This is a genomic window from Acinetobacter sp. NIOH-H-8 (assembly GCF_046635365.1).
Lineage (GTDB): Bacteria > Pseudomonadota > Gammaproteobacteria > Pseudomonadales > Moraxellaceae > Acinetobacter.
In genome coordinates this window covers 1-57,671 of record NZ_JBHDVN010000005.1, presented here as the reverse complement: position 1 = coordinate 57,671, position 57,671 = coordinate 1, and the positions used below count along the sequence as shown (strand labels likewise).

The 57,671-nt window shown below is 43.7% G+C and carries 53 protein-coding genes (1 of these 53 running past the window's edge); 32 read left to right on the top strand and 21 right to left on the bottom strand.

What is annotated here, in order from left to right:
• From ACEWB7_RS04060 to ACEWB7_RS04050, 3 genes are all read right to left on the bottom strand, one after another.
• Positions 1–708 carry the 5' portion of a MotA/TolQ/ExbB proton channel family protein gene (locus tag ACEWB7_RS04060; protein WP_125278783.1) on the bottom strand. 177 nt of this gene lie to the left of the window's left edge, so the window shows 708 of its 885 coding nt (coding positions 1–708); the start codon lies at positions 706–708; its stop codon lies off the left edge, out of view.
• A gap of 39 nt (positions 709–747) precedes the next feature.
• Complete coding sequence (locus ACEWB7_RS04055) at positions 748–1,452, bottom strand: energy transducer TonB (RefSeq protein ID WP_262738311.1); 705 nt, start codon at positions 1,450–1,452, stop codon at positions 748–750.
• Positions 1,453–1,600: 148 nt separating this feature from the next.
• Positions 1,601–4,267 carry a TonB-dependent receptor gene (locus ACEWB7_RS04050; protein ID WP_262738309.1) on the bottom strand — a complete coding sequence of 889 codons (2,667 nt, stop codon included), beginning with the start codon at positions 4,265–4,267 and terminating at the stop codon, positions 1,601–1,603.
• Between the two features lie 725 nt (positions 4,268–4,992).
• Between ACEWB7_RS04050 and ACEWB7_RS04045 the strand changes: the two genes are divergently transcribed.
• From ACEWB7_RS04045 to ACEWB7_RS04020, 6 genes are read left to right on the top strand one after another with little or no spacing between them, the layout of a single operon-like run.
• The gene (locus ACEWB7_RS04045; protein ID WP_262738341.1) at positions 4,993–6,750 is read left to right on the top strand and encodes an ABC transporter substrate-binding protein; all 1,758 of its coding nucleotides are present in this window, start codon (positions 4,993–4,995) and stop codon (positions 6,748–6,750) included.
• 22 nt (positions 6,751–6,772) lie between these two features.
• Positions 6,773–8,575, top strand: coding sequence for an ABC transporter substrate-binding protein (locus ACEWB7_RS04040; RefSeq protein ID WP_180011934.1), 1,803 nt, complete (start codon positions 6,773–6,775; stop codon positions 8,573–8,575).
• 19 nt (positions 8,576–8,594) lie between these two features.
• Entirely contained in the window at positions 8,595–10,598 is a 2,004-nt protein-coding gene (locus ACEWB7_RS04035) for a M3 family metallopeptidase (protein WP_262738307.1), read from the top strand.
• Between the two features lie 17 nt (positions 10,599–10,615).
• The gene (locus ACEWB7_RS04030; protein WP_004783323.1) at positions 10,616–11,554 is read left to right on the top strand and encodes an ABC transporter permease; all 939 of its coding nucleotides are present in this window, start codon (positions 10,616–10,618) and stop codon (positions 11,552–11,554) included.
• A gap of 7 nt (positions 11,555–11,561) precedes the next feature.
• A complete protein-coding gene (locus ACEWB7_RS04025) occupies positions 11,562–12,710 on the top strand; it encodes an ABC transporter permease (protein ID WP_034170660.1) in 1,149 nt (382 codons plus the stop codon).
• Between the two features lie 10 nt (positions 12,711–12,720).
• Complete coding sequence (locus ACEWB7_RS04020) at positions 12,721–14,448, top strand: ABC transporter ATP-binding protein (RefSeq protein WP_159123538.1); 1,728 nt, start codon at positions 12,721–12,723, stop codon at positions 14,446–14,448.
• A gap of 201 nt (positions 14,449–14,649) precedes the next feature.
• Here the strand turns inward: ACEWB7_RS04020 and rluB are convergent, their stop codons facing one another.
• From rluB to ACEWB7_RS04005, 3 genes are read right to left on the bottom strand one after another with little or no spacing between them, the layout of a single operon-like run.
• Positions 14,650–15,693 (bottom strand): 23S rRNA pseudouridine(2605) synthase RluB, encoded by a 1,044-nt coding sequence (gene rluB / locus ACEWB7_RS04015; protein WP_004783318.1) that lies wholly within the window; start codon positions 15,691–15,693, stop codon positions 14,650–14,652.
• A gap of 42 nt (positions 15,694–15,735) precedes the next feature.
• Positions 15,736–16,326 carry an SMC-Scp complex subunit ScpB gene (gene scpB, locus ACEWB7_RS04010; RefSeq protein ID WP_262738821.1) on the bottom strand — a complete coding sequence of 197 codons (591 nt, stop codon included), beginning with the start codon at positions 16,324–16,326 and terminating at the stop codon, positions 15,736–15,738.
• Positions 16,323–17,117, bottom strand: coding sequence for a segregation and condensation protein A (locus tag ACEWB7_RS04005; protein ID WP_262738820.1), 795 nt, complete (start codon positions 17,115–17,117; stop codon positions 16,323–16,325). The genes scpB and ACEWB7_RS04005 overlap by 4 nt, the downstream gene beginning before the upstream one ends.
• Before the next feature lie 449 nt (positions 17,118–17,566).
• On the opposite strand from ACEWB7_RS04005, the gene ACEWB7_RS04000 reads away from it, so the two are divergent.
• The gene (locus ACEWB7_RS04000) at positions 17,567–18,130 is read left to right on the top strand and encodes a hypothetical protein (RefSeq protein WP_125278774.1); all 564 of its coding nucleotides are present in this window, start codon (positions 17,567–17,569) and stop codon (positions 18,128–18,130) included.
• A gap of 26 nt (positions 18,131–18,156) precedes the next feature.
• On the opposite strand, the gene ACEWB7_RS03995 is transcribed toward ACEWB7_RS04000, so the two are convergent.
• The 3 genes from ACEWB7_RS03995 to ACEWB7_RS03985 all read right to left on the bottom strand — a co-directional run bounded on the left by ACEWB7_RS03995 (position 18,157) and on the right by ACEWB7_RS03985 (position 19,832).
• On the bottom strand, positions 18,157–18,429 hold the full coding sequence (locus tag ACEWB7_RS03995; protein ID WP_125278773.1) for a hypothetical protein: 273 nt from the start codon (positions 18,427–18,429) through the stop codon (positions 18,157–18,159).
• A gap of 38 nt (positions 18,430–18,467) precedes the next feature.
• Positions 18,468–19,085, bottom strand: a complete 618-nt coding sequence (locus tag ACEWB7_RS03990) for an L-threonylcarbamoyladenylate synthase (protein WP_004783309.1) — start codon at positions 19,083–19,085, stop codon at positions 18,468–18,470.
• An 84-nt stretch (positions 19,086–19,169) separates the two neighbouring features.
• Positions 19,170–19,832, bottom strand: coding sequence for an elongation factor P hydroxylase (locus tag ACEWB7_RS03985; RefSeq protein ID WP_262738819.1), 663 nt, complete (start codon positions 19,830–19,832; stop codon positions 19,170–19,172).
• 99 nt (positions 19,833–19,931) lie between these two features.
• Between ACEWB7_RS03985 and ACEWB7_RS03980 the strand changes: the two genes are divergently transcribed.
• The 6 genes from ACEWB7_RS03980 to lysM all read left to right on the top strand — a co-directional run bounded on the left by ACEWB7_RS03980 (position 19,932) and on the right by lysM (position 23,728).
• Positions 19,932–20,489 (top strand): YceD family protein, encoded by a 558-nt coding sequence (locus ACEWB7_RS03980; RefSeq protein ID WP_004783305.1) that lies wholly within the window; start codon positions 19,932–19,934, stop codon positions 20,487–20,489.
• 77 nt (positions 20,490–20,566) lie between these two features.
• Positions 20,567–20,749 carry a 50S ribosomal protein L32 gene (gene rpmF, locus ACEWB7_RS03975; protein ID WP_004783304.1) on the top strand — a complete coding sequence of 61 codons (183 nt, stop codon included), beginning with the start codon at positions 20,567–20,569 and terminating at the stop codon, positions 20,747–20,749.
• 246 nt (positions 20,750–20,995) lie between these two features.
• A complete protein-coding gene (fabD, locus tag ACEWB7_RS03970; RefSeq protein WP_175966821.1) occupies positions 20,996–21,982 on the top strand; it encodes an ACP S-malonyltransferase in 987 nt (328 codons plus the stop codon).
• On the top strand, positions 21,979–22,713 hold the full coding sequence (gene fabG, locus ACEWB7_RS03965) for a 3-oxoacyl-ACP reductase FabG (RefSeq protein WP_004783301.1): 735 nt from the start codon (positions 21,979–21,981) through the stop codon (positions 22,711–22,713). The genes fabD and fabG overlap by 4 nt, the downstream gene beginning before the upstream one ends.
• 86 nt (positions 22,714–22,799) lie before the next feature.
• Positions 22,800–23,036 (top strand): acyl carrier protein, encoded by a 237-nt coding sequence (gene acpP / locus ACEWB7_RS03960; protein ID WP_004783299.1) that lies wholly within the window; start codon positions 22,800–22,802, stop codon positions 23,034–23,036.
• Positions 23,037–23,218: 182 nt separating this feature from the next.
• Complete coding sequence (gene lysM, locus ACEWB7_RS03955; RefSeq protein ID WP_004783297.1) at positions 23,219–23,728, top strand: peptidoglycan-binding protein LysM; 510 nt, start codon at positions 23,219–23,221, stop codon at positions 23,726–23,728.
• A 125-nt stretch (positions 23,729–23,853) separates the two neighbouring features.
• Here the strand turns inward: lysM and ACEWB7_RS03950 are convergent, their stop codons facing one another.
• The gene (locus tag ACEWB7_RS03950) at positions 23,854–24,321 is read right to left on the bottom strand and encodes an Lrp/AsnC ligand binding domain-containing protein (RefSeq protein ID WP_004783295.1); all 468 of its coding nucleotides are present in this window, start codon (positions 24,319–24,321) and stop codon (positions 23,854–23,856) included.
• A 140-nt stretch (positions 24,322–24,461) separates the two neighbouring features.
• On the opposite strand from ACEWB7_RS03950, the gene ACEWB7_RS03945 reads away from it, so the two are divergent.
• The 4 genes from ACEWB7_RS03945 to ACEWB7_RS03930 all read left to right on the top strand — a co-directional run bounded on the left by ACEWB7_RS03945 (position 24,462) and on the right by ACEWB7_RS03930 (position 28,862).
• Positions 24,462–25,721, top strand: a complete 1,260-nt coding sequence (locus ACEWB7_RS03945) for a D-amino acid dehydrogenase (RefSeq protein ID WP_005234282.1) — start codon at positions 24,462–24,464, stop codon at positions 25,719–25,721.
• Positions 25,722–25,756: 35 nt separating this feature from the next.
• Entirely contained in the window at positions 25,757–26,887 is a 1,131-nt protein-coding gene (alr, locus tag ACEWB7_RS03940) for an alanine racemase (RefSeq protein WP_312308147.1), read from the top strand.
• 20 nt (positions 26,888–26,907) lie between these two features.
• On the top strand, positions 26,908–27,270 hold the full coding sequence (locus ACEWB7_RS03935; RefSeq protein ID WP_262738816.1) for a RidA family protein: 363 nt from the start codon (positions 26,908–26,910) through the stop codon (positions 27,268–27,270).
• 152 nt (positions 27,271–27,422) lie between these two features.
• On the top strand, positions 27,423–28,862 hold the full coding sequence (locus ACEWB7_RS03930) for an amino acid permease (protein ID WP_262738815.1): 1,440 nt from the start codon (positions 27,423–27,425) through the stop codon (positions 28,860–28,862).
• A 54-nt stretch (positions 28,863–28,916) separates the two neighbouring features.
• On the opposite strand, the gene ACEWB7_RS03925 is transcribed toward ACEWB7_RS03930, so the two are convergent.
• Entirely contained in the window at positions 28,917–29,369 is a 453-nt protein-coding gene (locus ACEWB7_RS03925; RefSeq protein WP_004783286.1) for a CopD family protein, read from the bottom strand.
• A 23-nt stretch (positions 29,370–29,392) separates the two neighbouring features.
• Positions 29,393–30,622: a beta-ketoacyl synthase N-terminal-like domain-containing protein gene (locus ACEWB7_RS03920; RefSeq protein WP_005234293.1), complete on the bottom strand. Its 1,230-nt coding sequence runs from the start codon at positions 30,620–30,622 to the stop codon at positions 29,393–29,395.
• A 274-nt stretch (positions 30,623–30,896) separates the two neighbouring features.
• On the opposite strand from ACEWB7_RS03920, the gene ACEWB7_RS03915 reads away from it, so the two are divergent.
• The 7 genes from ACEWB7_RS03915 (at position 30,897) to rimI (ending at position 38,819) form a co-directional block, all read left to right on the top strand.
• Entirely contained in the window at positions 30,897–32,399 is a 1,503-nt protein-coding gene (locus tag ACEWB7_RS03915) for an EcsC family protein (protein ID WP_262738814.1), read from the top strand.
• A 155-nt stretch (positions 32,400–32,554) separates the two neighbouring features.
• Positions 32,555–32,929 carry a 30S ribosomal protein S12 gene (rpsL, locus tag ACEWB7_RS03910; RefSeq protein ID WP_004783283.1) on the top strand — a complete coding sequence of 125 codons (375 nt, stop codon included), beginning with the start codon at positions 32,555–32,557 and terminating at the stop codon, positions 32,927–32,929.
• 180 nt (positions 32,930–33,109) lie between these two features.
• Positions 33,110–33,580, top strand: coding sequence for a 30S ribosomal protein S7 (gene rpsG, locus ACEWB7_RS03905; RefSeq protein ID WP_004783282.1), 471 nt, complete (start codon positions 33,110–33,112; stop codon positions 33,578–33,580).
• Positions 33,581–33,711: 131 nt separating this feature from the next.
• Positions 33,712–35,847: an elongation factor G gene (gene fusA, locus ACEWB7_RS03900; RefSeq protein ID WP_262735712.1), complete on the top strand. Its 2,136-nt coding sequence runs from the start codon at positions 33,712–33,714 to the stop codon at positions 35,845–35,847.
• A gap of 93 nt (positions 35,848–35,940) precedes the next feature.
• Positions 35,941–37,131, top strand: coding sequence for an elongation factor Tu (tuf, locus tag ACEWB7_RS03895; RefSeq protein WP_004781663.1), 1,191 nt, complete (start codon positions 35,941–35,943; stop codon positions 37,129–37,131).
• Positions 37,132–37,365: 234 nt separating this feature from the next.
• Positions 37,366–38,247 carry a metal-dependent hydrolase gene (locus ACEWB7_RS03890; protein WP_262737745.1) on the top strand — a complete coding sequence of 294 codons (882 nt, stop codon included), beginning with the start codon at positions 37,366–37,368 and terminating at the stop codon, positions 38,245–38,247.
• A gap of 113 nt (positions 38,248–38,360) precedes the next feature.
• Positions 38,361–38,819: a ribosomal protein S18-alanine N-acetyltransferase gene (gene rimI / locus ACEWB7_RS03885; protein ID WP_180002414.1), complete on the top strand. Its 459-nt coding sequence runs from the start codon at positions 38,361–38,363 to the stop codon at positions 38,817–38,819.
• Positions 38,820–38,846: 27 nt separating this feature from the next.
• Here rimI and ACEWB7_RS03880 read toward each other — a convergent pair whose 3' ends face one another.
• The 3 genes from ACEWB7_RS03880 to trxB all read right to left on the bottom strand — a co-directional run bounded on the left by ACEWB7_RS03880 (position 38,847) and on the right by trxB (position 41,458).
• Positions 38,847–39,662, bottom strand: coding sequence for an arginyltransferase (locus tag ACEWB7_RS03880; protein ID WP_005234302.1), 816 nt, complete (start codon positions 39,660–39,662; stop codon positions 38,847–38,849).
• A gap of 21 nt (positions 39,663–39,683) precedes the next feature.
• Positions 39,684–40,415 carry a leucyl/phenylalanyl-tRNA--protein transferase gene (gene aat / locus ACEWB7_RS03875; protein ID WP_262737744.1) on the bottom strand — a complete coding sequence of 244 codons (732 nt, stop codon included), beginning with the start codon at positions 40,413–40,415 and terminating at the stop codon, positions 39,684–39,686.
• Positions 40,416–40,498: 83 nt separating this feature from the next.
• Positions 40,499–41,458: a thioredoxin-disulfide reductase gene (trxB, locus tag ACEWB7_RS03870; RefSeq protein WP_004783272.1), complete on the bottom strand. Its 960-nt coding sequence runs from the start codon at positions 41,456–41,458 to the stop codon at positions 40,499–40,501.
• 238 nt (positions 41,459–41,696) lie between these two features.
• On the opposite strand from trxB, the gene ACEWB7_RS03865 reads away from it, so the two are divergent.
• The gene (locus tag ACEWB7_RS03865) at positions 41,697–44,747 is read left to right on the top strand and encodes a DNA translocase FtsK (RefSeq protein WP_262737743.1); all 3,051 of its coding nucleotides are present in this window, start codon (positions 41,697–41,699) and stop codon (positions 44,745–44,747) included.
• Positions 44,748–44,809: 62 nt separating this feature from the next.
• Here the strand turns inward: ACEWB7_RS03865 and ACEWB7_RS03860 are convergent, their stop codons facing one another.
• From ACEWB7_RS03860 to ACEWB7_RS03835, 6 genes are all read right to left on the bottom strand, one after another.
• Positions 44,810–45,097, bottom strand: a complete 288-nt coding sequence (locus ACEWB7_RS03860) for a PA4642 family protein (RefSeq protein ID WP_004783267.1) — start codon at positions 45,095–45,097, stop codon at positions 44,810–44,812.
• 246 nt (positions 45,098–45,343) lie between these two features.
• Entirely contained in the window at positions 45,344–45,616 is a 273-nt protein-coding gene (gene minE / locus ACEWB7_RS03855; RefSeq protein ID WP_004783265.1) for a cell division topological specificity factor MinE, read from the bottom strand.
• Between the two features lie 2 nt (positions 45,617–45,618).
• Entirely contained in the window at positions 45,619–46,431 is an 813-nt protein-coding gene (minD, locus tag ACEWB7_RS03850; RefSeq protein ID WP_166137968.1) for a septum site-determining protein MinD, read from the bottom strand.
• 64 nt (positions 46,432–46,495) lie between these two features.
• Positions 46,496–47,206, bottom strand: a complete 711-nt coding sequence (minC, locus tag ACEWB7_RS03845) for a septum site-determining protein MinC (protein WP_312308825.1) — start codon at positions 47,204–47,206, stop codon at positions 46,496–46,498.
• Positions 47,207–47,363: 157 nt separating this feature from the next.
• The gene (locus tag ACEWB7_RS03840; RefSeq protein WP_312209905.1) at positions 47,364–48,428 is read right to left on the bottom strand and encodes a preprotein translocase subunit SecA; all 1,065 of its coding nucleotides are present in this window, start codon (positions 48,426–48,428) and stop codon (positions 47,364–47,366) included.
• A gap of 17 nt (positions 48,429–48,445) precedes the next feature.
• Positions 48,446–49,372 carry an acyltransferase gene (locus tag ACEWB7_RS03835; protein WP_312308826.1) on the bottom strand — a complete coding sequence of 309 codons (927 nt, stop codon included), beginning with the start codon at positions 49,370–49,372 and terminating at the stop codon, positions 48,446–48,448.
• 253 nt (positions 49,373–49,625) lie between these two features.
• On the opposite strand from ACEWB7_RS03835, the gene ACEWB7_RS03830 reads away from it, so the two are divergent.
• The 7 genes from ACEWB7_RS03830 (at position 49,626) to ACEWB7_RS03800 (ending at position 57,563) form a co-directional block, all read left to right on the top strand.
• Positions 49,626–50,279, top strand: coding sequence for an OmpA family protein (locus ACEWB7_RS03830; RefSeq protein WP_034704448.1), 654 nt, complete (start codon positions 49,626–49,628; stop codon positions 50,277–50,279).
• Between the two features lie 135 nt (positions 50,280–50,414).
• Positions 50,415–52,454: a DNA helicase Rep gene (rep, locus tag ACEWB7_RS03825; RefSeq protein ID WP_312308830.1), complete on the top strand. Its 2,040-nt coding sequence runs from the start codon at positions 50,415–50,417 to the stop codon at positions 52,452–52,454.
• Positions 52,455–52,519: 65 nt separating this feature from the next.
• The gene (gene dut, locus ACEWB7_RS03820) at positions 52,520–52,972 is read left to right on the top strand and encodes a dUTP diphosphatase (RefSeq protein ID WP_312308832.1); all 453 of its coding nucleotides are present in this window, start codon (positions 52,520–52,522) and stop codon (positions 52,970–52,972) included.
• A 416-nt stretch (positions 52,973–53,388) separates the two neighbouring features.
• Positions 53,389–54,807, top strand: coding sequence for a phosphomannomutase/phosphoglucomutase (locus tag ACEWB7_RS03815; protein ID WP_312308834.1), 1,419 nt, complete (start codon positions 53,389–53,391; stop codon positions 54,805–54,807).
• Positions 54,808–54,817: 10 nt separating this feature from the next.
• A complete protein-coding gene (argB, locus tag ACEWB7_RS03810) occupies positions 54,818–55,726 on the top strand; it encodes an acetylglutamate kinase (protein ID WP_159123314.1) in 909 nt (302 codons plus the stop codon).
• A 268-nt stretch (positions 55,727–55,994) separates the two neighbouring features.
• Positions 55,995–56,843: a class II glutamine amidotransferase gene (locus tag ACEWB7_RS03805; RefSeq protein ID WP_034434176.1), complete on the top strand. Its 849-nt coding sequence runs from the start codon at positions 55,995–55,997 to the stop codon at positions 56,841–56,843.
• A 294-nt stretch (positions 56,844–57,137) separates the two neighbouring features.
• Positions 57,138–57,563, top strand: coding sequence for a bacteriohemerythrin (locus tag ACEWB7_RS03800; protein ID WP_411580446.1), 426 nt, complete (start codon positions 57,138–57,140; stop codon positions 57,561–57,563).
• Positions 57,564–57,671: the final 108 nt, after the last annotated feature.

Here is a 57,671-nt window from a genome sequence, read left to right as displayed (position 1 = left end):
CAGTGCTTCACCGACCGGACCAGCAACTTTATCGATTGATGCCTGTCCTGAAATACCAATTGCAGTCAGTGCATGGTAAATACCCCAAACGGTACCAAACAGACCTACGAAAGGTGCTGTAGAACCGACTGTAGCAAGGAAGGCCAGACCACCACTCAGATGGCTTTGAATCTTGTCGACTGCGCGTGAAATAGAAATCGTAACCCAGGTATTAAAGTCGATACGCTCTAGTAAAGTACCGCCATGGTTTTTGGTTGACTTGATGCCTTTTTCAGCGATAAAACGATATACGCTGGCTTCATCCAGATTTTGCGCTGCATTATCCAGAGAAGAAGATTCCCAGAATTGATGTTCTGCTTCTTTGGCCTGTTTGCGAATCTTGCCTTGTTGCAAGCACTTAGTGATCATGATGTACCAGGTACCGATCGACATGATGATCAGAATGAACAGGGTTACTTTGGAAACCATATCGCCTTCTTTCCACATGGCTTCCAGACCATAAGGGTTGCTGGCAGGTTTTTCAGCTGCAGCAGGTGCTGGCGGTGTAGGTTCAGCGACAGTCGCTGGTGTGGTTTCTGCAGTTTCAGTCACTGTCGTTGCAGGTGTAGGGGATTCTTCAGCAAATACGGTTTGCAAAGGGAGTAAAGTACTTGCCGCAATGACACTTGCAGCAGTGATATTTTTTAAAGTGTGTCGTGCGTTTTTCATAATGAATCTCCTCATTTTGTTTTTAATCTGTTGTCTGGATCAGTCCAAGATAAATTCGTAGGGAATGTCGTACCAAGATTCTTGTGGTTCACCATTTTTCATTGCAGGTTTAAAGGTACATAAGCTGAAAGCCTTGGACGCTGCACGGTCAAGTGAACGGCTGCCACTGGATTTTTTTACTTTGGCATCTTTCACTTTGCCGTCGGTATTCACAAAGACAGAGATCAGCACATTACCTTGCTCTTCATTCATTAATGCATCACGTGGATAATCTGGACGCTTACAGCCAGCTTCGCCTTGAGATACACCGCGTGTAACGCCAGTTGGTTGCGGTGGAGCAGCAGGCGCTGCTGCAACAACTGGGGCTGGTGCAGCCACCGGACTTGGGGATGGTGTTGCTGCAGCTACAGGTGTTGGTTCTGCAACCGGTTGAGTGACTGTTGGTGTAGGCTGTGTTTTCTGTACTGGAACCACTTTTTCTACCGGTTTAACCTCAGGAACCTGTGCCACTTTTTCTACAATTTTAGGTGGCTCAGGTGGGGTTTCTTTTGGTGGCTCAGGTTCAGGCGGCTTAATATCTTGAATAATCATTAGCTCAACTGGCTGTTCCGTTGGTTTAATAATGTCTTTTGCCATACCAGCCATGAGTACCAGGCCAACCAGGATATGCAAAAAAACAACGACCCCAATACCAGTCAGTTTTTTGGCGGAGTTTTTTTCTAAGTCTTCAAACTTTGTGCCCATCATGACTCCTAGAATTTAAGACAAACAGGAAATAGTGCACTGATGAGAAAATTTTTTTAGTTACAGGCAGCATTATTTTTTGTTTGGCTAAAATTAAACGGGGAAAACCGCAAACACCGCTTGGCAGCAGTGTTTGCAAAGTGATTAATTAAAAGAATTTATAAGTACCGCGTAAGAAGTAGCTACGGCCTGTAGGGTCACCATGACGAGGGTCATAGCCATATTGTGCATTGTTGGTTGCATCAGACGCAGGTGGTTCTTTATCAAACATGTTCTTGATCCCTGCAGTCAATTCAAGGTTCTTGAATCCTTTATATGTTCCTGCAAAGTTGTAAACCATCCATGCACCTACATCACGTGTTTCTGAAAAATCTTTATATCCACGGATATATTGTTGCTCCAGCAACATTTTCCAGTTTTCATAAGTCCAGTTTACATTGGCAATGTGTTTCCAGCGAACGACTGCCGGATCATCATAAATACCTACGTGATCTTCCCATTCACCACCTGGCTCTATTTGGTAATCCATTTTGATGACATAAGTCCCATCAATTCCGAAACCAAAACGGCCAGTCGCGGTCATTGGACTTAAATAGTTCAGACTGAGGTCGATCCCTTGAGTTTTTAGGCCACCCATATTTTGTAAGGTCGTATTTAAATACTGGATACGGCCATCTGGTGCATAAACAATCAGGTTGCCATAGCGATCAAGATCATCAAAAATCATATCTGGAGAGACTGTACCGACCAGATCTTCAATTTTAATGTTGTAGTAATCAGCTGTGAAAACCAGGTTCTTGATTGGCTCGTAGACAAAACCGGCAGTATAAGAAGTTGACTCTTCAGGTTGTAAGTCCGGGTTACCGCCTTGTTTACGTTTAAACTGCATACCGCACTGATCGGCAAACTGAAGGTTGTTCGGTGTGCCATCAGCATTACAGAAACGCGGGTTATTGAAAGGTGAACTGGTATAGGTTTCGCTTTGCGGAGAGTTTATTTCCCATAAGCTCGGTGCACGGAAACCTGTGCTATATGAAGTACGGAACATGAGCTCTTTTACCGGCTCCCAACGTAGCGAGGCTTTCGGATTGAAAGAATCGCCAAAGTCGCTATAGTCATCATAACGTGCAGCAAGTTGAGCTTCTAACCCGGCTACGATTGGTATGTGAAATTCAGTAAATATTGCAGTGATATCGCGATCACCTTTACTGATTGGTTTGTCCGGGTCTATACCACTGCCTGGCACCTGACGGACAAGATCGGAATTTATTTTGGCTTCCCAGTCTTGGGTAGTGTAACTACCACCTACGGCAAAACCGACCTCACCTGCAGGCAATTCATAGATAGGACGGCTTAGCGTAAAATCAACAGTAGTTGAATCTAGCGTTGCCTGATTTGTCGGACCTGCGACATCAAAAGTAGACCATTTTCCGGCATCTTCCGGTGCTTGAGGGCCAAATGGGTTGAGTGTACCGTCATTCAGGGCTGCCTGGACTCTACTTTGGTTTAAGTAACCGCTGACGAAATTATCAGTCGCTTCGCCTTTGGCATAAGTTACACCACCGTTGAGGTCCCAGCCGTAGGCTTCACCTTCGATTCCAGCAAAGATCCGGTTGGATTCATTCTCTGATTTAGATACACGGTTGCCAGCCTGGGAACGTAAATAAAGTATTGAGGATGTGCCTGTCAAGCCGGGAATATCTGGAGTGATTCCTTGACCAGGATAGTATTTGCTGCTGTCTGGAATAGTCAGGCTACCACCCCATACATCAGGTGCAATAGAAGTGGTCACTTCGCTTTTAGTGTAAACATATTCCGCGACCGCGTTTAATGAATCGGTAAGTTTTAAGGTACCTTTCGCTAAAGCGGAGAAGGCTTCTTCATCCGGAGTAATACCAATTAATGCCTGTGTATTCAGTAAGCAGCGTGTGCCAGAGATAAACGTATTTGGAGCATTATTACAGTTCTGGTTGATATAAGGGTTAACTATACCCACGCCTGGATTTGAAATATTTGCTGGAAAGCCAGCAGTCGAACCGATCGCCATCCCTAGTTCAGGAATCAGACCGCCGCGGCGGCTGACTTTGCGGTCTTTCGCCATGATCATGTCGGAAGTACGATAATCGATTACCCCATAGACGTTGAATCCTTGCTCGTCCAGATCACCATAGCCACCGAAGATGGAAACATCATATTCATCCCCATTTTTGTGTTCAGGTAATTGAAGTCCGCCAGATATGCCAAAACCTTGGTATTCTTTCTTGAGAATGAAGTTGATTACCCCGGCAATAGCATCTGCACCATACACGGCAGAAGCACCATCGCGTAGCACCTCAATACGTTCAACCATAGCGAGTGGAATAATATTTAAGTTAACTTCAGATGTACTGAAAGGACTGTTGGCCAGACGGCGACCATTTAATAAAATCAGGGTCTTATCGGTACCAATACCACGAAGGTTCGCAGAAGAGCCTGAAGTATTACTTTTACCAATATTCTGGGATACAGCAAAACCGGCCTGATTGGCGCTGACCCTATTCAGTGCTTCCTCAACAGTGGTGACCCCCTGATTCACCAGATCTTCGACTTTAAGTACAGTAATTGGCGATGCACTCTGTGCAGCTACCCCTTTAATAGATGAACCCGTTACTGTCACTTTTTGCACCTTGGTCGGCTGCGTAGCGGAGTTTTCTGGTTCATCGGCTGCATGTGCCAAAGACAAACACATCATACTTAAGCTGAGTGCGCTTAACTTGAGTAGCCTTTTGCTGACGGTTGGAGCCCCCATAGATCCGACCAATTTATTTTTTTTCATCGTAAATTTCACCCTTTTGTTATGTGAAGTAGTGCTGGGTTGATCTAAGCAAGGCGAATGCCAACTTATAAAATTTTATATTTTTATATTTTTAAGTAATTGAAAAATATTGATTTAATTGAATTAGGTTTGAATTTATCGAGCGATATTGAAGAAAAATTAAGAAGTCTGTGTATCGAATCTGAAGAAAGAAGGAAGTGAGACCCCTGTGAAAGCAATAAATAAATATTTAATGAATAAGAAAGTAGTCCAAAAATGAGAGGGAAATTGAATAAAGTTTAATCATGGTGCATAATTTTTACATAAAATATACAATATTTTTTTAAAATAAAATATTTATAATACAAGTGCTTGTGTTTATTTATTGTTTACCTAAAGGTATACAATAGTGCAATAAGATGAAACAGGGTTGAGTTATTTTTGTGCGAAATGAACTTTAGTGAGAATTTTAAGGATAAAAATTTAATTAATGATTCATGGAAAATATTATGTTATTCATAATGTTTTAAATAATTAATAAAAATAAACTTTTTTCAGTTAAAAACAGGAAGAAATCCCTATTTTTTGCAAGGATGGCATGAAATTCGCTTTGTTCAGTTTATTCCATCTGTCCAGCTTTGACCCATCCATTGAAGCAAATATGGGATGATGTATTTAAAACTTCCTATAGCAATAAAACTTCAAGATAAAGAATAGGTACAAATTTGAAATCAGCACTTTTTAGCATGACGATTTTGGCCTTGGCTATGAGCTCGGGGCAAACTGCCTGGGCAAAATCATCTGCACATCCGGATAAAGTTTTAAACCTGGCTTTCGAAGCACCTGATGACGGTTTTGATATGGTCAAAACCTATAATTTTTATAGTGGTAGCGTGGCTGAGGCCATTTTCGAGCCTTTGTTGCGTTATGACTATCTGGCCCGGCCTGCAATTTTGGCTCCGAATACCGCCGAGTCTTTACCCGTGGTTAAACAGGATGGCAAAGTTTATACTTTTAAAATCAAGCCAGGAATTTATTTCAGTCCGGATCCGGCCTTTCAGGGCAAGAAGCGTGAACTGGTTGCTCGGGATTATATTTATTCCATGCAAAGGGTGATGGATCCGAAAAATCATTCGCCTTCTTTTTCCTTTATCGAAGGCAAAATTCTTGGCGCGGATCAAGTTATCCAACAAGCCAAAAAAACGGGCAAATTTAACTATGATGCTCCGATTGCCGGTTTAAAAGCCCTAGATAAATATACCTTACAAATTACCCTGACCCGTTCAGACCTGAACTTTCCTTACATTCTGGCCTATGTCGCTTTTGCTGGTACTGCACGTGAAGTCATCGAACATTATGGCGATCGGGTAGGTCAGCATCCAGTCGGAACAGGGGCATACCAGTTACACAAATATGTGCCGCGTAGCCGCATTGAGTTAACCGCTAATCCAAATTATCGCGGTTTTGTCTGGAACTTTAAGGGGGATGGTTCAGAGTGGGATCAACGGATTGTTAAAGCCATGCAAGGCAAGCAGATGCCGCAAATCGGCAAGGTCAAGATCAGTATCATTGAAGAAGAACAATCACGTTGGCTGGCTTTAAAATCTGGACAATTAGACTATGACAAACTGACTGCAAGTGGCGCTGAACAGGCACTGGAAAATAAGCAGCTGAAAAGTGAATACAAGAAAAAAGGCATCCTGCATTATCCGAATAAAGAACCGGAAATCACCTATACCATCATGAATATGCGTGATCCGGTGATTGGTGGAGACTCACTGGAAAAAATTGCACTACGCCGTGCCATTGCCTTGTCCTATAACCAGAAAGAAGCCATCCAGCAGCTATATAAGGGGCATGCTGTTAAAGCTGAAATGATTCTTCCTGAAGGCGTGGGCGGATATAACCCGAATTATAGAAGCAGTATTGCCTATAACCCATTACTCGCCAATAAACTGCTCGATCGTTTTGGCTACAAGAAAGGCGCCGATGGTTATCGTACCTTGCCTGATGGCAAACCATTGGTTCTGAAAATGAACTCGACCAGCTCAAGTTCTTCCGTTATTTCTGCGGAACTATGGAAAAAGAACCTGGATGCAATCGGAGTAAAAGTTGAATTTAAAGTCAGTAACTTTGCCGACAATTTAAAAGAAGCCACCCAGTGCAAACATATGATGTGGGGTGGCGCCTGGATTGCAGATTATCCGGAAGGGGAAAACTTTGCCCAATTGCTGTATGGCCCAAATGCCCAGCAAGGTAACCTGAGCTGCTATACCTCTAAAGCCTATGACGCGCTGTATCAAACTGCGATGAAACTGCCGCCTCAGCAACGTACTCCATATTATGAGCAGATGAACCGCCAGATGGAGGCAGATAATCCATGGATTTTGCACAATACCCGGGTACGCAACTGGCTGATTCACCCACAGGTACAGGGCTTTAAGGCACATCCGGTGACTAGAGCAGTTTGGCAATATCTGGATATTGAACCTGTTAAAAAATAACTTGAGAAGATTAAGAACCAGTATGAATGTGAATACAAATGCTTTAAAAAAGCTGGCCAGTGGGGTTTTAGTGGCCAGTTTAATGATGGCAGGTGCTGCACCCACATGGGCTGCCAATCCCGCCAATCCGAATAAAGTCTTAAAAACGGTCTTTCCCGCGGCTGAAACCGGTTTCGATCCCGGTTATATCCATGACCGTTATTCGGCCAAGATTAACTCGGCGATTTTCGAAACCTTATATACCTATGATTATCTGGCCTCCCCAGCGAAACTGGTGCCATTGACTGCGGTAGATATGCCTCAAGTCAGTGCAGACGGTTTGACTTATACCATTAAAGTTAAAAAGGGCATTTACTTTGCGGATGATCCGGTCTTTGGCGGTAAAAAACGTGAATTAACCGCCTACGACTATGCCTATTCTCTAAAGCGTCTCTTAGATCCAAAACTTAATTCACCAAATAGCTGGTTGCTGGATGGTCGGATCAAAGGGCTGGAAGCATGGACAGCCATGGCGAAAAAAAATGGCAAAGTCTATGAAAATCCATTTGAAGGTATTCAGACTCCAGATCGCTATACCTTGGTACTCAAGCTGAATAATCCGGATCAGAACTTTCCGATGTTGCTGGCCCACGGTCCAGCTGCCGCAGTTGCACGCGAAGTCATTGAAAAGTATAAAGACAAAGCTGGCTGGGTAATGAGTAAGCCGGTCGGTACAGGGCCTTATGTACTTAGTCGCTGGACACCGGGATCACGCATTATCTTAAAGCCAAATCCGGCTTACCGTGGTTTTGTCTGGAATTATAAAGCCAATAGTGCAGAAGACCAGGCGATTGTCAGTGCGATGCAGGGCAAAAAAATGCCTCAAATCGGCACCATTGATGTGCGTGTCATTGAAGAAGCCCAATCACGGATGTTGTCATTCAAGAAAAATGAACTGGATCTGGTGGAAATCGACGGCGATCTGGTCGTGCAGGCATTGGATGGTGACAAGTTAAAACCTGAGCTGGTCAAGCAAGGCATCAAGCTGTCACGCATGTTGGAGCCATCGATTAACTACCATTATTGGAATATGCAAGATCCGGTAGTAGGTGGCTTTACGCCAGAAAAAATTGCCTTACGTCGTGCGATGGCAATGGCTTTTTCTGTTGAAAATATGATTAGCGTACTCCTTAAAGGAGATGGTGCAAAGCTGCACATGCCTATTCCGCCAGGAGTTGCAGGCTATTCACCCGCTTATAAAACCAGTACGCCCTATTCGGTTAAGGCAGCCAACATGTTGCTGGATCGCTATAACTATAAGATCGGTGCGGATGGCTGGAGGAGAACTCCTGAAGGCAAACCTCTGGTGATTGAACTGATTACGGCCAATACCAGTCGTGGTCAGCAACAGGGCGAATTCTGGAAAAAGACCTTAGATAATATTCATATCAAACTGACCAGTAAGGCCATGCCATTTGCTGAAGGCATTAAGCTGGAAAAGCAATGTAAAACCATGTTTAAAAGCTCTGCATGGATTGCCGACTATCCGGATGCTGACAACTTCATGCAGTTGTTCTATGGCAAAAACGTCAATGTCACCAATAATGCCTGTTTCAAGCATGCGGAATATGACCGTTTATATGAACAGAGTCAGAGCATGCCACCGGGTCCTGAACGGGATCTGGTTTATCGCAAAATGACCCGTATTCTAGAGGTCAATATGCCAACCATGATGCTGTATAGCACCTACCGTAATGCATTAGCGCAACCTCATGTTATTGGACACAAGTCCCATCCGATTCTGTCTACAGAATGGATGTATATCGATATTGATACTAAAAAGTAAGAAAAAGCTGGAGATGATGATGACATTAAAACACTTGAAATTTACCACACTCTGTCTGGCGATGATCGGGGGATCTCAAACCGTCATGGCAGAGACCCAAACCCAGCTTTTGCCTTTATTCAAGGCTGCAGAAATTCCGGCATTGTGCGATGCCAATCTGGATAAAATGCAAAAAGATATCCAGAAATTTGAAAGCCAGAAAATCAAAAATAAGGCTGAAGCCCGTCCTTATCTGGCAGCTTGGGATACATTGCAGGCATCGATTGGTGATTTTGTTTCACCTATCGGTTTATATAGTAATGTCGATCCTGATCCGGCCTTGCGTCAGGCAGCAGATGACTGTGAGCTGAAAATCAGTAAATACCTGACTTCCATGTATCAGAGTCCAAAACTGTATGCCCAGTTCAAGAAACTGAAAGCCACAGATCCGGTCGATGAAAAATTCCTGAAAGATATTCTGAATCAGTTTGAAAAAACCGGGGTACAACTCAGCGCAGAGAAACAGAAGCGTCTGAAGGAAATTATTGAAGAAAGTACCAAACTGGGGCAGGACTATTCCAAGAATGTACGTGATAACCCTGAAAAAGTTGAATTCACTGTTGCAGAGCTGAAAGGTTTACCTGCGAGCTATATCGCCGGTTTAAAGAAAAATGAAAAGGGCAATTATCTGCTCGGCTTCGACTATCCGGAATATCAGCCATTTATGGAGCTGGCAGAGAGTGATGAAGCACGTAAACGCTATCAGACTGCCTATACCCGCCGAGGGACTGAGAAAAACCTCGAATACATGAAAAAGGCCATTGATCTGCGTTATGAACTGGCCCAGCTATTCGATAAAGACAGCTATGCGTATGTTGCCCTAAAAGATCGCATGGCCAAAACTCCAGAAGCAGTCAATAGTTTTCTGGATGAGGTCTATGCCAAAGTTGCGCCATTAGAAAAGCAGGATGTTGAAGAATTACGTCAGTTCAAGGCAGAAACCTTAAAAATTCCGCTGGAAAAAGCAGAAATTGAGCGCTGGAGTCAAGGTTACTGGAGTGAAAAATTGCGTCAGGCCAAATACAAAGTGGATCAGGAAAAACTGCGTGATTATTTCCCGACCGAAGCAGCGCAAAAATGGTTATTTGCCGTATCTTCCGATTTATATGGGATTGAATTCAAGCCGGTAAAAGTCAAAGCCTGGCATGATGAAGTTGAATACTATGCCGTGCATGACAAAGCCACTGGTGAGTTTATGGGCGGACTTTATGTCGATAAATATCCACGTGAAGGCAAATATGGCCATGCTGCAGTCTGGGGCGTTTATGGTGGCAGCCGTTTAAATCATCGCCGTCCGGTCTCTGTTTTGGTGACCAACTTCAACCGTAAAGGTCTGAACAGTAATGAGCTGGAGACTTTTGTACATGAAATGGGTCATGCGCTACACGGAATATTATCGAAGACCCGTTATACCGAGCAGTCAGGTACATCGGTAGAGCGTGACTTTGTTGAAGCACCTTCGCAAATGTATGAAGAGTGGGCGCGCCGTTTCGAGACTTTATCTAAAGTAGCAGACTACTGTGAACCCGCTTGTCCTCGTGTCGATGAAGCCATGACCGAGCGCTTAAAGAATGTGAAAAATTATGGTCGCGGCCTGCATTATGCCCGTCAGACTTTATATGCTCAGTACGACATGGCCCTGCACGGTAAAGATGCGAAAAGTATTGATCCATTAAAACTCTGGCAGGATATGGAAAGTAAAACTGCGTTGGGCTCTGTTCCAGGTCAGCAATTCCCGGGTCAGTTCGGACATTTGATGGGTGGCTATCAGGCGGGTTATTACAGCTATATGTGGTCTGAAGTGCTGGCACTCGATATGTTGTCTGCTTATGGTGACCATCTGATGGATCCAAAAGTCGGCATGCACTATCGCGAGACTGTACTAGCACAAGGCGGACAAAAGCCGGGCGATCAGATGGTTAAGGATTTTCTGGGCCGTGATCCGGACAGCAAAGCTTTCTTTAATGAAATTTCAGGACATTAAGTCAAGGAAGGAAAGCGATGCTGGCATATATTATTCGAAGGATTTGGCAAATGATCCCCACCATGCTGGGGGTGATTCTGCTGATATTCCTGTTATTTAACTGGGTCGGAGGAGATCCGGCCTATATCCTGGCCGGTAAAATGGCCAATGCTGAGCAGATTGAAAACATCCGTCAGCAGCTCGGGGTCGATCAGCCTTATTACGTACAACTGTGGATTTTCATCCAGCAGATTTTGACCTTTGATTATGGCGTGAGCTGGAGTACCGGTGAGTCGGTATCCCAGATTATTACCACGCGTTTGGGGCCATCACTGACCATTTTGATTCCACTCACGATTCTGCAAACGATTGTTTCAATCATTTTGGCACTTGGGGTAGCTTCAGTGCGCGGTTCACTGACTGACCGCATGATCATGATGCTGTGTACCATCGGTATGTCGATCAGTATTCTGGTCTATATCATCGTATTCCAGTACGTCTTGGCTTATGAACTGAGCTGGTTCCCGGTACAGGGCTGGAGCGATAACTTTACTGAAAATTTATTCAAATATGCACTATTGCCAGTATTAATCATGCTGGTGGTGAGTATTGCACCGACTTTACGTCTCTACCGCAGTTTTGTTCTGGATGAAGTCAATCAGGATTATGTCCGTACCGCACGTGCCAAAGGTCTGGGCGAAAGCCGCATTCTGGGCGTGCACGTACTGCGCAATGCTTCGATTCCAATCATTACTGATGTCATGGCGGGACTTCCGGCTTTACTGATCGGTGCTTTCCTGATTGAACGTTTCTTCGGTATTCCTGGCATTGGCCGTGAAGTGATTATCGCAGTTGAACGTTCTGACTTTCCGGTAATTAAAGCGATTACGGTCTATGTTGCGGCTGCGACCATGTTATTTAACCTGATTGCCGATCTGATCTATAAATGGGTCGATCCACGTGTACAGTTGAAGTAGGTGAATTATGCTGAGTGCGATATTTAAAAAAGAGCAACATGCTTCAGCAGTGCCTGAGTCTGCTTCAACCGGATTATGGCAGCTGGCGTTGCGTCGTCTGAAACGTGACCGTATTGCGATGTTCTCCCTATTTGTGGTGCTGTTTTATCTGCTGATGTTGCTGCTTTCCATGACAGGTGTGATTGCCAAGGACTGGAATAAAGAAGTAGCGGTGAGTTATGCACCCCCAAGCTTTATCTATACACCGTCTATGCCTGGAGCGGCAGGTGAAGATCAAAGTACTGAATCTGCCGTAGTACCAGTTAATCCAGTTGATCCTTTAAAAGATGTGATTGCAGAACTGGAAGCAGAAATTGCTGCTGAACAGGGCGCAGGTGTGATTGATTATTATGGTGTAGTCGATCCACTGGCTGAAGATATGAAAGCCATTGATCAGGAATTAGGTGGTCAGTTACTGGATCAGAGCAGTGAATTAAAGCAAAGTCTGTTCTTTGGTGCAGATAAATGGGGGCAGGATGTACTACTGAAAACCATTAAAGGTGCAGAAACTTCGATCTTGGTTGGCCTGATTGCTGCGCTGGTTGCGGTGGTGATTGGTACGGTACTGGGGGCGATTGCCGGTTATTTCGGTGGCTGGGTCGACGATGTGCTGAACTGGTTCTACAATATCTTTACTTCTATTCCTTATCTGTTGCTGGTGTTAGCGATTGCAGCAGTACTGCAACAAAAAGGGATCTTATCGATTATCCTGATTTTGGGTCTGACTGGCTGGACCGGGGTATTCCGCCTGGTTCGTGCGGAATATATGAAGCATACTGCACGTGAATATGTACTGGCGGCTAAAGCCATTGGGGTAAGCAATATGCGCCGTATCTTCGTGCATATTTTCCCGAATGTCAGCCATATCGCTTTGGTTCAAATGTCTATTCTTGCAGTGGCCTTTATTAAGTCCGAAGTGATTCTGAGCTTCCTGGGCTTTGGCGTACCGATTGGGGTAGTGTCATGGGGTAGTATGCTGAATGAAGCGCAAAGCGAGCTGATTTTAGGCAAATGGTGGCAATTGACTGCGGCATCGGTGGCGATGGCGGTACTGGTGACAGCTTTCTCAATGTTTACTGATGCATTACGTGATGCATTAGATCCAAAACTGAAATAGGAGCGCAGCGATGTCTGAAATGAATCCAAGCACAGCACCCGCGTTACTTCGCGTAGATAACTTACGTGTCAGTTTTAAAGGTGAAAATAAACAATATGTGGAAACGGTCAAAGGAATTTCATTTGAAATTCCGGCCAATACCACAGTGGCGTTAGTCGGTGAATCCGGAAGTGGTAAATCTGTGACTTCATTAGCAGTGATGGGACTATTAGCACCTGAGAACTCGAAGGTCGCTGAAGACAGTCAGATCCTGTTTGAAGGTCGGGACTTATTGAAACTTAAGTCGAGTGAAATGCGTCAGATCTGTGGCAAAGAAATTGCCATGATCTTCCAGGAACCGATGTCCTCATTAAATCCGGTGTTTACCGTAGGCATGCAGATTTCTGAAATTCTACGCCTGCATTTGGGCATGAATAAAAAGCAGGCCCGTCAAAGAACACTGGAACTTTTGCAGGAAGTCGGTATTCCTTCACCGGAAACCAAGATTGATGCTTATCCGAGTCAGTTATCTGGCGGACAGCAGCAACGGGTGATGATTGCGATGGCAATTGCCTGTGAGCCGAAACTCTTGATTGCTGATGAACCAACGACGGCATTAGATGTGACTATCCAGAAACAGATTCTGGACCTGCTTGAATCCTTGCGTCAGCGCCGTCAAATGTCGATGTTATTCATCAGTCATGACCTAGCGGTAGTTGGTGAAATTGCGGATCAGGTCATTGTAATGCGTTATGGCGAGATTCGTGAGCAAGGTTCGGTGACAGAAGTCCTGAACAATCCTCAGGATATTTATACCCAAGCCTTGTTGCATTGCCGTCCACAGCTGTCGCACCGTCCTTTGCGTTTGCCGGTGATTAGCGACTTTATGAAACAGGATAGTCTGGCGCATGACCTGCATGCGAACGCTCCGCTACAACAGGAACGTTCCCGTGGTTTAAAAGGTAATGAAGAGATCATTCTCGATGTACGTGATCTGAAAAAATCCTTCTATAGCCGTAAAGGCCTATTTGGCAAAGATGAATTTCAGGCCGTGAAAGGCGTATCTTTTCAGCTGGCTAAAGGCAAAACCTTAGGGCTGGTTGGTGAATCAGGTTCTGGCAAAACCACGATTGGTTTGCTTTTGATGCGTCTACAGCAAGCCACAGGTGGCAAGGCATTGTTTCAGGGCAAAGATATCTTGTCGATGACTGAAAAAGAGTTTACGGCCTATCAGCGTAAAATCCAGATCATTTTCCAGAATCCGTATGCTTCTTTGAATCCGCGTTTTACCGTGGGACAAATCCTGATGGAGCCGATGCAGATTCATCATATTGGCAAGGATGATGCAGAACGTAAACAGATGGCACTTGATTTATTAGAAAGGGTCAGCTTACCGGCTCAGGCCTTCTATCGCTATCCACATGAGTTTTCAGGCGGTCAGCGTCAGCGGATTGCAATTGCACGTTGTCTAACTTTAAAGCCTGAAATCCTGATCTGTGATGAATCAGTGTCCGCACTGGATGTATCCGTACAGGCACAGGTGCTGAATCTATTGCAGGATTTACAGGATGAGTTTGGTCTGAGTTATATCTTTATTTCGCATGATTTATCAGTAGTGAAATATATTGCTGATCAGATCATGGTGCTAAATCATGGTGATCTGGTGGAAATTGCCAACTCAGATGACCTGTATCAGTCTCCGCAACACGACTATACCAAGCGTCTGTTAAGTGCGATTCCTCAGGGTATTCCGCAGTAACTTGCTAAAGCACGAAATAAAAAAATGTCCACATTGCTGGGCATTTTTTTATGACAAGAATTCACTTTTAGGAAATAGAAGGGAGATACCCGCCTTTTATATCGGGTTCTATTGAGAAGACTAGGGATAGATAAAATTAGGTCATTATTATTGTTCCTGCAAAAAAAAGAGCCACCGAAGTGACTCTATCTTTTTCAAAGCCTAGAACTTTTTAAAGCCTTTATTCGCACCATATAAACCGCGTGGTGCATTACCTTCACGGTTTTCGCGGCGGCCAAACTGGTTGTCTTCACGGTTGTCACGACGTGCAAACTGGGTGCCATTCTGGTTTTCACGACGACCAAAGCCTTGATCATCGCGACGTTCACGGTTGTTGTATTGCGGCTGCTGCTCATCGGTATCACGGCGTTGCTGACGCAGGTAACCACCACGGCGCGCTGCCATTGGTTTTTCCTGCATACGCTCATTACGACGTTTCGCCATACCGAATAAGCCGGTACCTTGACGCGGTTTCAGCTCAACTGATTTGGTCAGGTTGTCGATATCCTGTTTATCCAGTTCAATCCAGCGACCTGTACGAAGTTCACGTGGCAGAATCACGGTACCATAACGGGTACGTAATAAACGGCTGACTTTCAGGCCTTGTGATTCAAAGATACGACGAACCTCACGGTTACGACCTTCTTTCACTACCACCTGATACCATCGATTGATCCCGTCACCACCCAGTTCAGAGAATGATTCAAACTTCGCAGGACCATCATCTAGCACCACGCCTTTCAGCATGTTGTTTTTTAGTTGAGGAGTCACTTCACCCATGACACGAACCGCATATTCACGTTCGATTTCATTTGATGGGTGCATTAAACGATTCGCTAGTTCACCGTCATTTGTGAACAGTAACAGACCGGTCGAGTTAATATCCAGACGGCCGACCATTACCCAGCGATCGCCTTGAATTGATGGCAGGTTGTCAAATACTGTTGGACGCTGTTCAGGATCATTACGTGAACAGATTTCGCCTTCTGGCTTATAGTAAATCAGGACACGACGACGGATTTCGTCTTCGATCTGGAACTGCACTTTACGACCATCGATGCGAAGCTCATCACCTGGTTCGATTCGTTCACCCACTTGGGCAATCTGCCCATTCACACTCACACGACCTGCGGCAATGACTTCTTCCATATAACGGCGAGAACCCAAACCAACACGTGCAAGCACCTTTTGCAACTTTTCACTCATGACAGCATAACCTTAGAAATAATTATTCAACAGTTCACCTATTTATGACTTCGGTGCATTCGCATCGAGCGCCATAAAAGCTTCCTTGGCATCCTGCAGGGGAGGCAATTGGCCTAAAGAATTTAAGCCAAACGCATTTAAAAATTGTGGCGTTGTCACTAACAACGCAGGTCTTCCAGGGAGTTCACGAAAGCCGGATTCTTTAATCCAGTTCCAGTCAAACAGCGTACGCAAAATCTGACTGTTATTCGTGACACCACGAATTTGTTCAATATCAGCTCGGGTCACTGGCTGATGATAAGCAATCACCGCAAGCATCTCCAGTAATGAAGGTGACAGGCGTGTCGGTCGCTCAGGCCAGGTCTGTGCAATAATATTACGATATTTTACACGCACTTGAAAACGGTAACCTTGCACAGTTTCAACCAGTTCAATAGAACGGCCATGCATCAGCATGGAAAGTTGCTGTAAATACTGGCGCAGCTCCTGCTTACTATAGCGATCCTGAAATGCTTCTTTCAGTCGAGCTAAGGAAACAGGGGAATCACTGGCAAAAATAATCGCTTCCAGCTGCATCAGAATTTCATGCAGATTATCTTCCGCAGACAAGGAGGTATTGTGTTCTGTGGTCATGCGTGTGCTCCTTGAATTGCGAGCGGTGCCTCAATGCCTGAGGCAATAATTTGAATTTTTTGCTGGCGGGTGAGTTCCAACACGGCCATAAAGGTCACGACTACACCCATGCGTCCCTGACTTGGCTTGAGTAAATGATCAAAAGACAAGACTTCACCGGATTCCAGACAGCTTTCAATATAGGCAATCCGTTCTTCCAGTAATACCGGTTCTTGTTGTACTTGATGAATGACCGGTTCAGGGCGGTTAAAGACACAAAGCAAGGCATCGCGCAGCAGATCAGCACTATGACCTTCATTGGGCTGGATAAACTCGCCTAAGTGCACATTGGTCTGAAAGGTATCACGTTCCAGAATCGTCATCTGACCCAGACGTTCCGCAGCCTGCTTAATCCGTAAATAATTTTCCAGACGCTCAATCAGATCCTGTTTCGGATCCTGTTCAACCGCAGCCGCGCTTTTCGGTTTAGGCAGCAATAAACGAGATTTGAGATCGGCTAGCAAGGCTGCCATCACCATATAATCTGCGGTCAATTCAATATTCAGGGATTTCATTGCATCCATATAGGACAGATATTGGGAGGCAATCGGCGCGATATCAACCTGCAACAGGTCAAAACCATTTTTCTGGATCAGGTAGATTAAAAAGTCGAGGGGGCCTTCAAAATGTTCTAACAGAATTTCAAACGCTGCTGGAGGAATATACAGATCCTCTGGAATCGTATTTTGCCATTCATCCAGAACCCGGATGTTTGGAGCAGATTCCATAGCGTTATGGGGCATTTGAGTCATTACAATTATAAGCCACGCGAATTTTCAAAGGCATGAAATGGCTTATTCCCCGAGCTCTTGTCAGGAGAAAAAGCACATAATTTAGTAGTTGGCATTGTACTGGAAAATTGTCGTTAAATAAAATAGATATGCATTCAAAAGCAAAAAAACCATATTTATTTTAGGAGAAATTTTATTTTTTTAATTTGGTAAAATGCACAAGTCTGATATTAAACAGCATATTAGCTAAAATTAAATACAATATAGTCTGGGTGGCTTAAGAAACTGTAACTTCATATAGAAAATTTTTAAAAGATTCTCAACACCTATTAAATAGTGACTGAGTTAAAGCTCCTCAGGAAATATGTGATAAAAATAAGAAAAAACAGTTATCTATCGCCTAAAAAATAAACTAATATAGCCAAAAAAATATTGATAAATAACAATCATAGATCAGGTTAATTATAAAAATGCCAATCATACTTGTGTTAATCGGCGTCATCGGCTTAGGGGTATTCTGGGGCTATCCTCAATATCAGCTCATGCAGCTTGAAAATGAAATGCGTACCAATCTGAAGTCTGGCGGCTTTTCCAGCTTTGTCGAGCAGGCCAAACCAGTGATGCAGGCCATGAAACTGGATTTTAGCGTACTGGACCAGTATCCTCATATTCGTTTCTATATGCGTAATACGCTTTATACGGGCAAAGATTTACCCGACGGTGTTACTGCAATGGTCAAAACTATGAGCTGTAATTCTATTGATTCTTTTAGGACTATGGAATCCACAGCCCGGACTGCGTTATTGAATGTGCTTGAAGAGGATCAAATCACTTTTCATGTTTCAGTCAAAAACAGGTTTGGTGCTGAACTTGCAACTCATCAGCAAAAACTGTCGGAATGTCCAAACTTCTTGCAGTTAAAACATTATAAAGAAGGTGATCCGTTACCCCCAATGCCAAGTTTGAATAATCAGGTTCCTTCGGTTGCACCAGCGGTCAGTACATCTACTCAGGAGCGTGCAGCGAGCTATTAAATCCTGGCATGCGTGATAAGGTTATTTTAATTCTGCTCTCGCAATACATATTCGATGATACGTTGGCAGGTAGCTGCCAGACAAACATTGCTTGTTGAATAAACTTGTAGAAGTTTTCTTGCCATCGCGATCTCAAGAAAGTATGAGTATTCAATATTGTTGATATTCAGATTTAATTCTGGCTTGGAATTTTTATCGATAGATATTGCCTTGGATTCCAGTGTCCAAGGCAATTCAGCATAGATCAGATGATCGGCAGGAAATTCATTCAGGTTCAGGAGGATATAAAACAAATCCATTTTATTTTCTTCTGAGACTTCATTAGAAGCAGCTTTATTTATTCAAAAGCACTGACATCACCAACACCACGACGAATCACTTCAGGCTGATCTCCTGATAAATCCACAATAGAAGTCGTACTTAATGTGCCTAGTCCACTGTCGATAAACACATCAATACGCTTACCAAGCTGCATTTCAATGTCATAAGGATCATCTAAAGGATCCGTCTGGTCTGGCAGGATGAGCGTTGAAGTGAGCAGCGGTTCGCCCAGCTCTTGAAGCAGCATCTGACACACAGGATTGGTAGGGATACGCAAACCAATGGTTTTTTTCTTTGGATGCATTAAACGTTTAGGCACTTCGCTGGTTGCCGGAAGAATAAACGTGGTCACAGCAGGTGTATTATTTTTCAGCAAACGATAGACGGCATTGTCGACTTTGGCATAAGTCGCAAGATCGGATAAGTCACAGCAGATAATGGCATATTGGTGCTTAGGTCCTAGACCACGAATCTGTGCGATTCGCTCCATCGCATGTTTATTCCCGATCTGGCAGCCAATCGCATAGGCTGCATCGGTCGGATAAACCACAACATCACCGGCACGAATACGTTCTACTGCCTGACTGATCAGACGAGCTTGCGGATTATCCGGGTGTACACGTAAATGCAGCATAAATATTCCTCCCAACCTGCCTTAAACTTATTATGAAATGCCTTTGTATAAAGTAACAATGACAAACAGGTAGATTTGTGTAATTTAATCAAGCATTTCACGTTGAAATTCATCAGATTGTAAACTTTTGCCCGCACGGGTGCAGACACAGATACAATCAATGAAACGTTTGGCATCACGTGGCAGTTTGGCTTCACCACTAAAATAGCGTTGTACCTGAGCATAAACATTATCTTTAAAGCTGGAGCCATCGCCACCATAGCCGGTTAAATTGTCCAGGGACACACGGAACTTACGGCCAAATGCTTTGGAAAACATCCATTCAATCGCTTGTGGCTTGATTTCGACCTGCTCAAATAATGCTTGCTGTTCCTTGGTGCGACCATCTGGCGCATACCAATAACCTAGATCTGGTAGCAGACGGCGCTTATCACCGGCAATCGTCCAGTGACTGATTTCATGCAGGGCACTATTAAAGAAGCCATGCGCAAACTGGATCCGGGCAGGGCTATCTTTTGTTGCCGGGAAATACTCCGGTTCAAACTCACCACGGACTAAAGTGACATTTAGGTGGGAAAACCAGTGATTAAAGTGTAAGATGAGCCAATCAACCTGTTCCGCTTCTGAGGATAAATTCGCCCACGGTAAGCGTTGCACTTGCTGTAGTGAGCTGTCAGAATCGGAGGTTGAAAGTGTGCTAACGAGTGATGAAACATTCACTTCTGTTTGCGGCTGCAACAGATGCATGACTGAAATTACCCAATTGGTCTGTCTAAAAATAAGTACAAAATTGTATCTTAATCTTTGACAGAGTTCTGATGAATTTGTAGAATTGCCGCCTTAATTATGTCAGCAAATACCTTTCCGGCACAGATTGAGCCGTTTAAATGGGCTGAACAGGGCTTTAAATGGTCAGGTCAACTGCCTTTATCCCGCTTTGTTCGTATTGCTCGTGAAGCTGTTGGATCAATTGATGATCAATTGATTAACATAGACTGTAAGCTATCAATGGATGCCTATCATCGCATTGCATGGTTGGATGGTCATGTTGAAACGAAAGTTCCAATGGAATGCCAGCGTTGTCTGGAGACCGTTGAAATCGAACTCGTTTCAGATTTTCATCTAGCTCTTGTGGATGATGAGTCACTGATAGAGCGCTTGGATGAGGATGCTGATTTCATCGTCTTAGGTGAAAGTGAAGCAACGACGAAAGGTTCATATGATGCACCTGCCACCGCTGACTTACTCGCACTGATAGAAGATGAATTGTTATTGTTGATGCCGCTGTCTCCTAAGCATGACGTTTGTGAGCATAAGCATCAACCTGCCGCAGAAGAAGTTGTTGAAGAAAAACGGGATAATCCGTTTGAAGTTTTGGCAGCTTTGAAGGGTAAACTTAACTAATTTTTGTGTTATACTCATGCGTATAAGACAATCGAATTTGTTCTGATCCATTTTTTCGATATTTGTAAGGAGCCATCATGGCCGTTCAGCAAAACCGTAAAAGTCGCTCTCGCCGTGACATGCGCCGTTCACATGACGCTTTAACTGAGAATGCATTAACTGTAGACCAAACTACTGGTGAAACTCATCGTCGTCACCACGTATCTAAAGATGGTATCTACCGTGGTCGTCAATTATTCGCTAAAGCATCTGCTGAATAATTGATGATGTATTAAGCGTTAAAGCTTAGTAGAAAAAATGGGAGCGTTAAGCTCCCTTTTTTTATGCCTGATTTTATACATAGGTTTTGTGGTCATCATGTGAAGTCGCGGTTTTTGTTGTATTTGGCAATTACCCAAGCCAAAATTACGTGTTAAATTGCGCTCCACAATGGGTAAGGTGATCTGATCGGCCAATTTTTAGGTCTAAGAAAAGATTCGCACCTCTTGAATGAAAGGATTTTATTTATGTCTGCTAAACAACTCGAACAAGCAGCTCAAGCAACTAAAACTGCATTTGTGTTCCCAGGTCAGGGTTCACAAAAAGTCGGCATGCTCGCTGAACTTGCAGAACAGTTTAGTGGTATCCGCGATACATTTGCTGAAGCATCTGAAGCGGTGGGTTTTGATCTGTGGCAGATTGCACAGACGGGTGAAGGTCTGGATCAAACCGAATTTACTCAACCGGTACTATTAACAGCATCCATTGCTTTATGGCGTGTATGGTTAGAGTTGGGTGGGGTAGCACCAAAATATATGGCGGGCCATTCACTCGGTGAATATAGCGCGTTAGTTGCAGCGGGTGCTTTAAGTCTGGGTGATGCAGTCAAGCTGGTGAACCTGCGTGGTAAGTTGATGCAAACTGCTGTACCTCAAGGCGTAGGTGCAATGGCGGCGATTCTGGGTCTGGATGATGCCAAAGTGATCGAGCTTTGTGCACAAGCAACAGCAGCAGGCGAAGGTTCAGTTGAAGCAGCCAACTATAATGCTCAGGGGCAAGTCGTAGTTGCCGGTAATAAAGAACGTGTAGAAGCCGTGATGGCACTGGCGAAAGAAAATGGCGGTAAAGCGATTGCACTGCCAGTTTCAGTTCCTTCACATTGTTCACTGATGAAACCTGCCGCTGAGCAGTTCGCAACAGCTTTGGAACAAACTGCCATTGAGATGCCACGCATACCTGTATTACAAAATGTAGGCGCAAAAGCAGCTGCGGACGTGACTGAACTTCGTCAGGCTTTGACTGAGCAGCTGTATGAGTCAGTACAATGGACTAAAACACTACAATTCCTTCAAGATGAAGGCGTTGAGTACATTGTAGAATGTGGCCCAGGTAATGTACTGGCCAATATGGCAAAACGTTTACCGAATATCGAAAAAGCACTTCCATTAGATACTCAATCTCGTCTGGAAGATGCGCTTAACACCGTATTGGTGGCAGAAGGGAAAATTGCATGACACAGGAACGTAAAGTTGCCTTGGTGACAGGTGCAAGCCGCGGCATTGGTGCTGCAATTGCACAACAATTAATTCAAGACGGTTATTTTGTCGTAGGTACTGCGACTTCTGAAGCGGGTGCAGAGAAACTTAACGCACAATTTGCTGAAAATGGTGCCGGTAAAGTTCTAGATGTACGTGATGGTGCTGCGATTGATGCACTGGTCAGCGATATTGAGCAAAACTATGGTCCTGTGCTGGTACTGGTGAATAATGCCGGTATTACCAAAGACAACCTGTTATTACGCATGTCGGAAGACGACTGGGATGATATTTTAAACATCCATCTGAAAGCCGTTTATCGTTTATCTAAACGTGTGCTGAAAGGTATGACTAAGGCACGTTTCGGCCGTATCATTAATATCAGTTCTGTGGTGGCGCATTTTGCTAACCCAGGTCAGGCGAACTATTCAGCTGCCAAAGCAGGTATTGAGGCGTTTGGTCGCAGTCTGGCTAAAGAAATGGGTAGTCGTCAGATTACAGTCAATGCTGTTGCACCTGGCTTTATCGCAACTGAAATGACTGAACAGTTAAGTGAAGAAATTCGCAAAAAAATGAGTGATCAAGTGGCTTTAAACCGTTTAGGTGATCCACAAGATATCGCTAATGCCGTAAGTTTCCTGGCATCGGACAAAGCCAGTTACATTACAGGTACAGTCATTCACGTTAATGGTGGTTTATACATGAGCTAAACGGCACATGTATTAACTTTCCAAATTTTATAGATTCAATTAAACTAACGGCATTAAAAACGCCACAAGCAATGAGGAGAATTCCTGTGAGCGATATCGAACAACGCGTTAAACAAGCGGTTGCAGAACAACTTGGTATCAAAGTCGAAGAGATTAAAAACGAAGCATCTTTCATGGATGACTTAGGTGCTGACTCTCTAGACCTAGTTGAACTTGTTATGTCTTTCGAAAATGACTTCGACATCACTATTCCTGATGAAGATTCTAACGAAATCACAACTGTTCAATCTGCTATTGACTATGTTACTAAAAAACTTGGTTAATGCTGATTTTCAGCTTTGCTGAACCTAAAAACCACCGCAAGGTGGTTTTTTTGTGCCTGTAGAATAGATATAGGGTGATCTTACAATCGATAACCTTTTGCTTACCAATGACTAACTTTGTATCTGCTGCTTTCCTTGTACAAATAAGAATGATCTGATGAATAACAAGAATGGAGTCCACTATGGGTCTTTTTGATTTTGTAAAAGGCATTGGTAAAAAGAACACTGCAGCTGCGGAGCCACAACAAACACCGGCAGCAACTCAACAGGCACCTGCCGCTGCACCTAAAGCAGCATCGGCTGAACCTTCTGCACAGGAAATAGCGAACAAATTATTAGGCCATGTTAAAAGCCTAGGACTGCCAATTACAGGATTGTCGATCAGCTATAACTCAACCTCAGATCTGGCAACCGTACGCGGACAGGTACAAAGTCAGGCGGATCGTGAAAAGATTATTTTAGCAGTAGGAAATGTTGATCATGTCGCTAAAGTGGATGACCAGCTGACTGTGGCGAATCCGGAACCTGAAAGCAAGTTCTATACGGTTAAATCAGGTGATACCTTATCTAAAATTTCGAAAGAATTTTATGGTGATGCCAACCAGTACAACAAGATTTTCGAGGCAAATCGCCCTTTACTGAAAAATGCGGATGATATTTTCCCGGGTCAGGTACTACGTATTCCTGCCTAGTTTTAGATAATCATCAATATAAATTAATAAAATTTTATTTTAAACTTATCTAATTCAGATAAACGGTTCACAACAAAGCCCCTTATGGGGTTTTGTTGTATCTACCACTTGAACCCTTGTCAGAATTAGATTCCTACATCCAGATATGAACTTTCCTTTACTTCTTCCATAACCACATAACTATGTGAGGAAGCAGAAGAGGGGAGCTTTTTTAATAAATCCCCAAGCAGACGCCGGTAAGCACTCATTTCCTTTAGGCGTGCTTTCACCAGATAATCAAAATCTCCCGAGATCAGATGACATTCCAGTACTTCAGGAATTTCACTTAAGTCACGCGCGACCTGTTCAAATACATCGCCCGATTTGGCAGAAAGTTTGATTTCCAGAAACACCAGCAGGTTCTTTTCCAGCTTTTCCGGATTGAGTCGGGCATGGTAACCCATGATGATTCCATCGCGTTCCAGTCGCTTGACCCGCTCGGAACAGGGTGTGGTAGATAGGTTGACCCGGGAAGCGAGTTCACTGATTGCAATGCGTCCATCGCGCTGCAGGATATCTAAAATCATGCGATCAATGCGGTCTAATTTACGCATCTATTATTCCCTTAATTTTTAAAAATGACGCGAAAAATCTAGTGAATTTGCTGAATATATCAGTTTAAAACAGTGAAATTCACTATTGATCCAAAAATATACTGGTGAAATAAACTATAAATGTCATTGAGGGTAATGTCATGCGCGTAATTGTATTAGGTGGTGGTGTCATTGGTGTAACAAGTGCCTACTATCTTGCGCAGCAGGGAGCAGAAGTGACTGTCCTTGACCGTCAGGCAGGTCCGGCTGAAGAAACCAGTTTTGGTAATGCAGGCCAGATTTCTCCTGGTTATTCGACACCGTGGGCAGCACCTGGCATTCCATTTAAAGCAGTGAAGTGGATGTTTCAGCATCATGCACCATTGGCGATTAATGTCGATGGTAGTCTGTGGCAGTTACAGTGGATGGCTCAGATGCTGAAAAACTGTAATGCTCAGCATTATGCAGTGAATAAAGAACGTATGGTGCGGGTCGCTGAATATAGCCGTGACTGTTTACGTAATCTACGTCGTGATATCGGCATCTCTTATGAAAACCGTTCTAAAGGAACGTTGCAGATTTTCCGTAAGGAAGCACAGCTCGATGCAGTGCAACGTGATATCGAAGTGCTGAAAGAAACCGGCGTGGATTTTGAGTTGCTGGATCGTGAGCAGCTAGCCAAAGTTGAACCGGCACTGGCAGAAGCTAAAGATAAACTGGTGGGTGGTTTGCATCTGCCAAATGATGAAACCGGTGATTGCTACCTGTTCACCAATGCACTGGCCAATTACGCCAAAGGCATGGGCGTACAATTCAAGTTTAACCAGCATGTTGAAAAACTGCTATTTGAAGGCGACCAGATTAAAGGTGTACTGGTCAATGGTCAGGTGTTGACCGCAGATAGATATGTGCTGGCTTTCGGCAGCTATTCCCGTGATTTTCTGAAGCCGTTACACCTGGATCTGCCGGTGTATCCAGTCAAAGGTTATTCATTGACCATTCCAATTGTGGATCAGACTCATGCACCACAATCGACTGTGCTGGATGAAACTTACAAGATTGCATTGACTCGTTTTGATCAGCGTATCCGTGTCGGTGGTATGGCAGAGCTAACAGGCTTTAATTTGGGCCTGAATGAGGATCGCCGTGCAACCTTGGAAATGGTCACTCGTGACCTGTTCCCGGGTGGTGACATGGCGCAGGCCAGTTTCTGGACCGGCTTACGTCCAATGACTCCAGATAGCACACCAATTATTGGACCGACACGCTTTAACAATCTGTTCCTGAATACCGGACACGGTACGCTCGGCTGGACCATGGCATGTGGCTCAGGAAAGCTGATCAGTGATTTGGTGCTGGGTCAAGCACCTGAAATTAGTACTGAAGGCTTGTCGCTGAATCGTTATCAGCAGGTTGCTTAAGCTTTTAAGGATTATCAGTTTCAGGGAAGAAATTTATGCCACGTCCAATACACGCGGTTATTCATCAACAAGCATTGCAACATAACCTGCAAGTTGCACGTTCCTGCGCACCTCAAAGTCAGGTCTTTGCAGTGGTTAAAGCTGATGCCTATGGGCACGGCATAGAGCGGGTTTATGCCGCATTAAAAAGTGCCGATGGTTTTGCCTTTCTGGATCTTACTGAAGGAAAGCGTTTGCGTGCCTTGGGCTGTGACAAGCCCTTATTGTTGCTGGAAGGCATTTTTGGCCTTGAAGATTTGTTCGACTGCGCCAAGTATGAGATGGGTTTTGCAATTCATGCCCAGCATCAACTGGAATGGTTAAAAACCTTTGTCCAATTACAGCCAGACGTACAGTTTGATGTCTTTTTAAAAATGAATAGCGGAATGAACCGGCTCGGTTTTTTACCTGAGCAGTATTCTTCCGCTTTTCAGGAATTAAAAAATATTCAGCAAGTACGCTCTATCAGTCATATGACACATTTTTCCGATGCGGATGGCATGCGACTTGGACAGGAAGGTATTGAACATCAACAACTGGTCTTTATCGAAACCATTCAAAATCTGCCGGGCAAAACCTCACTCAGTAATAGTGCTGCCATTCTGCGTCATCATCAGCATATACAGTCAGACATTGTACGTAGCGGCATCATGCTTTACGGCAGTTCACCTGACTATCCCACCCATACGATTGATCACTGGAACTTAAAGCCGACCATGAGTCTGCGTAGCGAACTGATCGCAATTCAGCAGGTTCGGGCAGGAGATAGCATCGGTTATGGCTCTACTTTTATAGTTGGGCAGGATATGCAGATTGGAATTGTGGCCTGTGGTTATGCGGATGGTTATCAGCGAATCACACAAACTGGAACACCAGTTTTGGTAGATGGGATTCGAACCCAAACGATCGGTCGCGTTAGTATGGATATGCTGGCAGTTGATCTGGATTCTGTCCCGGATGCACAGATTGGTAGCGAAGTTGTGCTGTGGGGACAATCCATTCACGGCACAGTATTACCGATTGATGAAGTAGCCGCGGGTTCGGGTACGGTTGGCTATGAGCTGATGTGTGCCATAACCCAACGTGTGCCCGTGCAGATTGAAAGTTTAAGATTAAACAAATATTAGAAATAAGAGAGGATAAAATTATGACGGAACATATAGATATTCAGCGTTTGAACAGCAATCGGGTGATGAGTGCTGTCACCATTCACAATCAAACCGTGTATTTATCAGGGCAGGTGCCGGACAGCACCAGTCTGGATATTCGTGGTCAAACGCTTGAAGTGCTTATGAAGATTGATCAACTCCTTAAACTGGCAGGTACAGACAAAAGCCGTCTGTTATCTGCACAGCTCTTTGTTAAAAACCTGGAAGACTTTCAAACCGTCAATGCGCTCTGGATTGAATGGCTCGAGGGATGTGGTACACCAGCACGCGCAACCATTCAGGCGGATTTGGTGAATCCCGCCTGGTTAATTGAAATTGCAGTGATTGCAGCGCTCCCTTAAGTTGTTTCAGATTTTTATATCTCCCAACTTGATTTTGTAAGCACATCTGGCCTGATCATTTAATTCATTAAATGAAACTGCATCTGTAATCAGGATTTCAGGAAGAAATCCGATCAGATGAGCGAGGGCCTGATGTGAAAAAGGAACCGAATATGAATACAGCCTCTTCTAAAGATGATGCATCATCATCTCCCCATGAATTACAGCGAAAGCTCTCTAACCGCCATTTGCAGTTAATTGCCATTGGTGGTGCCATTGGCACAGGCCTGTTTATGGGTTCTGGTAAAACGATTGCACTGGCAGGGCCTTCAATCTTGTTTATCTACATGATTATTGGAGCCATGTTCTTTTTCCTGATGCGTGCATTAGGGGAAATCCTGTTATCTAATCTGCACTATAAATCCTTCATTGATATGGCGCATGACCTGATTGGTCCGGGGGCTGGCTATTATATTGGCTGGTCTTACTGGCTGGGCTGGATTCTGGTCGGCATTGCTGACTTAGCGGCAATTATCAATTATCTGAATTTCTGGCTGCCGCCCGACATGACCTTTACACCCATGGGGCAGGCCATGATCAGTGCTGGCTGTGTATTGCTGGTACTGGGAATTAACCTGCTGACCGTGAAGCTGTTTGGTGAAATCGAGTTTTGGTTCGCCCTGATTAAAATTCTGGCGATTCTGGGCCTGATTGTGATTGGCGGATATATGATCTTCAGCGACTTCCAGGCACAAAGTGGATCGGCTGCCAGCCTGACCAATGTCTGGGCCTATGATGGTATGTTCCCTAAGGGCACAATGGGCTTTCTGGCTGGTTTTCAGATTGCGATGTTTGCTTTTGTGGGGGTAGAGCTGCTGGGTACGATGGCGGCTGAAACCAAGGATCCGGAAAAGAACTTGCCTAAAGCAGTGAATGCGATTCCTACACGGATCATCTTGTTCTATGTATTGTCTCTGCTGGTGATTATGTCTGTAACGCCGTGGGTAGAAATTCCTGCTGATCAAAGTCCTTTTGTGACTCTTTTCTTGCATGCGGGTATTCCCGTATCAGCCATTATCATGAATCTGGTGGTGCTGTCTTCTGTAATGTCTTCCATGAACAGTGGCGTGTTCTCTACCAGCCGGATGCTGTTTGGTCTGGCACGTGATGGTCAGGCACCCCAGGCTTTGGCTGAGCTTTCAAGTCGTGCAGTTCCGGCTAAAGGTCTGTTATTTTCTTGTGCCTTTATTATGGCGGGTGCAGCTTTCCAGTATTTTGTGCCGAACACGATGGAAGCCTTTACGCTGGCCAGCTCACTCTGTGTGATTCTATTTATCAGTATCTGGGGGCTGATTATGGTGTGTTATATCCGTTACCGTAAACAGCAACCTGAAAAACATGCCACTTCGACCTTCAAGATGCCGGGCGGAATCTGGATGTCCTATCTGGTGTTGATCTTCTTGTTCTTTGCCTTAGTTATTTTAAGTCTGGAAGCAGATACCATGAAGGCACTGATGATTAGTCCGCTGTGGTTGGTGATTCTGTTTACTACCTATCATACTTTGTATAAACCACGTCTTCGTAAACGTCAGCAAATTCTCTCCGGAGAATAAAGTGCAGACATAAAAAATCCCCGATCAATCGGGGATTTTTTATTTTAGGGAATTTTAGAAAGTAGGTTTTACCACCACTAAAATCACCACAGCAAATAAAATCAGCGTTGGCATTTCATTAAAGAAGCGCCAGAACTTGTGTGACTTGTAATGGGCATTTTCCATCAGTTTCTTACGATAATAACCACATACCAAATGGTAAATGACTAGCAAGCCAACCAAGCCGACTTTCAGATAGAACCATAAGGCTTCATGGTAATGACGCGTTGCATCACCCCAATCGACTAGAAAGTGTGCTGTGATCAGCGTGGCGACCATAGCTGGCCACATAATCCCGCGATACAGCTTGCGTTCCATAATTTCAAAGCGTTGATGACTTACGACATCTTCACTCATGGCATGGTAGACATAAAGCCGTGGCAGATAGAACAAAGCAGCGAACCAGCAAACCACAGCAATAATATGTAATGCTTTTACCCACAAGAAAGCATCAGAAGGAGCATCCATCAAGTCACCCTAAAATGGGCGGCTTAGCCTTCCCATTTTTTGAAAACGAGACAAGCATTTACGCCGCCGAAACCGAAACTGTTACTCATCACAGTATTCAATTTTGCGTCACGTTTTTCAAGTACGATATCAAATGGTTTTGCGCCTTCATCCAGTTCAGTCACATTGATGTTTGGTGCAATAAAGTCATTTTGCATCATCAGGATAGAGTAGATCGCTTCCTGTACACCTGCAGCACCCAGGCTGTGACCTGTCATAGATTTAGTCGAGCTGAGTGGAGGAACCTGACCTTCACCGAAGGCACGTGCCATAGCTTTAAGTTCAGTAACATCACCTGCTGGGGTAGAAGTACCATGTGTATTCACATAGTCAATTTTATCTACACCATGCTGTTTGGCTTCTTCTAGAGCCATCAGGATACAACGTGTTGCACCTTCGCCAGATGGAGCAACCATGTCAGCACCATCAGAGTTAGCTGCATAAGCTACAACCTCAGCCAGAATATTCGCGCCACGTGCCTGAGCATGTTCCAGTGACTCAAGCACCACGAAACCGCCACCGCCAGCAATCACGAAACCGTCACGGTCTGCTGAATATGGACGAGAAGCTGTTTCAGGTGTGTCGTTGTATTTAGAGCACAGTGCACCCATCGCATCAAATAGCAGGCTTTGAGACCAGTGATCTTCTTCACCACCACCGGCAAGCATTAAATCCTGTTTACCCAGTTGGATCAGGTTATAAGCATAACCAATTGCATCGGCAGAAGTTGCACAAGCGCTAGTAATCGAGTGGGCAATCCCTTGTAATTTGAATGCCACACCGACGTTTGCTGTAATGGTATTCGACATGTTACGTGGTACGAAGAATGGACCAACTTTGCGTGCGCCTTTTTCTTCCAGCAATTTTGTCATTTCTACTACAGAAGCTGTCGAGTTGCCACCTGAACCACCCGCAATACCATAACGTGGATTATTCGCCAGATCTTCCTGTTTTAAGCCAGCGTGTTCAACAGCAGCCACAGCAGCATTGTAGGCATACATTGCACACACGCCCATAAAGCGTTTCAGCTTACGGTCAATGCCATCAAAATCCTGTTCAGCAGCAGCGCTAACATGGCTCTTGAAATTCAGTTCAGCATAAGTCGGATTAAAACGTGTTCCTGAAATCCCGTTTTGTAAAGAGTGATTCACATCCTCTAATGTATTACCAATGCACGAGTTAATACCCATACCAGTGATGACAACACGTTTCATCTACAGATCCTTATAGTTTATCTCTGGGGCAGCGGGAGATATTTGGCGTTGATAAGACAGCAAAATATAGCGCTGACCCCTATTTCACAATGCAGAACATCATAGCAGAAAGATTTTTGAAATCTTATGGCAAATGTTATGCCGTGTGACAGTAGGTTGAGTTTATAAAGTACTGTGTAGAGCTTTTACTAAATGAAACAGAATAAGGTTGAGATAAATGCTGACTACACCTAGTATTTATACCAAATACAAGCACGTGCATGCTGAGGTAAAAATGGTAAATGCTAATAATAAACAATCTAATGGTCTGATTTCGAATGCCTTTGGAGTGGCGAAAAAGTTCAGTTCAACAGGTTTGGAACTGTTAAATCATGTTGCACCAGATTCTGTGACTAAAACCTTCAATACCGATCATGCTGTTGATGGCTCGGCAAAAGTCAAAAGCCCTTTTGCTTCAAAAAAATATGAAAATCCTAAAGACATGCTACGCGAACATCTTCCCAATGTTTCCCGTCAGCTGCTGGGCCGTCGTTTTAATACCGTGAATAATGTCGCGCATTTTGTTTCTCCCCAGCTGGCCGACAAAGTATCTGACTACTTTTATAATCACCTGAATCAATTCAGTAACCAGATGAGTTCGGTTGATGCCATTCTGAATGAAGCAGGGGCGAAGGATCTAGAAGAATTAACTCAGGATACTACGCGTTCACAACGCATTTCTCAGGCGTTTGCCGAACAAAATAAATGGATGGCGACAGTACAAGGTGCTGTAAGTGGCGTCACTGGGGTATTGGGAACTGCGATTGATATTCCAGCTTCTTTATTGATGGCACTGCGTACCATCTATCAAGTAGGACGTTCTTATGGTTTTGATCTGAGCAAGGAAGATGATCAGGAAATCGTACAGCATATCTTTAGACAAATTGATCTCAGTCTGATTGCAGAAAAACAAGCACTCTTAATGGGGCTTAAAGCGCTGAGCAGTACCTTAAAGACACATGACCTGTCCCAGCTACAGACCATGCTCGGGTCAAGCAATGATATAGAAACACTGAAAAAATGGCTCAGTAATCAGGATGGCAGCATGAAGTGGGAATGGATGAACCATTTTCCGAAACTGTCTTTATTAGAGCAGCTAACCAAACTGACTCCATTGGCAAGTGCAGGGATTGGCGCAGTCTATAGTCATCGCTTTGTGAATGATGTGAACCAGAAAGCTCAAGAAGTATTCTCGCATGCCCGTCAGTATCTACAGCAGCATCAGGATCTAGGTTTGTCGCCATATGCTGCCTATGAAAAAGCCGTTGACCTGCTCCAGCAGGCAGCCCCTAAGCTGATGGAAAATCTTGACCATTTGGCAGCGGATAAAGATAAGCCAATTCTGGATAAAGAAATCCCAATTGAAGGCAATCAAACCATCAAGCAGGTCAAACTGGTTAAGAAGGATCAGGAAAGTTTAAGCCCGGAAGAAGCTGAAGTGAAAAAAGATGAAAAAGTCAGTGAAGGCCTGGATGAATTGACCGATAAACTGGTTGAACATGCCGACGCTAAACAGGAACAAAAACCGGCTATTCCAAAAGATTCTTTTGATGCAGATGCAGCCCTAGAAGAAGAGCTCGGCTTGCAGGAAAATGACACAGAAATGTTACAGGCAGCCGCTGAAGAAGAGACGGATACAAACAATCCAGAAAACTCAGAGACTGCAGACAAACAAACGCAAGCTGAGGAAACTACGGAAGATGTTACAAAAAATGCTGCCACAAAATCGAAAAAATAGGTGATTTTCACCATAAAATAAACGCTTAAAGTCGAGATGCGATCGTGTTTTGCCTGACTCCGACATATTGACCGATTTTGCATCTTGACATACAATTGCATGCCCTCAAAAAGTAGTATTTTTTTGGGGCTTTTTATTAACGGGAGAATTGCCACATGGCAACAACAAATCAGTTGATCCGTAAGGGTCGTACGACTTTAGTTGAAAAATCTAAAGTTCCTGCGTTGAAGGCTTGTCCACAGCGCCGTGGTGTTTGTACACGTGTTTACACAACTACACCTAAAAAACCTAACTCAGCAATGCGTAAAGTTTGCCGTGTTCGCTTAACTTCAGGTTTCGAAGTTTCTAGCTACATCGGTGGTGAAGGCCATAACCTGCAAGAGCACAGTGTTGTTCTTATCCGTGGTGGTCGTGTTAAAGACTTACCAGGTGTACGTTACCATACCGTTCGTGGTTCTTTAGACTGTGCTGGTGTTAAAGATCGTAACCAAGCTCGTTCTAAATACGGTACTAAACGTCCTAAGAAATAATCTTTCGAGATTAAGCTCTTAGTTCGCTAGAACTGCAATCCTTTATCGTCTCGCTTGTCTGATTTCTGCATTTAATTTTGTGAAAATTCAAGCGACGTGTAGTAAGGCCAGCGAATGCACACGACACTTTGTGCTACTGCTGGATTAACCTGAAGTGTCATATTTATAGGTAGTTTTAAAATGCCAAGACGTCGCGTAGTCGCTGCTCGTGAAATCCTTCCGGATCCTAAGTTCAGCAGCCAAACAATCGCTAAATTCATGAACCACGTAATGCAAGATGGTAAAAAATCTATTGCTGAAAGTATCGTTTACGGTGCTTTAGACCGCGTTCAAGAAAAATCTAAAGTAGACCCAGTTGAATTTTTCGAGACTACTCTTGAAAAAGTTCGTCCTATGGTCGAAGTAAAAGCACGCCGTGTTGGTGGTGCTACATACCAGGTACCTATGGAAGTGCGCCCATCCCGTCGTACTGCCTTGGCTATGCGTTGGTTAGTAGATGCTGCTGCTAAGCGTTCTGAAAAAACTATGGCTTTACGTCTTGCTGGCGAGTTGCTTGATGCAGCTGAAGGTAAAGGCGCAGCGGTTAAAAAACGTGAAGATGTGCACCGTATGGCTGAAGCCAACAAAGCCTTCTCTCACTATCGCTTCTAAGCGGTTAAAACAGCCCCTATTCAGGAGGATGATGAGCCAGTTTTCGCTGTTTTGTCATCGAATCGCTTTAAGCTGCCCAGCAGCTTAAAGCGTCCTGTTTTAAACAACAAAATTTAGGAATGCAAGAAATCATGGCTCGTCAAACCCCAATTTCTCGTTATCGTAATATTGGTATTTCTGCGCACATCGATGCGGGTAAGACCACAACTACTGAACGTATCTTGTTCTACACAGGTGTATCTCACAAAATTGGTGAAGTACATGATGGTGCAGCAACAATGGACTGGATGGAGCAAGAGCAAGAACGTGGTATTACCATTACTTCTGCTGCTACCACTACATTCTGGTCAGGTATGTCTAAGCAGTTCCCAGAACACCGTATCAACGTAATTGATACCCCGGGACACGTTGACTTCACAATCGAAGTTGAGCGTTCTATGCGTGTTCTTGATGGTGCATGTATGGTTTACTGTGCTGTAGGTGGTGTACAACCTCAGTCTGAAACTGTATGGCGTCAAGCTAACAAATACCAAGTGCCTCGTTTAGCATTCGTGAACAAGATGGACCGTACTGGTGCCAACTTCTTCCGTGTTGTTGAACAAATGAAAACACGTCTTGGTGCGCACCCTGTACCTGTAGTAATCCCTGTTGGCGCTGAAGAAAACTTCCAAGGCGTTATCGACCTGATCGAAATGAAAGCGATCATTTGGGACGAAGCTTCACAAGGTATGAAGTTCGAGTACGGCGAAATCCCTGCTGATCTTCAAGAAACTGCTGAAGAATGGCGTACAAACATGGTTGAAGCTGCTGCTGAAGCTTCTGAAGAATTAATGGACGAATACCTGAACAATGGCGATTTGACTAAAGAACAAATTGTTGCTGGTCTACGTGTTCAAACATTGGCTTGTGAAATTCAACCAATGCTTTGTGGTACAGCGTTCAAAAACAAAGGTGTTCAACGTATGTTGGACGCAGTAATTGAATTCTTGCCATCACCTACAGAAGTTAAAGCGATCGAAGGTATCCTTGACGACAAAGCTGAAACTAAAGCGACTCGTGAAGCATCTGACGAAGAACCGTTTTCTGCGTTAGCGTTCAAAATCATGAACGATAAATTCGTAGGTAACTTAACTTTCGTACGTGTTTACTCTGGTGTTCTTAAACAAGGTGATTCTGTTTATAACCCAGTGAAATCTAAACGTGAACGTATCGGCCGTATCGTGCAAATGCACGCGAACGATCGTCAAGACGTTGAAGAAATCCGTGCTGGTGACATCGCTGCGTGTGTAGGTCTTAAAGACGTAACTACTGGTGATACACTATGTGATGAGAAAAACATCATTACTCTAGAACGTATGGAATTCCCAGAGCCAGTAATTGCATTGGCTGTTGAACCAAAAACTAAAGCTGACCAAGAAAAAATGTCTATCGCTTTAGGTCGTTTGGCTAAGGAAGATCCATCATTCCGCGTTCGTACTGACGAAGAATCTGGTCAAACCATTATTGCTGGTATGGGTGAGCTTCACCTTGACATCATCGTTGACCGTATGAAACGTGAATTCAACGTTGAAGCGAACATTGGTAAACCAATGGTTGCTTACCGCGAAACAATCAAAAAGACTGTTGAGCAAGAAGGTAAGTTCGTACGTCAAACTGGTGGTAAAGGTAAATTCGGTCACGTATACGTACGTTTAGAACCGCTTGATCCTGAAGCTGGTAAAGAATACGAATTCGCTGAAGAAGTTGTAGGTGGTGTGGTACCTAAAGAATTCTTCGGTGCAGTTGACAAAGGTATCCAAGAACGTATGAAGAATGGTGTCCTTGCTGGTTATCCAGTAGTTGGCATCAAAGCGACATTGTTCGACGGTTCTTACCATGATGTCGACTCTGACGAATTATCGTTCAAGATGGCTGGTTCTTATGCCTTCCGTGACGGTTTCATGAAAGCAGATCCTGTTCTTCTTGAACCTATCATGAAAGTTGAAGTAGAAACTCCAGAAGACTACATGGGCGATATCATGGGTGACTTAAACCGTCGTCGTGGTATGGTTCAGGGTATGGACGATTTACCTGGTGGTACTAAAGCAATTAAAGCTGAAGTTCCACTTGCTGAGATGTTTGGTTACGCAACTCATATGCGTTCTATGTCTCAAGGTCGTGCGACTTACTCTATGGAATTTGCTAAATATGCTGAAACTCCACGTAACGTGGCTGACGGCATCATTTCTAAGTTCCAGTCTGGCGGTAAAAAAGGTGACGACGAGTAATCTTTCGATTACTATAAGCCCAAACTAATTCATAGTTAAAAACCAAGCGCTCATGCAGTGATCCTGCATGAGCAGTTCAAAAAGGAAGATCTCATGGCTAAGGCTAAGTTCGAACGTAATAAGCCACACGTTAACGTGGGCACAATCGGTCACGTTGACCATGGTAAAACAACTTTAACAGCTGCGATTGCAACTGTATGTGCGAAAAAATTCGGTGGTGAAGCGAAAGACTACGCTGCAATCGACTCTGCACCAGAAGAAAAAGCACGTGGTATTACAATTAATACTTCACACGTAGAATACGATTCTCCAACTCGTCACTACGCTCACGTAGACTGCCCGGGCCACGCCGATTATGTTAAAAACATGATTACTGGTGCTGCTCAGATGGACGGCGCGATCCTTGTATGTGCTGCGACTGACGGTCCAATGCCACAAACTCGTGAACACATCCTGCTTTCTCGTCAGGTAGGTGTACCTTACATCGTTGTATTCTTGAACAAATGTGACCTTGTAGACGACGAAGAGCTTCTTGAACTGGTTGAAATGGAAGTTCGTGAACTTCTTTCTACTTACGACTTCCCAGGTGATGACACTCCTGTAATCCGTGGTTCAGCACTTGCTGCACTTAACGGTGAAGCTGGTCAATACGGTGAAGACGCAGTTGTAGCTCTTGTTGAAGCGCTTGACTCTTACATCCCAGAACCAGAACGTGCAATCGACCAAGCATTCTTGATGCCAATCGAAGACGTATTCTCAATTTCTGGTCGTGGTACAGTTGTAACTGGCCGTGTTGAAACTGGTATCATCAAAGTTGGTGAAGAAGTTGAAATCGTGGGTATCAAAGACACAGTTAAGACTACTGTAACTGGCGTTGAAATGTTCCGTAAACTTCTTGACGAAGGCCGTGCTGGTGAGAACTGTGGTATCTTGCTTCGTGGTACTAAACGTGAAGACGTACAACGTGGTCAAGTACTTGCTAAACCAGGTTCTATCAAACCGCACACTAAATTCGATGCGGAAGTATACGTACTTTCTAAAGACGAAGGTGGTCGTCACACTCCATTCCTTAACGGTTACCGTCCACAGTTCTACTTCCGTACAACTGACGTAACTGGCGCGATTTCTTTGAAAGAAGGCGTTGAAATGGTTATGCCTGGTGATAACGTAGAAATGTCAGTAGAACTGATCCACCCAATCGCAATGGACCCAGGTCTACGTTTTGCGATCCGTGAAGGTGGTCGTACAGTTGGTGCTGGTGTAGTTGCTAAAGTAACTGCATAATCGCTGATTGTGTGAAAAAAGCGTCCCTTTGGGACGCTTTTTTTATATCTGTAAATTCAACTTACTCATTTTCAAGCATATTTAAATTGTCTAACAATATATTTACAAGCTGTCCTTAAGTGATATTTCACTGACCTTATCTGCCCTTATGTGAAAAATTCAAAGCAGTAATATAACTATAAGAATTTTAATAATTAGATTTCAGCTCTATATAGAACTGATGGGAGTAAGTATATGAATGCTCAAGTGAAAATTACTAATCGTGCAGGCGCAAGTTTTCCGGTACGTCGTATGAGTTTTGATTTTGATCAAGTGCCAGAATACTGGATGAATGGTTCAGCAGGACTGACTCACTTTATGACTGCACTCTCTGCATTATTCCCGGCAGGCGAAAAATTCTTTATTGATTCTGTTCGCGCTGTACGTCAGCACCCAGCAATTAAAGACAATGAAGCATTGCAAAAAGAAATTTCTGCCTTTATTGGTCAGGAAGCCATGCATACCCAGGAACATGTTGGCTTTAATGCCTCAGCGCAACGCCATGGCCATGACGTTGATACGCTAGATCGTTATACTGACCGAGTCATTCAAACTGCACGCAAAATCTTTGCGGCAGTCGGTAAGCCAGTTGGTATTACCCAGGAAATGGTCGACCTCACTGCGACGACTGCACTAGAACATTTTACTGCGACCATTGCATCTCAGTTACTGACCAATCAGCATATTCAGGAACTGATGAAAGATGACACCATGAAAACCATGTGGCTCTGGCATGCAATTGAGGAAAATGAGCATAAAGCCGTGGCCTATGATGTATTCGAAGGTGTTTTCGGTAAAGGCTTAAAATCTTATCTGCTGCGTACCACTTCGCTAGTCGCGGCAATGGTCACACTGTTCTTTGTACAAAGCTATTTCGTATTGCGTTTATTGAAACAGGACCGTCAGTTAAGTCTTGAATCCTTGAAAGAAATTTATACTTATGGTTATAGTCCATCCAAAGGAATTATTACTGGTATGGGCAAAGAAATGCTGATGTACTTTAAACCTGGTTTCCATCCAAATGATCACGATACCCACAGTTTGTTGCAAAGCTGGAAACAAAAACTGGGCCTTTAATTTGAAACTAGATTAAAAGACTGAAGAGCAACCTAAGTTGCTCTTTTTTTTGCTCGATTTTTTAAATAAAGTTTCTATAATGCGGAGGTTAATTCTAGATAAGATGAACGAAGATGATTCGTTTGATGCAAGCTGCGGATGTGCCAGCTGTTGCCAAGATTGAAACCAAAGTACAATCCCATCCCTGGACCTTTAAACAATTTGAAGATGCTGTTACTGCTTATCAAAGCACTGTGATTGAACAAGCAGGGCAAGTCGTAGGGTTCTGCATCTTACAGCCGGTGCTGGATGAAGCCAATTTATTACTGATGGCAATTGATCCTGCGCAACAGGGCAAAGGTTTAGGTTATCAGTTGCTAGATGCCTCAATTGCATTATTGAAAAATAGTCCAGTACAAATCTTTCTGGAAGTACGGGAAAGCAATACTGCTGCAATTAAACTGTATGAAAAAACCGGTTTTCATCAGATTGATCTGCGCAAGAACTATTATCCGAATTCGAATGGCACTCGGGAACATGCCATTATTATGGTGAAGTCCTGTACTGATGATTTTGCCAGCCTGTTTAAATAATATTCCAGCTCTTATTTGACGACTAAATTACTTGATGATGGGATTATTCCATCCGCTAGGCAAGGTCGTCATCAAGGAGTTTCCCAGATGTTCAATCTCCACAGGGGTAAGGGTGCGGTTTAATCGGCGCCATTGCCCGTCAATCAATAATTCAAGTGGCAGGTATTGAGACTTGTAGTTCATTTTGGCTGAATGTGGCACCCAGTAGCCCAGATAAACAAACTGTAAGCCAAGTTTTTGAGTGTGCTCAATCTGTTTCAGAATCGCAAAGGCACCAAGGGAACGGCGGTTCTCATCAGGATCAAAGAAAGTATACACCGCTGAAACGCCATCATCGAGCAGGTCACAAGTCGATACACTGATGAGACGGTCATCTTTCCATAATTCCAGAAAGAAACTATCGGTACAGCTTTGCAGTAAAAACTTTTCGAACTGGTCACGGCTAGGTGGATACATATCACCATCTGCATGACGTTCATTAATATAACGTTCATAGAGGGCGTAATGTATATCTGTGGCCTGTTCAGGATGGGTAATTTTAACCGTCAAATCCTGATTACGTTTCCAGGCTTTTTTTTGCGAGCTGTTCATTTGGAATTCATGAACAGGAATACGTGAAGATAAACATTGACGGCACAGGTGGCATTCAGGCCGATAGACAAAATCACCACTACGACGGAAACCGGTACGAGAAAGCTCGGACAGCGTCACTACATCAATACGGTGCGCTGGATCAAGAAAAACCATGCGCGCGGACTTGTTGGGCAGATAGCTACAGTCATGCGGCGGCGTAATATAATACTGTAAATCGTTCAGTAGGGACTGTGGTTGATAAGAGTTCATAACAAGTGCCCTCTGTTATTTTCATTCACTTAATCGCGCAGACTGCGCTATTGTTTTACTTGAAAATACACCGTCTTGATACTTTTTCCAATTGATCGCAGGCTGTATTATCACATCTTGTAACGATTTAAGATATGTGTGGCGAGAAATTGTACAGGCACCTAGACTCATCAAGTGATCATTCACCAATTGACAGTCAATCCAGGGCAGCTGATTTTCTCTGCCAATCAGCATCAGGGCATAGAAAGCCATTTTAGAAACATCGGTCTGGGTGCTAAACATGGATTCACCGAAACAGCCCTTGCCGATAGTCACCCCATAGAGTCCACCTACTAGGCGATCTTCATCCCAAACCTCAATACTATAACCATAACCCGCATTAAACAGGTCGCAATAACCTTGAATGATCTCTTCACTAATCCAGGTCTCATCTGCATAAGCGCGAGGCAATGAGCAGGAACGGATGACTCTTTCAAAAGCATGATTCACCGTAATTTTATAATCCTGTTTTTTCATGCTTCGAAGCAGGGATTTACTTGGATGATAATCTTCTGGCCGAATAATACAGCGTGGTTCCGGACTCCACCAGCAGATCGGATCACCTTCAGAAAACCAGGGGAAGAGACCATGGGTATAGGCCTCATACAAAGTAGAAGGGGAGAGGTCTGCACCGATACAAATCAGGCCTTCACCCTCAAGATCTGCTTCTTCAGGATTGGGGAAAATGTACTGTGAAGGAGGAAGAAGATGCATGCAGAACCCTGATCTTGAAATAGACTGTTTTTATCATACATAAAAAAACCGCCCATGATGGACGGTCTTTTTATTTTCGCTGCTTAGTCTAATTTACCCATTGCATCGAGATATTTTTCTGCATCCAGTGCCGCCATACAGCCTGAACCTGCAGAAGTAATCGCCTGACGGTAGATACTGTCTGCGATATCGCCTGCAGCGAATACACCCGGGATAGAGGTTTGGGTGGCATTCCCTGCGGTACCGCTTTGTACCTGAATATAACCATCACGCAGTTCTAGCTGGCCTTCGAACATAGTGCTATTTGGTTTATGACCAATAGCAACAAATAGACCTGATACTTCAACGTCCTGAGTTGAATCATCTTGAGTTGATTTTAAACGTACCGCAGTGACGCCAGTGGTATCACCCAACACTTCTTCTACCTGATGATTCCAAATAATGCTGATTTTGCCTTCTTTTTCTTTTTCAAAAAGATGGTCTTGCAGGATTTTTTCAGAACGCAACGTATCACGACGATGAACTAGGGTCACATGAGAAGCGATGTTAGAGAGATATAAAGCTTCTTCAACAGCGGTATTACCACCGCCCACAACCATCACTTTTTGTTCTTTATAGAAGAAACCGTCACAGGTTGCACAAGCGCTCACGCCTTGACCCATAAATGCAGCTTCTGATTCCAGACCCAGGTATTGCGCAGTTGCACCAGTACAAATGATCAGGGCATCACAAGTGAACTCTTCCATATCGCCTTTCAGGACGAATGGACGAACGTTAAGGTCAACTTCATTGATATGATCATAAACAATTTCAGTACCAAAACGTTCTGCATGAGCCTGCATACGTTCCATTAAAGCTGGACCAGTCAGACCTTCAGGATCGCCAGGCCAGTTATCTACTTCAGTCGTTGTGGTTAATTGACCACCCAGTTGCAGACCTGCAATCAGGGTCGGTTTTAAGTTTGCACGCGCTGCATAGACTGCTGCGCTATAGCCAGCAGGGCCAGAACCTAAAATAATCAGTCGTGAGTGACGTGCGCTCATTCGCTGTATCCTTTTTTATTTAGAAATTTATTGAATTATACGTGAAACTGTATAACAGTGGTGTGAGATTAAAGTCGATATTATTGATCATCGAAATCGATTTGGGCTATATAGAAGAAGTACACAATAATGCATCTTTTTTGATGCAACAGGTGCATAATATGCATTTTATTGCGACGCTTTTTTTGAAGCATACCAGCAAAAGAATATTCATGAAGAATTGGTTACAGGACAGTATATGACAGCGGTGTCGAGTGCCTATGCACAGCGCTTAGTAATGACATTATTTTTAGTCTCATTTGGGATTTATCTGTTTCTTGCAACAGTGACCTATACACCATTTGATCCGGGGTGGATGCATATCTCTAGTGATACGCAGACAGTTTCAAATGCGAGTGGGGTTGCAGGGGCCTGGATTTCAGACCTGTTATTTGGTTTTCTCGGTTGGGCAAGCCTGCTGATCCCTGTGTATCTGTTTATGGAAGCAATCCAGGTCTGGTGGCCGCGCAGCTTCCTGAACCGTCCATTCCGCTATGCTGCCCAATTCTTCCTGTTATTGACTACATCGGCGTTGCTGTTCCTGTTCTGGCAAGTTCCAGCCGATACGCTGGATAATTCTTCAGGCGGGATCATTGGCTATGAACTGGGCCAAAGTCTTGAACAATTACTAACTGTCTATGGCGCAGCTTTTTTCTTGCTGGTGCTTTGGGTGGTTCTGTTTACCTTGGCATTTGGTGTGAAATGGAACAAGACCTGGAGCAGTCTCAAGGCAACACCTGCTTATCTGCAAGACCTGTTCTACCGTAATGTGCCAGAAGGTATGTCTGATTTTGACCGTACCGCACCTGTAATGAAAAAAGAAGCGGTAAAAGCAGCTGCCAAAAAAGTGACAGTACCAGTCACTGCCGCACCTGAGCATGATCTGGTAGAAGTCGACCCTGTAGTTCGTGATCATGTCGCTGAACGCCTGTTTGAGGATTTTGCAGATAAAGAATCGCACCAGCCTCACCACTATGAAGAAGATATTTCTGAACCTGTACAGACATCAGCTTCAGAACCTGTTCAGGAACAAGCACCGCGAACAGTAGAGCCGGATCGTGTGGTGGCAACAGGGGAGGTGTGGCGTGCGTTACATTCCAATGAAGACCAGCGTCACAAGCAGGATATCGATGCTTTGCTTAAAGCTGCAGAAGAAGAGCAAGCTGATTTTTCTCCTGATGCATTTGCAGCTGCGTCAACGAATCACAATGCTCATGAAGTGACATCATCATCTACCACCAAGAATAATCTGGACTGGGATGATGATGAAATTTTTGATGAGTTATTGGCCGCAGTCCCGCAAGGTAAAACCGCAACGGATGTGCATAGCCCGTTCAATTCAGCAGCAGCTGAAAAATCCCTCAGAATTGTAGAAGATGCTGGAACAATCAGCTCAACTGCGGCTGCTCCACTTATGGCTGCACATGCGATTAAAAATACCAGCCTGGAAGCGGACTTTGAGGATCTGGACGATTTACTGGTTGAAGCTGATGAACCAAAACCTGCACCTGTACGTGCATCAAGTTATGCCCAATCTTCTGCTTTTGTTCAGGCACCGATTCAGCGTGTAGAGACAGCAGCTCAAACCGCAACGACCAATGCAGCAGTTCGGGAAGCATTGTCCAAAGAAGAATTTATTGAAGCTTGGCATGAAACTGCCGGTAAGCCTCAGGATGAAGACGAGTTTGACTTCGATGCGCCACTGACCGATGCCGCTGGTCGTCCAATGTCACGTGCCATGCAGGTCGCTGAGCGCCGTAAAGACCTGTCACCATTGCCGGGTCTGGAATTGCTGGATAAAGTCGATCCGAACAAAAAAGTGAATTTCACTGAAGAGCAATTATCCCGTTTATCAGAACTTCTGGAAATCAAGCTTCAGGAATTTAACGTTAAAGCCAAAGTGGTCGAGGCTCAGCCAGGCCCAGTCGTGACCCGTTTTGAACTGGACCTTGCGCCTGGTGTGAAAGCTTCCAAAGTCACTAATATTTCACGTGACTTGGCTCGTTCGATGTCAATGGCTTCAGTACGTGTAGTCGAAGTTATTCCAGGTAAGCCTTATATCGGCATTGAAGTTCCGAACAGTAGCCGTGAAATGGTGCGTTTGATTGAACTGGTACAGATTCCAAAATTCAATGATCCAGATGGCATTTTGTCGATGGCCATGGGTAAGGATATTTCAGGCAATCCGGTGATTACTGAACTGGGTAAAGCACCGCATATGCTGGTAGCAGGGACTACAGGTTCTGGTAAATCGGTGGCGGTTAACTCGATGATTCTATCGATGCTATTGAAGTACACACCAGACCAGTTACGCCTGATCCTGATCGATCCGAAACAGCTTGAATTGGCCAACTATAACGATATTCCACACCTGTTAACCCCAGTTGTGACCGATATGAAAGATGCAGTCAGTGCCTTGAACTGGTGTGTGAATGAAATGGAACGTCGTTACAAACTGATGTCTTTCCTGAAAATTCGTAAGCTCAGCGACTATAACCGTAAGGTAGAAGAGGCGCTTGCCAATGGTGAAGAGCTATTTGATCCAACCTGGAAAGCGAGTGAATCAGTCGCAGGGGAACGCGCACCGCGCTTAACGCCATTGCCATCAATTGTGATTGTGGCGGATGAGTTTGCGGATATGATCATGCAGGTCGGTAAAAAAGCTGAAGAAATGATTACCCGTCTGGCACAGAAATCCCGTGCTGCTGGTATTCACCTGTTACTGGCAACTCAGCGTCCATCAGTAGATGTCATCACCGGTCTGATTAAGGCGAATATTCCAACACGTGTCGCACTTCGTGTGAACTCGAAAATTGACTCACGTACCATTCTCGATGCAGGTGGTGCAGAAGACTTGCTCGGTCATGGTGATATGCTGTTCCTTGGCCCGGGTAAAATTGAGCCTGAGCGCGTACACGGTGCTTTTATTGCCGATGATGAGGTGAACCGGATCTGTGATGCATGGCGTGAACGTGGTGCACCAAACTATGTGGATGAGATTCTGACCCCATTTGATGAAGAACCGTCTAGTCGCGGCTTTGAGGATGGTGGAGATGGTGGATCGGATCGAGATGCGCTGTATGACCAGTGTGTGGCTTTTGTTTTGGAAACCCGCAAAGCATCAACTTCATCTTTGCAGCGTAAGTTCAGTCTAGGTTATAACCGTGCTGCACGGATCATTGACCAGATGGAAGAAAATGGTATTGTCAGCTCAATGGGTGCCAATGGTAAGCGTGAGATCCTGGTTTAAATCCAGAATTTCTAGCGATTAAAAAAGCCTGCTTTAAGCAGGCTTTTTTTATGCATTTCAACTTATGCAAATTTTTCTAATACTGCCAAGAACTCGGCACTTTGACGCGGATAAGTGGCAATCACGTCATGAATGCGCTGTCCTTCCGGATTGGTGGCGTTAAGATCGCGACCGTCTGCGACAAATTTGGTTAGCAGGCGCTCATAGTCAAAAGGGCGCATATGCTTGAATGCATGATAAAGCACATGGAAATCTGCATTGACGCCTGCAGGAGGAAGCTGATTCAGGTAGGCATATACACGCTCATCTGACCATTCTTCGTTAAAGGTCGCTGGTTGAGATAATGCCATCGCAATCTCCTTGATGTAATTCTTCGGCATGAAAAAAAGGCAAAATATGAGTTCGCAAGAGGCAAAGTCTTATCATGCACTTTGTCTATTCGAAGGATCACTTCACGTTTTGAGACTAGGTAAAATAGTAATTACTATCAAGTCAACGCGAAGCCAAGCTTCTTGTCTTGCGCCTCAACAAAGCAACGCTTTGTTGAGGCTCATATTTTGCCTTGAATCAATTTACTTGACTAATCAAAATTCAGATTATCGCTCTTCAGGTAAATTGATATTCATTTCAAGCATTTCAATGTTTGCTTCAGAACGTACCTGCATCTGAATGTGCTGTTCATCAACCCCGCGGACGTAGCGATTGACCACTTGCATGATTTCTGTCTTCATCTGGTCAATTTTATCCTGACTCAAACGGCGTCCCAAACCCTGTTCAGAAGCAACAATGACTTTCAAACGGTCTTTCGCGGTTTGTGCGCTTGATGGTTTATCCTCGCTACTAAAAAGTTTACTCCAGAATCCAGCCATGTTTACGCTCCAAATAATCGTGCTAACCAGCCCTTAGGTTTTACTTCGATATGACGGTAAGGACGCTCTTCACCCAGGAAACGTGCTACAAGGTCATCATAAGCCTGACCTGCGGCAGATTCGGTAAAGTGAATCACTGGTTTACCTTCATTCGATGCCTGTAGAACGCTTGGACACTCAGGAATAACACCTAAGGTTGGAACACGTAAAATATCTTTAGAAATATCGTCAATCGTTAACATTTCCTGTTTATCGGCACGTTCCGGATTGAAACGGGTAATGCACAGGTGTTTACGGATGCGACCTTCGTTTTGTTCTACTTTTTTAGTTTTACTATCTAACATGCCAATGATGCGGTCAGAGTCACGTACTGAAGAAATTTCAGGGTTAGTCACAATGATGGCTTCATCTGCATGGTACATGGCTAAAATGGCACCACGTTCAATACCTGCAGGTGAGTCACACACGATATAATCAAATTCCTGTGAAAGCTCATCCATTACACGTTCTACGCCTTCATCAGTTAAAGCGTCTTTATCACGTGTTTGTGAAGCAGGTAAAATATATAAATTTTCAATATCTTTATCGCGAATCAGTGCTTGTTGTAATCGTGCTTCGTTATTGAGAACATTTACAAAATCATATACTACACGGCGTTCACAGCCCATAATCAAATCAAGGTTACGCAAGCCTACATCAAAATCGATTACCACAGTTTTGTGGCCACGTAGGGCTAAACCTGTTGCAAAAGATGCACTTGTTGTAGTCTTACCTACGCCACCTTTGCCTGATGTTACGACAACAATTTTCGCCACCGAATCCACTCCTGTTATGGTTCAAATCCCCTATAAAATGGGGTTTTTGGTGTTTATTTATACATTAAAATTGTAGAGCTTCAAATACAAGCTCTTGTTGATCATTCAAGTAAATATGCACGGGTTTTTTCACAACATTCGGTGGAATGTCGTCGGCCACACAGTAAGTACCTGCAATAGAAATCAGTTCGGCTTCCAGCGCATGGCAGAAAATACGCGCTGCAGTATTGCCACCTGCACCTGCAATCACACGGCCGCGCGCGCTGCCATAAATATGGATATTGCCTGAAGCAATCACTTCTGAACCACTGTTTATTCCGGCCGTAATAATAATGTCACCCTGATTCTGCCCAATGCATTGGCCGGTGCGCAGAATTTCATCGTGATAAGAGGTCACATGCGCAACAATCGGTGCTGCATCAGCTTTTTCATCGTCAGCAGTAGATTCAGGTTTGACTTCCACGACCTGTTCTTTGGTCGCCTTAATTTCCTGCAACTGACGGTCAGGTGGCAGAACAGGGAACTGAATTGCACGAGCCTGATCACCTAGAATCCCTTCAGTCACTGCCATAGGTTGAACTTCGAGATCAATCAGTAACTGGATCAGGGCAATCAGTTCCTGGTCGACTGAACTTTCAATTACCGCCAATGTGCCTGGCGGAAAAGCCGCTTGTAATTTTGGTTTCAGTTGCTGGCGGATTGCATCATGATCATTGGTATCGAGGCTAATGCGTAGCGCATTGACCATTCTGCCTTTTATCCGTATGTCAGCCATAATTTTTCCTTAATACTTCTGACTTGCTGTTTTATGTCGAAGCAATGTTGTAAATAGTGCAAATCCTAGAACAAATTTCGTTAATTCTCTAGCGATCCAAGTTATTTTTTTATACGAATAGAATCCACTTATCTTAACCGATTCCACAAATGAAAACTCATCTATCTATTGAGCCCTGATTTTGTTCGTGTTCTTCTAAAATCTGTTGCCACTGTTTTACTTTGACCTGTTTTTGAATGGCTTCAAGTGTTTCAAAAACAGCCGATTCGACTAATTTATCAATATGTGGATTATGTTCAATCTGAATCTGGCTAATCTTATCTGAAATCATGGCAAAAGTCGGGTTTTCTTGTGATCCACTATGTGTAAAAGGATCGATCAGGCCTTGAGTGATATTTTCTCCCAGACGTTGACCAATACTCTGGATCTGGCGTTCCAGCCGTCCACCCACAATGGGAATCAGACGCAGAAGCTGGGTGAGCTCAGGTGTATCTTCAATGGCCTGATTGACGACTTGCCCGACATTTTTTGAAATCATGAAGCGCTGTGCCTGTAATTCCTTGCCCAAAGACTCTTGCAAGATATCTGCCAAAGCAACAGCCAGTAATTTACGGTGATGTTCCACCAAATCATCAATTAATTGTTTATGTGATGTGCTGGTGCTGAGTTCACGTTTAATGCCATCCAGTACCGTCAATACTACACGGCTCGAAAGTTCTTCCATCAGCAGGTTATAGTAGAAATTACCCCGTCTATACCAGCTTGCCGGTATGACTTTGTATCCATGGCTATGCAGGTTGTAGCCAATCGCGACTGCACGTAACAAACGCAGAAAACGTAGCTGTGGGATGATGGATAAAATTTCATACCAGTGCACAAAGGGAAAGAACCACCAGCGGGCATGGTGGCGCATAACAATGGCAATGAACCAGCGAACGATGAGTTCAATAATCAGGAAGGTGGTAAACCATCCCTCGGTAATAATTACCCAGGGACGTAATTCACTTTTATAAAACTGCAAGACATCAGGCAAGCGAATGAAGTCAAACAACCAGTGCCCAAAATCGCTCATCAGAATGGCATTGGCACAGAGACAGAACAAATTGATGATGATGACAACCATCATGAAAATGTCGTAAATCAGTGCAATTTTCCAGCCCCAGGTGCCTTTGCGAATAAATTTAAATGAGCTGGACACGAGGTCCGGGTTGTCGTTCTTCATAGTCTCTCTGGCAAATGTCAGGCAGAAGCGGAAATCAGGTTCTGCCGCATTTGCTCAATTAATTGGTCTTTTTCAGTCCAGATCTGGTCTACCCATTGCTGGAAACGCGCCCGGTAATCTGCATCATCTTCATAATTGCCACCGAGTACCCAGTCTGGAATGTCAATTTTTCTTAAGTTCACGACAATACGCGGGACTTCGCCTAACCAGAATTCTCCATAACCTGGCACACCGTCAGGATAAACAATAGTCATATCCACCAGTGCATCAATTTTGTCTCCCAGAATATTCAGTGCCAGCGCAAGACCCCCCGCCTTAGGCTTCAACAAATGCTTATAAGTCGATTTTTGCTGTTCATGCTTTTCCGGGGTAAAGCGCGTGCCTTCCAGATAATTCAGCAAGGTAAATGGCTGGCTAACCAGTTGTTCACATGCCTTACGTGCTTCTTCCATATCCCGGTATTTCAGGGCAGGGTTTTTGGCAATCTGTTCTTTGCTATGCCGTTTCATCATCGGGAAGCCCAGAATTTTAAAGGCTTGACCTACAAATGGAATAAAAATTAGTTCCCATTTTGTAAAGAAGCGGGTGAGAGGCATACGTGTTAAACCGAAATACTGGTTTACCGTGGTATCCACCCAGCTCTGATGATTACAGGTCATTAAATAACGCCCCTGCATATTCAGATCCAGAGATTCATCAATGCTGATTTGCCATTTGGTATTTTTCAGGACATTGTCAATCAGCCAGTTATTTACGCTTAACCAGCTATTGGTAATCTTGATATTGGTTTCATCAATCTTAGAAGATTTCTTAAAAAGTTTGGTCAGCCCCAAAGCCAGTACAGGTGGCCCATGAAAAAAAGTACTGCCAGTCATGACGGATGTCACCGTGAGGCCACGGGTAAGTTTTTTTAAAGTCGTTTGTTGCTTGCTTTTAGATGACATATAAAAACAGTCCCAGAGAATAATCGTCTAAATTTCATCACATTTTGAACAATATAGAGGGAGTTGAGCGAATAGAAAAGTCTGATCACTAAACTGTGAAGAAACTATGATGAAATTCAGGAAATTGGTTACACATAAACATTACAAAATATTACTAAAAGATTTATTATTAACAAAAAATCAATGGTTATCCCATTATTTCTAAATCATTATCTGACCTAAGATATAAATTACACTACAAAGGAGGCATGCAATGCGTGCACTATTAATTTCAGCAGCTGTAGCAGGGGCAGTAGCACTTACAGGTTGTCAAACTACTGGCAATAACCTGGGTGGTGTTGAGTACGACAAAACAGCTTTGGGTACAGTAATTGGTGCTGCTGCAGGTTATGGTATTTCTAAAAGTAATGCCAATACTAGCCGTCAAAACAACCGTGCAGCTGCAATTGGTGCAGTTGTAGGTGGTGCTGCTGGTGTTTATCTTGACAATAAAGAGAAAAAATTACGTCAGGCAACTGCCGGTACAGGTGTAGACGTTAACCGTAATCCAGATGGTTCAATCAACCTGGTAATGCCTGGCGCAATTACATTTGACACTAACAAGTCAAATATCAAGCCAAACTTCTATGCAACATTGAACAAAGTTGCTCAAGTTCTGACTGAAGACAGCCAAAGCGGTATCCTGGTAACTGGTTATACAGACAGTACTGGTAATGACTCAATCAACATTCCATTGTCTCAAGCACGTGCACAATCTGTTGCGAACTACCTTGCTGGTCAAGGCGTAGCACGTACTCGTATCAATGCACAAGGTCTTGGTTCAGCGAACCCGATCGCAGACAACTCAACTGCGGCTGGTAAAGAACAAAACCGTCGTGTTGAAATCGCAGTATATGCCGTTCAGTAATCACTGATTTTGCAGAAAAACCACCTTCGGGTGGTTTTTTTATGTCTGAAAGATGACGCAGGAAAATGAATTTTCAATTAGGCATCTGGGCATGAGATGACTATAATCGGAGCCGAATCTAGAAGAGGAAGCCATATGTCACTCGCCAGTCAGTTAAATGACAAGCAACTTGAAGCCATGAAATATACTCAAGGACCCTTGTTAGTACTTGCCGGAGCGGGTTCAGGCAAGACCTCGGTAATTACAAGAAAAATCGCGTATTTGGTCAAGCATTGTGGTATTCCGGCCCACCGGATCACGGCAATGACCTTTACCAACAAGGCAGCACGTGAAATGAAAGAGCGTGTCACCAAATTGCTGACCCGAGAAGAAGCCAAGGGCCTTTCAGTCTCGACCTTCCATACTTTTGGTCTAAATTTATTACGTTTAGAGCTCAAACACACACCGCTAAAAAATAATTTTTCGATTCTGGATGCCGATGACTGTAAGCGGATTCTGATGGATCTGATGCATCGCGATAATCTTTCAGGTGCTGAAAGCAAAGAATTGATCGCCAAAGCCATGAAGATGATTTCGGACTGGAAAAATGATCTGATTCCACCAGAACAGGCTCACACGACTTGTGAAACCCCGGAAGATGTTCAGTTCGCGCATTTATACCAACTTTATGAGCGTAATCTGCGTGCCTATAACGCTGTAGACTTTGATGACCTGATTGTGATGCCAACGCGCCTGCTGCAGGAAAATGCGGAAGTTCGCGATAAATGGCAAAACCGCGTGCGTTATCTGCTGGTGGACGAATATCAGGATACCAACACGGCACAGTATATTCTGGTGAAATTACTGGTCGGGGTTATGGGGCAGTTCACTGCTGTAGGGGATGATGATCAGTCGATTTACGCCTGGCGTGGTGCTAAACCTGAAAATATGGCGCTATTACAACAGGATTTCCCGAATCTGAAAGTGATCAAGCTGGAACAAAACTATCGTTCCACTAGCCGTATTCTGAAAGCTGCTAATACCGTGATTGGCAACAACCCGCATATCTTTGATAAAAAGCTTTGGTCAGATAAAGGTCACGGTGAAGCGATCCGTGTCATCACCTGTCGTAATGATGACGATGAAGCAGAACGTGTAGTCAAAGACCTGATCACGCATAAGCTGATGAATGGGAAAAACTGGAAAGATTACGCAATTCTATATCGTGGTAATTTCCAGGCGCGTATTCTGGAAACCCAGCTTCGCCAGATGCAGATTCCTTACAAGCTTTCAGGTGGCCAGTCTTTCTTTGCGCGTGCAGAGATCAAGGACATCATGAGTTACCTGCGCCTGATTATTAACCCTGAAGATGACAGTGCTTTCCTGCGGATTATTAACACGCCGAAACGTGCGATTGGCCCGGTGACACTGGAAAAACTCGGTCTGTTTGCCCAGGAAAATAATCTGTCTCTACTGTCAGCAGCAGGTGATCAACGTCTGACCATGGTCATTCCAAAGAAAGCGACCACACAACTGGCAGAATTTTCAGATTTCATTAATAACTTTACCCGCAATTTACTGGAAGACGATGAACCTGTACCAATCATCCGTCAGATGATGGTGGAAGCGGGCTATATTGACTATATCAAGGAATCCGCAGCGACACCGGCACAGGAAAAAACCAAGCTTGATAATATTGAAGTGCTCTACAGCAGTATTCAGAGCCTGATTAATCGTGCTGAAGATGTCGATGAAAAGAATATCGAAAGTGTCATTCGTAAGATGGTGCTCCTCGATATGCTGGAACAGCAGCAGGAAGAGGAAGATACGGATAAGGTTAACCTTCTGACCTTGCATGCATCCAAAGGTCTGGAATTCCCTTATGTCTACTTAATCGGACTGGAAGAAGAAATTCTGCCACATAAGAACTCGATTGCTGCGGAAACAGTCGAGGAAGAACGCCGTCTAATGTACGTGGGGATTACTCGTGCGCGTCAGGGGTTGACTATTACCTTGGCTGAGCAACGTAAGGCAGGGGGACAGATGAAACAGATGACCCCAAGCCGCTTCCTGGATGAGCTGCCAGAAGATGAACTGGAATGGTTAGGCCGTAAGAAAAAACTTGCAGGCAATATTGATCCGAAACAGCAGGCTCAGCATTATCTGGATAATTTACGCGCCTTGATTAAACGGTAAAAGTAACAGAACGCTACGATTTTGATTCTTTAAATTTTTTGATATTAAACAACAGGAATAAATACATGAAAGTTCAGGTGAAAGTCCTTGATTCACGTCTGGGTCAGGAATGGCCATTGCCGACTTATGCAACCATAGGCTCAGCAGGACTCGATCTTCGTGCATGTGTCAACGAAACAACTGTGATTGAACCAGGTCAAACGGTTCTAGTGAAAACTGGTTTGGCAATTTATATTGAAGATCCAGCATTTGCTGGCTTGATCTTGCCACGTTCTGGTTTAGGTCATAAACACGGGATCGTTTTAGGTAACCTGGTGGGTCTGATCGATTCAGATTACCAAGGCGAGCTGATGGTTTCTGTATGGAACCGCAGTCAGACGGCATTTAGCCTGGAACCTGGTGAGCGTTTAGCCCAATATGTATTAGTCCCTGTGGTACAGGCCGAATTTGATCTGGTGAATGAGTTTGAAGCAACCGAGCGTGGCGCGGGCGGTTTCGGTCATACTGGTAAAAACTAAAATTAAAGGATGACTTAACTTGGATATTCTGAGTTAAGTCATTTTTTTCGTAATTTTAATCATAGAAATAATAAAAAATAATAGTGCTATTTAATGAATTTTATTCTTGAAATTTATTTTAATGAAAAATATTTAAATAAATTTTAGGATCATTTAAGTAGAAAAATAAAATCATTTAGAATTTAAGAAAATAGGTGATAAATAATAAAAGAAGTCATTTTTAGTTGGGTTTATTTATTTTACTAGTTATACAAATTAAATACATAAAAGATTAATAATTATACTTTTATAATTGATTGTCACATTCATTTCATATAAAAATACAGAGTCTTAAAACAAAAACAAATGTTTAAAGTCATGATGATTGCTTAATCATTATTTTATCTCCTTATATTCAATATTGAAAAGAACAGATTATGGGATCCATGAATCAACCCTTTCCGGCTCACATTTTTCGTGCCTACGATATCCGGGGTAAAGTCAGTTTACTCAGTACAGGTGTGATTGATGCTATTGCGCATGGTCTGGCTCAGCAATATCAAACTGCGGGACAGACTCGGGTTGCGATTGGCTATGATGCCCGCATCAGCAGTCCGGCTTTTGCTGAAACCATTCGCCGTATTTTTCAGGACTATGCTATTGAAGCTGCCATTATCGGCTGTTGTTCCAGTCCGATGTTGTATTACACAGCGCGTCAGTTTGATGGTAATGGTGTGATGGTCACGGCCAGCCATAATCCTAAAGAAGATAATGGAATTAAATGGATTATTGTAGGGGAGCCGCCTTGTCCCGAGATGATTCAGCAGGTCGCACAAAAAGCAAAACTTCATGTAAATAGTTCTTTATCGTGTTTGAATGATTTGCCTCACCAAATTATTCCCGAATTTTGTCTGCAATATCAGCAGGAAATGCTTGAAGATATTCAGTTGAAGCGCCCATTTAAAGTAGTGCTGGACGGTCTGAACGGTTCAGCAGGACGTTGTGCCAACTTGGTGCTGCAAAAACTAGGTTGTGAAGTTACCGCCTTACGTTGTGAAGCCAATGGGCATTTTCCGGATCATGCGCCTGATCCTTCTCAGGAAGCGCATTTACAAACCTTGCGTCAGGTTGTCATGCAACAGCAGGCGGATCTGGGTATTGCCCTAGATGGTGATGGGGACCGGTTGGTACTGGTGGATGAGCAGGGTGTCATTATTAGTGCTGATCAGCTTCTCTGTTTATTCGCAGAAATTTGTATGACTGGCACAAAAGCATGTCAGTTTGTTTATGACGTTAAATGTTCAACCCTGATTCGCGATACAGTTCAACGCCTGGGCGGAAAACCGGTGATGATTCGTACTGGTAGCTCATTCCTGCGAAAATATCTGGCGCAGTCCCAGCATCAGGCCATTTTTGGTGGTGAATATGCCGGACATTATGTTTTTAATGACGGACGTGGCTGGGGCTATGATGACGGTCTTTATGCAGCGCTTCGGGTCATGGAATATCTAGACCAGAAAGGTGTGACTTTAAGTGAGGCCTTGCGTGCTTATCCAAAACGTCACGGGACTGAAGACTTATATATTTCCACTCATCAGGTGCAGCCTGTTGAGCTTTTAAACTTTGTTGAGCAGCAATCTACGCAATTAAATGCACAAATCAGTAAAATTGACGGGATACGTCTTGATTTTGATGATGGTTTTGGCATCATTCGAGCATCCAATACAGGTGAATATTTCACGGTGCGCTTTGATGCCAATGATGCACAAGGCCTGAATGAAATTCGACATCTGTTTGTATCCATGTTGCGTGACCGTTATCCACAGATCGCTCAAGACATTTTAGATGCTCAATAAGGAGAGGCGAATGCCAAATCAGCATACAGGCATCGACAAAGCACAAATTTTGACTGAAGCTTTGCCGTATATCCAACGCTTTGCGGGTAAAACCCTGGTGGTAAAATACGGTGGCAACGCGATGACGGATCCTGAGCTGGAAAGCTCTTTTGCACGTGACATCGTTTTATTAAAAACAGTCGGTTTAAATCCGATTGTGGTACACGGCGGTGGTCCACAAGTCGATTCTATGCTGAAACAGCTAGGTCGTGAATCTGACCGTATTGATGGTATGCGCGTGACAGATCCGGCAACCATGGAAGTGGTCGAGATGGTTCTGGGCGGTAGCGTAAACAAATCAATTGTGAACCTGATCAACAAACATGGTGGCCGTGCAATTGGTTTAACCGGTAAAGATGGCAACCTGTTACGCGCCAAAAAGCTGTTAATGGAAAAGACGGCTGAAGACGGTTCAATCCAAAAAGTGGACCTGGGTATGGTGGGTGAAGTCGTTGGCGTGAAAACTGACGTACTGGAAATGTTTACCAACAGTGACTTTATTCCGGTGATTGCGCCGCTCGGTGTCGATGAAGAAGGCAACACCTACAATATCAATGCCGATCTAGTTGCGGGTAAAGTGGCCGAAGCCTTAGGGGCAGAAAAGCTGATTTTGTTGACCAATATTACCGGTGTGCTGGACGAAAATAAAAATCTGCTGACCGGTTTAACGACTCAGGAAGTTGATCGTCTGATCGAAACAGGTGTGATCTATGGCGGCATGATTCCTAAAGTCGGCTGTGCGCTTGATGCAGTAAAAGGCGGCGTGATCAGTGCACATATCGTGGATGGTCGTGTACCACATGCGAGCCTGTTAGAAATCTTTACTGATCATGGTGTAGGAACTTTAATTACCAATCGTTCTAATCCACATCGTCCATAAAGATAAATTGAATATCAAAGAGTCTCACTTGAGGCTCTTTTTTATTTCTTTTATTTTAAGATTTTGATCACTAGAAATATGAAAGTTAAATCTAAAGTATTCATTTTTAAGCTAAGTTTTGGAGCTTAAATTCCTTTTGCTAAATTGAATATAAAAAAATAGTTTATTAGCATTTTTAGCGCATAGCATTGCAATGATCGAGATTTGAAAAGGTTCAGCCTGTGATGCACAATAACCTTAAGAACACTCTGTGACCTGAATGAAGATTATGTGCCAGCTACTTGGAATGAATTGTGCGACACCAACAGATATTACCTTTTCATTTCGAGGTTTTTCTCAGCGGGCGGGGATTACCTCAGATCATTCTGATGGTTTTGGGATTGCTTTCTTTGAAGATAAAGCCTGCCGATTATTCGTCGATAATCAGTCAGCTGTTGAATCACCGATTGCAGAATTGGTGCGTAATTATCCGATCAAATCCCGTAATGTGATTGCACATATCCGTAAGGCGACACAGGGCAAAATTAATCTGGAAAATTCGCATCCGTTTAGCCGTGAATTATGGGGACGACAATGGATCTTTGCCCATAATGGTGATTTAAAAGATTTTCTACCTGAGCTTTCGGGCCGTTTTACGCCAGTTGGGAATACTGACAGTGAGCGCGCTTTCTGTTATTTGCTGGATCAACTGGTGAAACGGTTTGGTTATGATGAACCAAAGCTGGATCAGGTCTTTGATTTGCTGGCCGAGATTTCTCCATCCATTGCAGAACATGGAACTTTTAATTTCTGTCTGTCCAATGGTCAGGCATTATTTACCTATGCAACGACTAAACTGCATTGGCTGGTACGTGAATATCCATTTAAGCCAGCCCAACTGATTGATATCGAAGTTGAAGTGGATTTTAGTCAGGTCACCACGCCTGAAGATCGGGTCGCTGTGATTACCACAGAGCCGCTGACGCAGAATGAAGAATGGACAGCCTTTCAGGAGGGTGAAATGATTTTGTTCAGAGATGGAGCCAAATATCGTTCTCAACTGACGCATGTCGCCCGTCTGGAAAGAGAGCGTCTGGATCCTTCGCTAAAACGGGTCACTAAAGCGGATTTATATTAAATCTGTTTAAAGTTCAATATTAAAAAAACAGGACATCGCTCTGTTTTTTTGAATTTGATATATATTTTATAGTGAAATCATTAAAATAAATAAACCATGAAATATAAAATCGATCAAAAAATACTTTATTCTTGTGGTCGGGTTTAAAATATAATTGACTGGATAAACAATGATTTACATTAATTAAATAGAAAATAAACTGAAAACCAACCGATTTACTTCATTTTTATTTAAATCAATTAGATATATGATCTTTTTCAAGCGATAAATCATTAATATCAATAGGTGGTCGTAATGAAAATGAAATGGGTTCCAGATTATAATACTGGTATCGATGTGATTGACGATCAGCACAAACGAATTCTCGATTATATCAATGAGATTGATGGAATTGATGCCAATACCGATCGTGCTCGTATTAAACAGATTCTAGAAAATATTATTGATTATACTCAGTCGCATTTTACCTTTGAAGAATCACTTCAGGAAGAAGCGGGTTATAAATATCGTGTGCCACATAAACGTGTGCATGACCTGTTTATTAAAAAGATTGAATCTTATCGTGACCGTTTTGAACTGGGCCAATCTATTGAAGCGGAATTACATGAAGTATTATCTAAATGGCTGATCAATCATATTCAGCATGATGATGCGGATTATGTCGGTGCGGTAAAAGAAAATATGATGGGAATCATTAAAGATTGTCTTGTCCTGAAATAGATTGACAGTATTCCACTTCAAACCGAGTTAAGCAATTAGCTCGGTTTTAGTTTGCTCATACGTCTGATTCGGGGTGTTCATATTTAAACTTAAATGTGGTCTATAGCA

Excerpts from the sequence above, each read along its gene's own strand:
- ACEWB7_RS04055 (WP_262738311.1), bottom strand. The coding sequence starts at position 1,452 with ATGGGCACAAAGTTTGAAGACTTAGAAAAAAACTCCGCCAAAAAACTG.
- ACEWB7_RS04050 (WP_262738309.1), bottom strand. The coding sequence starts at position 4,267 with ATGAAAAAAAATAAATTGGTCGGATCTATGGGGGCTCCAACCGTCAGC.
- ACEWB7_RS04045 (WP_262738341.1), top strand. The coding sequence starts at position 4,993 with ATGACGATTTTGGCCTTGGCTATGAGCTCGGGGCAAACTGCCTGGGCA.
- ACEWB7_RS04040 (WP_180011934.1), top strand. The coding sequence starts at position 6,773 with ATGAATGTGAATACAAATGCTTTAAAAAAGCTGGCCAGTGGGGTTTTA.
- ACEWB7_RS04035 (WP_262738307.1), top strand. The coding sequence starts at position 8,595 with ATGACATTAAAACACTTGAAATTTACCACACTCTGTCTGGCGATGATC.
- ACEWB7_RS04030 (WP_004783323.1), top strand. The coding sequence starts at position 10,616 with ATGCTGGCATATATTATTCGAAGGATTTGGCAAATGATCCCCACCATG.
- ACEWB7_RS04025 (WP_034170660.1), top strand. The coding sequence starts at position 11,562 with ATGCTGAGTGCGATATTTAAAAAAGAGCAACATGCTTCAGCAGTGCCT.
- ACEWB7_RS04020 (WP_159123538.1), top strand. The coding sequence starts at position 12,721 with ATGTCTGAAATGAATCCAAGCACAGCACCCGCGTTACTTCGCGTAGAT.
- rluB (WP_004783318.1), bottom strand. The coding sequence starts at position 15,693 with ATGAGTGAAAAGTTGCAAAAGGTGCTTGCACGTGTTGGTTTGGGTTCT.
- scpB (WP_262738821.1), bottom strand. The coding sequence starts at position 16,326 with ATGACCACAGAACACAATACCTCCTTGTCTGCGGAAGATAATCTGCAT.
- ACEWB7_RS04005 (WP_262738820.1), bottom strand. The coding sequence starts at position 17,117 with ATGACTCAAATGCCCCATAACGCTATGGAATCTGCTCCAAACATCCGG.
- ACEWB7_RS04000 (WP_125278774.1), top strand. The coding sequence starts at position 17,567 with ATGCCAATCATACTTGTGTTAATCGGCGTCATCGGCTTAGGGGTATTC.
- ACEWB7_RS03995 (WP_125278773.1), bottom strand. The coding sequence starts at position 18,429 with ATGGATTTGTTTTATATCCTCCTGAACCTGAATGAATTTCCTGCCGAT.
- ACEWB7_RS03990 (WP_004783309.1), bottom strand. The coding sequence starts at position 19,085 with ATGCTGCATTTACGTGTACACCCGGATAATCCGCAAGCTCGTCTGATC.
- ACEWB7_RS03985 (WP_262738819.1), bottom strand. The coding sequence starts at position 19,832 with ATGCATCTGTTGCAGCCGCAAACAGAAGTGAATGTTTCATCACTCGTT.
- ACEWB7_RS03980 (WP_004783305.1), top strand. The coding sequence starts at position 19,932 with ATGTCAGCAAATACCTTTCCGGCACAGATTGAGCCGTTTAAATGGGCT.
- rpmF (WP_004783304.1), top strand. The coding sequence starts at position 20,567 with ATGGCCGTTCAGCAAAACCGTAAAAGTCGCTCTCGCCGTGACATGCGC.
- fabD (WP_175966821.1), top strand. The coding sequence starts at position 20,996 with ATGTCTGCTAAACAACTCGAACAAGCAGCTCAAGCAACTAAAACTGCA.
- fabG (WP_004783301.1), top strand. The coding sequence starts at position 21,979 with ATGACACAGGAACGTAAAGTTGCCTTGGTGACAGGTGCAAGCCGCGGC.
- lysM (WP_004783297.1), top strand. The coding sequence starts at position 23,219 with ATGGGTCTTTTTGATTTTGTAAAAGGCATTGGTAAAAAGAACACTGCA.
- ACEWB7_RS03950 (WP_004783295.1), bottom strand. The coding sequence starts at position 24,321 with ATGCGTAAATTAGACCGCATTGATCGCATGATTTTAGATATCCTGCAG.
- ACEWB7_RS03945 (WP_005234282.1), top strand. The coding sequence starts at position 24,462 with ATGCGCGTAATTGTATTAGGTGGTGGTGTCATTGGTGTAACAAGTGCC.
- alr (WP_312308147.1), top strand. The coding sequence starts at position 25,757 with ATGCCACGTCCAATACACGCGGTTATTCATCAACAAGCATTGCAACAT.
- ACEWB7_RS03935 (WP_262738816.1), top strand. The coding sequence starts at position 26,908 with ATGACGGAACATATAGATATTCAGCGTTTGAACAGCAATCGGGTGATG.
- ACEWB7_RS03930 (WP_262738815.1), top strand. The coding sequence starts at position 27,423 with ATGAATACAGCCTCTTCTAAAGATGATGCATCATCATCTCCCCATGAA.
- ACEWB7_RS03925 (WP_004783286.1), bottom strand. The coding sequence starts at position 29,369 with ATGGATGCTCCTTCTGATGCTTTCTTGTGGGTAAAAGCATTACATATT.
- ACEWB7_RS03920 (WP_005234293.1), bottom strand. The coding sequence starts at position 30,622 with ATGAAACGTGTTGTCATCACTGGTATGGGTATTAACTCGTGCATTGGT.
- ACEWB7_RS03915 (WP_262738814.1), top strand. The coding sequence starts at position 30,897 with ATGGTAAATGCTAATAATAAACAATCTAATGGTCTGATTTCGAATGCC.
- rpsL (WP_004783283.1), top strand. The coding sequence starts at position 32,555 with ATGGCAACAACAAATCAGTTGATCCGTAAGGGTCGTACGACTTTAGTT.
- rpsG (WP_004783282.1), top strand. The coding sequence starts at position 33,110 with ATGCCAAGACGTCGCGTAGTCGCTGCTCGTGAAATCCTTCCGGATCCT.
- fusA (WP_262735712.1), top strand. The coding sequence starts at position 33,712 with ATGGCTCGTCAAACCCCAATTTCTCGTTATCGTAATATTGGTATTTCT.
- tuf (WP_004781663.1), top strand. The coding sequence starts at position 35,941 with ATGGCTAAGGCTAAGTTCGAACGTAATAAGCCACACGTTAACGTGGGC.
- ACEWB7_RS03890 (WP_262737745.1), top strand. The coding sequence starts at position 37,366 with ATGAATGCTCAAGTGAAAATTACTAATCGTGCAGGCGCAAGTTTTCCG.
- rimI (WP_180002414.1), top strand. The coding sequence starts at position 38,361 with ATGATTCGTTTGATGCAAGCTGCGGATGTGCCAGCTGTTGCCAAGATT.
- ACEWB7_RS03880 (WP_005234302.1), bottom strand. The coding sequence starts at position 39,662 with ATGAACTCTTATCAACCACAGTCCCTACTGAACGATTTACAGTATTAT.
- aat (WP_262737744.1), bottom strand. The coding sequence starts at position 40,415 with ATGCATCTTCTTCCTCCTTCACAGTACATTTTCCCCAATCCTGAAGAA.
- trxB (WP_004783272.1), bottom strand. The coding sequence starts at position 41,458 with ATGAGCGCACGTCACTCACGACTGATTATTTTAGGTTCTGGCCCTGCT.
- ACEWB7_RS03865 (WP_262737743.1), top strand. The coding sequence starts at position 41,697 with ATGACAGCGGTGTCGAGTGCCTATGCACAGCGCTTAGTAATGACATTA.
- ACEWB7_RS03860 (WP_004783267.1), bottom strand. The coding sequence starts at position 45,097 with ATGGCATTATCTCAACCAGCGACCTTTAACGAAGAATGGTCAGATGAG.
- minE (WP_004783265.1), bottom strand. The coding sequence starts at position 45,616 with ATGGCTGGATTCTGGAGTAAACTTTTTAGTAGCGAGGATAAACCATCA.
- minC (WP_312308825.1), bottom strand. The coding sequence starts at position 47,206 with ATGGCTGACATACGGATAAAAGGCAGAATGGTCAATGCGCTACGCATT.
- ACEWB7_RS03840 (WP_312209905.1), bottom strand. The coding sequence starts at position 48,428 with ATGAAGAACGACAACCCGGACCTCGTGTCCAGCTCATTTAAATTTATT.
- ACEWB7_RS03835 (WP_312308826.1), bottom strand. The coding sequence starts at position 49,372 with ATGTCATCTAAAAGCAAGCAACAAACGACTTTAAAAAAACTTACCCGT.
- ACEWB7_RS03830 (WP_034704448.1), top strand. The coding sequence starts at position 49,626 with ATGCGTGCACTATTAATTTCAGCAGCTGTAGCAGGGGCAGTAGCACTT.
- rep (WP_312308830.1), top strand. The coding sequence starts at position 50,415 with ATGTCACTCGCCAGTCAGTTAAATGACAAGCAACTTGAAGCCATGAAA.
- dut (WP_312308832.1), top strand. The coding sequence starts at position 52,520 with ATGAAAGTTCAGGTGAAAGTCCTTGATTCACGTCTGGGTCAGGAATGG.
- ACEWB7_RS03815 (WP_312308834.1), top strand. The coding sequence starts at position 53,389 with ATGGGATCCATGAATCAACCCTTTCCGGCTCACATTTTTCGTGCCTAC.
- argB (WP_159123314.1), top strand. The coding sequence starts at position 54,818 with ATGCCAAATCAGCATACAGGCATCGACAAAGCACAAATTTTGACTGAA.
- ACEWB7_RS03805 (WP_034434176.1), top strand. The coding sequence starts at position 55,995 with ATGTGCCAGCTACTTGGAATGAATTGTGCGACACCAACAGATATTACC.
- ACEWB7_RS03800 (WP_411580446.1), top strand. The coding sequence starts at position 57,138 with ATGAAAATGAAATGGGTTCCAGATTATAATACTGGTATCGATGTGATT.